This window comes from Tropicimonas sp. S265A, from assembly GCF_049800835.1.
In the GTDB taxonomy this organism is placed as follows: Bacteria; Pseudomonadota; Alphaproteobacteria; order Rhodobacterales; family Rhodobacteraceae; genus Dinoroseobacter.
The window spans coordinates 1-57,671 of record NZ_JBNAFU010000009.1; the positions used below are offsets into that span (position 1 = coordinate 1).

Below are 57,671 nucleotides of genomic sequence, written 5' to 3' on the forward strand. Positions count from 1 at the left end.
TGAACCCGGCAGAGTACTCGGTCGGCGAGATCCTGGCCCTGAAGGCACAGCGCGACAACGCCAACGACTAAGGCGTACCGCCAAATCCCTAAGGCTTCGCTAACCCCCGCCCGGCGAGGCCTTGATCCCCCCGCGCAGGTCCCCTCCCTGCCTGCGCGGGCCCCACACCGACCCACCCGACACCACGGCTCTCAGACCCCCGGACAACCCCCTGACAAAAAGAGAGACCCAAAAGGTGCGTCGCGGACGGCTGGCCCAGATGGTCAAAAACCAAAGGGCCGGCCGTTTTTTTGGCGCACTCCGGGCGCTGCGCCCAAGTTTTGACCTCTCTCGCCGTATGAGGGAGGAAACCGGTACGCGACCCTGTCAACACAATGTGACGCACGGGCAGTATGCGTTCAGGTGCCGCGCTGTCAGACAGATCAGCCAAGCGGGCATGCGGCGCGGATCACTTTGAAGGATATCGCCGATATGATGACGGACCACACCCCCGGTATCACCTGCCGGTTTCCCGCAGGGGGCGCGGCATGAAAGGGCGTGGCCGACAGGACCGTCACGAGAAGACCATCAATCTTGCCTTGCAGGGCGGTGGTTCGCACGGGGCGTTCACATGGGGCGTTCTGGATCGGATGTTCGAAGAGGATCGTCTCTGGGTCGAAGCTGTTTCCGGCACCAGCGCCGGAGCCATGAACGCGGTCGTCGCCGCGCAAGGCATGTATGACGACGGGGCGAATGGTGCCCGTGCAGCGTTGGAGGCGTTCTGGAAGGCGGTCTCAAGGGCTGGACAGTCCAGCCCGCTGAAACGAACGCCGCTCGACATGTTCATGGGCAACTGGTCGCTGGATGCGAACCCGGGCTACATCTGGATGGATATGATCAGCCGCCTGGCGTCGCCTTATGACCTGAACCCGCTCGACCTGAATCCGCTGCGTGACGTGGTCCGTGACTTTATCGATTTCGACAAAGTCGCCGGCGAAGAGGACATGGGCATCTACATTTCCGCCACCAATGTGGAAACCGGACGCGCACGCATTTTCCACCGTCATGAGATCACGCTTGACGTGGTCATGGCCTCGGCGTGTTTGCCGTTCATGTTCAAGGCGGTCGAGATCGACGGCACCCCCTATTGGGACGGCGGCTATATGGGCAACCCGGTTCTGTTCCCGTTCATCGATTACTCCCCGTCCGCAGACATTCTGATCGTGCAGATCAACCCGCTGAAACGCCCGGGCACTCCGAGAAAAGCCAGCGAGATCCTGAACCGGGTCAATGAGATCACCTTCAACGCCTCGCTTCTGCGTGACCTGCGCGCGATCGAGTTGATCGACCGCCTGATCGATGAAGGCGCGTTGTCTGACACCGACTACCGGCGCATGAACATGCATATGATCGACGATGGCTGTCGCGAGATGCTGGCCATGGGCGCGTCGTCGAAGCTGAACTCCGAATGGGCCTTTCTGACCCATCTGCGCGACATCGGACGGGCGGCGGCGGATCGTTGGCTCAACGCGCATTTCGACGATATCGAAAACAGATCCACGCTTGATCTGGGTGTCATGTTCGACGATTTCGGCGCGCGCCGGAGCGAGAACATCCTGAACCTGCGCCCGCAGATCGGGGGCAAGCTGTGACGCGCCCGATCGCGCCGGGGCTCTGACGATGCGTCTTGCGGATGAAATGACCGGGTATGCGCCGGAACTGGCGCAACAACCCGCAGACTCCCGCAGGCAGGTGGTCCAGCGATCGGCCATGATCGCTCTGATCGCCTTTCTGACGCTGATTGACCTGTTTGGATCGCAGGCCCTGTTGCCGACACTGGTCGAGACCTATGGGGTGAGTCCGGCTGCGATGGGTTTCGCGGTCAATGCATCGACGATTGGTATGGCGGCCTCGAGCCTCGTGGTCGCGGCCTTCGCGCGGCACATTGATCGCAGGCGCGGCATCTGGGTTTGTCTTGTCTTGTTGTCGCTTCCCACCATCGGTCTCGCCTTTGCAGAGGATCTGACCACTTTCACGCTGCTGCGGGTGGCGCAGGGCGTCTTCATGGCGGCAGCGTTCACGTTGACGCTGACCTACCTGTCGGAGATTTGCACGATCAACGCGATCGGGGGCGCGATGGCCGCTTACATCACCGGCAACGTGGCATCCAACCTGTTCGGACGGTTGATGGCATCGGGTCTCGCCGACACGCTCGGACTGACAGAGAGCTTCCTGGGCTTTGCTGCGCTCAACCTTCTTGGGGCCCTCGCGGCCTACCTGTATTTCGGGCGGTATTCTGATCGCGGCCCGCCGCCCGAGGGTGGATCGGTGGTTGAGGCATGGCGGGACCATGCGCGAAACTCGCGCCTCTGGGGCATGATCGGCATTGGGTTTGCACTGCTGTTCGTGTTTGTGGCGACCTTCACCTATGCCAACTTCATCTTGGCCTCCGATACGTTCGGCCTGCCGCAAGCTGCAATCGGCTTGGTCTATTTCGTTTTCGCACCGGCGATCTTCACGACCCCGGTGGCGGCCCATGCGATCCGCCGGATCGGCGCGCGCGCAGCCTTCCGACTGGGGGTTCTCGTGACATTTGTCGGGCTGGCCTTGTTGCTCAGTACCGCGTTGCCGTTGTTCTTGTTGGGGCTGGCCCTGGTGGGCGCTGGCCTGTTCTTTGCCCAGTCCGTGGCAACCGCCTCTGTCGGACGGACGGTGACACACGACCATGCGGCCGCGAACGGGCTGTATCTGGCAAGCTACTATCTTGGTGGGATCATGGGGGCGTGGATCATCGGACAGGTTTTTGAGATGGCAGGCTGGAATGTCGCGGTACTGATCCTGCTGGCGCTGACGGCGCTTGCCGGGGCTTTCAGCCAGGTGATGCCCGCCGTTGCGACGGCCTTTGGCACGCCAAAGAGTGAAAATGTTACTGGACACTGAACTGTCACTTGACCCAGACATAAGGCAAGGTTTTTTGATCAGGAGTTTCACGAACGCATGGCCGCAGCTGCGCTTATTCTTTCGCTCGCTCAGGCTTGGCTGTGGGTAGGGGCTGCGGTGGCGGCCGCGTTTCTGACCATCGGTCTGGGGCGCATTGACAACGATGCCTCGGACGCCTTCCTGTTCCGTGTCCTGCTGATCCCGGGGGTCTTGCTGATCTGGCCTTTTGTCCTTTGGCGCTGGTGGAGGCTGGAGCGCGGGGAGCCGTTCATGCCCCGGTATCAACCCTTGATGGCGCATGCACCGGCGGCGGGCATTATGGCCATCCTGATCGTCGGCGCCTTTGCACTGTCATCGGCCGCGCAGCAGGAGTGGCCGGCTGATATCGCGCCTGAGAAGCTGTCGGAGGCGCGGCCATGAGTGTCAAATACGTTCCCGTACAGTGGAACCCGTTCAAATGGGCCTATGACGCCGTTGTGCTGATTGCCGCCGGGCTTTTCATCTGGATGTTCCTGCGCGTCGACGCAGCTGCCCTGGGGTACGAGCGGGAGGTGTCCGGTGCCATCAAGAATGCCCGCGCGTTCGGGGCCTGCGCGTTTGTCCTTCTCACTGTTATCCTGTGTATCGGACCGCTCGCGCGACTCTCACCGCGGTTCTTGCCGTTGCTTTATAACCGCCGTCACCTCGGCGTCATAACTGCGGCGATTGCGACGACACATGCGTATTTCATCCTCGGGTGGTATTTCGCCTTTTCACCTGTCGACAAGTATCAGACCGTGCTTTTTGCCAACACCAGCTACGCGCAGGGCGCCGGCGGGTTCCCGTTCGAGGCCTTTGGCATTTTCGCCCTGCTTTCGCTGCTTGTTCTGGCCGCCACAAGCCATGACTTCTGGATGAAGTTTCTGACCCCACCGGTGTGGAAGGGACTGCATTACCTGATCTATCCCGCCTACGCAGCGGTTGTGGCCCATGTCGCTTGGGGGGCGCTGCTGGATCGTGATCACAGTGCTTTTGCCTGGATCGTCTACATCGGCGCGCTGCTGGTGGTTGGCCTGCATCTGGCAGCAGCTTTTACCAGCAGAACTGACACCTCGGGCTTGATGGATGGCTGGGTCGAAGCCGGAGATCCGGAGACCATCGCCGACGGGCGGGCGCGGATCGTAACGCTTCCCTCCGGTGATCGCGTGGCCATATTCCACAACGCAGGCGTTCTGCATGCGATTGGCAATGCCTGCGCACACCAGAACGGACCTCTCGGCGAAGGGCGTGTGAAAGACTGTATCGTGACGTGCCCGTGGCACGGGTTCGAATACGATCTGCGCACCGGCCGGTCGCCGGCGCCCTTCACCGAGAAAATCCCAACCTACAAGCTGGCGCTCAAAGACGGGCTTCTGCGGGTCGACCCGACGCCCAACCCTCCGGGCACCGCAACCGAGCCCGTCACCATTCCGAAAGGGACCCCGGCATGAGCGATCAGCCCTTCTTTGTCGGCTATCTTGGTCTGCCCAAGGGACTGCGCGGCTTCATCGTCGGCCTGGCAGTTGCGCTGGTTGCCGGGGCTGCGGGTTTGGCGGCAGCGATTGCGCTGACCCAAGATGATCCGGGAGAGGGTGCCTTTCGGTTCGATCTGGGCCGCCAGACTGTCACTGGCGTTCTGGAACTGACACCCAGCCCGGTCCTGCACGTGACCGAGGGCAACGAGAACATCGACGTTGGCCATACACTGATGTTGTCTGGGCAAGGCAAGAACGGTGCAATCCAGCGCGCCCGTGCGCTGGAGGGCCAAACCGTTGTTGCCAGCGGCGTACTGCTGACGCGCGGCGATCTGGACATGCTGCAATTGCGCGGCGGGCAAGACGGGTTGAGTGCCGCCGAGGATGCGGAGCCCGCCACGCCGCCCGCACCCGAAGCACTGGGCAGATGGCGACTGGCCGGCGAGATCTGCGACGGCAAATGCACGGCAGGCGCCATGCGTCCGGGACGCGGTATCGGCCACAAGGCTTGCGCAAACCTGTGTATCCTCAATGGCATTCCCCCGGTTTTCGTCACAACGCAGCCGGTGGAGGGCGCCGAGTTTCTGCTGATCGCAGGGGAGGGGGATGACCCGCTCCCGCAGGACCTGTATGATTGGGTGGCCGAATACGTCACGCTCGAAGGGGATGTTTCCCGCCATGGCGATCTGCTGGTGCTGACGGTGGACACCTCTACGCTGGAGCGCACGCCATGACGCGGCGGATCGTCGGATGGGCCTTGTTTGCGCTGGCTGCGGCGGCGATTTTCTATGTCAGCCGGTTCTGGGATTTCAGGCTCTGGTCAGGGGGCCTCTTCGGGGTCGAGATGCTGCGACCCCAAGGTGGTCTTGTCGCGGTCTGGCTGCGCGGCACGCCGCTTGCGCCCTATGAATTGCTTGTCTGGTTGGTCGGCGGGTTCCTGTCGCTCAGCTTGTTGGAATGGCTCTTCAATCGCCTCTGGCCGCTGCCGCCCTCTGACACATGAGCGACGGCGCGTTCCCCCGGTCGGCGCATCGCCAGTCTGAGGACACACCGTGCTTGGATATCTGACCATCGCCGCCTGTCTGGGCCTGTTTTGCATGGTTGCCAATCGCCTCGAATCCACAGTGATCACCGCGCCGATGGTTTTTCTCGGACTTGGGGCGCTGGTGGCGTCTCTGGGGGTCATGCCGGCCGAGGGCAGCGAAGCGACGCTCCATATCGTCGCCGAAACAGCGCTTGTGGTCTTGCTGTTTCTCGATGCTGCAAAGATTGATCAGGCGGCGCTGCTGAAACGCCGGGTCTGGCCCGCACGGATGCTCGGGATCGGGCTGCCGCTGGCGTTTGCCTTGGGGGCGGTCGCTGCGTGGGTGGTGTTGCCGGGTTGGCCGTTGGCAGCCGTGGCTTTGGCGGCGGCGATCCTGACGCCCACGGATGCCGCGTTGGGCCAGCCCGTGGTCTCCAACCGCGATATTCCCGAACGCCCGCGCCGTGCGCTGACCGTCGAAAGCGGTCTGAATGACGGGCTTGCCCTGCCTTTGGTGCTGCTGATGGCCGCCCTTGCCGCCCCGGCCTTCATGGCCCCCGACGGAGGCTGGCTGCTTTTCGTGCTCAAACAACTCAGCTTCGGGCCGGTTGTAGGGCTGGGCGTGGGCATCCTCGGCGGGATCATCCTGCTATGGGCCAAGCGCACCAACGCCACATCGGATGTCTACGAGGGGATCGGCGCGCTCGCGCTGGCTGCCACGGCCTATCTCGGCGCGGAACTGGTGGGCGGCAACGGGTTTATCTCGGCCTTCGCGGCGGGCCTGGGTTTTGGTGGCATCGTGCGCGGGCAATGCGCGTTCGTGTTCGAGTTCACAGAAGGCGAGGGCCAGCTTCTGTCCTGGTCGGCCTTCTTGCTGATTGGTGCGGTGCTTGTGCCAGAGGCCGTCGCGCATCTGACGGCGAATGTGTTTCTGCTGATCCTCTTGAGCCTGTTTGTCATCCGCCCACTGGCGATCTGGATTTCGCTGATGGGCACGGACGCATCCCCGTCCACGCGCCTCTTTTTCGGGTGGTTCGGCCCGCGCGGTCTGGCAACGGCACTTTTTGCGTTGCTGGTCCTCGACCATCTCGGCCCCGACATCGGCGACGATATTTTGCACCTGGCCATCAACACGGTCTGGATTTCCGCGCTGTTGCACGGACTCACGGCCGCGCCCGGCGCGCGGCTTTACGCAAGACGCTTGGAAAAGATGGAGGACGCGGCGGAACAGGCCCCGATGCGCGGCTCCACCCCGGCATTTCGGGACAGACTGATAAAAACGGGAGGGACATCCGAATGAACAAAGTACCTGTGGCGCAGATCAGCACGTTACCGGACCGCGACCCACAATACGCTCTCGTGGCGGATGTCGATCTGGTGGTGGTTCGTTTTGACGACGAGGTCTCGGTCTTCTACGGGCGTTGCCTGCACCGGGGTGCCCTGATGTCGGACGGGTTCGTGCGCGGGCGGAACCTCATCTGCGGCGTGCATGACTGGGACTACCGGCTCGATACCGGTGTCTCCGAGTATGCCAACGAGGAAAAACTCCCAAAGTTCACCTCGTGGGTCGAAGACGATGCCGTTCTGGTCGACGCGGACGAGGTCGCCGCTTGGGCCGATGCGAACCCGCAACCCTTCGACCGGGCGGCGTATCTGGGGCTTTACACCGATACCTCCCATGGTACGGCGGAGGAGCCGACAAACGGGCTGATCCAGCAATACGCGCGCGACGGGCTGTCCAAGACAGGCCATCATGGCAAGATGGATTCGATGGGTGTGCCGCGCGACCAGCTTCCCAGCTGGGATGATATCCAGATCCTGACCGCACAGTTGCAGAAGGCCCCGTTGCTGGACGAAGAGGCGGTGGGCACGGACATCGTCATTGGGCCGAATGCGCAGAAGCCCCTGCACCTCAAGATACCGCTGTTCGTGTCGGACATGTCCTTCGGGGCCCTGTCCGAACCTGCTAAACTGGCGCTCGCACGGGGGGCGGAGCTGTCCGGCACCGGAATCTGTTCTGGCGAAGGTGGGATGCTGCCCGAAGAACAGGAAGCCAATTCAAGGTATTTCTATGAACTGGCCTCTGCCCGGTTCGGGTTCGATTGGGACAAGCTGGCAAAGGTGCAGGCGTTTCATTTCAAAGGCGGGCAGGGCGCCAAGACCGGCACCGGAGGACACCTGCCGGGCAACAAGAACAAGGGCAAGATCGCTGAAGTGCGCGGGATCGAGGAAGGCAAGGACGCCATCTCACCCCCGCGGTTTCCAGACTGGACTGAGCCTGCGCAGATCAGGGAGTTCGCTGACGAGGTGCGTGACCGCACGGGTGGGATCCCTATTGGCTATAAGCTCTCGGCGCAGCATATTGAAAAGGACATCGATGCAGCACTTGAGGTCGGGGTCGATTATATCATCCTCGATGGCCGCGGTGGCGGCACCGGGGCCGCCCCGATCCTTTTCCGCGATAACATCTCGGTCCCGACGATCCCAGCGCTGGCCCGGGCCCGGCGCCATCTGGACGCTACGCGGCCCGACGTGACGCTGGTCATCACCGGAGGCCTGCGCAAGCCTGCCGATTTCATCAAGGCGCTGGCGCTGGGGGCGGATGCGATTGCCCTGTCCAATTCCGCGATGCAGGCCATCGGGTGCATCGCCATGCGGGCCTGCCATACCAACAATTGCCCTGTTGGGATCGCGACGCAAAAACCGAACCTCGTCAGTCGCATCATCGTCGAGAAATCCGCGCGACAGTTGGCGAATTTCTTCGATGCCTCGGTGGAGCTTATGCAGGTCATGGCACGCGCCTGCGGCCACGATCACCTGTCAAAGTTTCAGCACGACGATCTGACCACATGGAAACGCGACATGGCCGAGATATCCGGCGTGCGCTTTGGAGGTGTCTCATGAGCGATCTCGATTGGATCAGCGTTGGCCCTGCCGACCTGCCCGAGGGTCGGGTCAAGACCGTCTCGGCGCGCAACGTCTATATCTGCCTGTCGCATTTCGACGGCAAATGGGCCGCGATGGACAACCACTGCCCCCATCAGGGTGGCCCGTTGGGGGAGGGGACGATCGAGCGGGGACTCGATGACAAGTGCTGGATCCGATGCCCGTGGCACGGATGGGATTTCGACCCGCTGACCGGCGCGCCTCCGGGCGGGCATGAGGATACAGGGCAGACGACCTATCCGGTTGAGGTGCGCGATGGCGAGGTGTTCATCGGCCTCGAGCCGGAACCGCCCCATGAGCGCACCGTGACCGATGCTATGGCGGAAACCCTGGTCAACTGGGGCGTCAAACGGGTGTTTGGGATGGTCGGGCACTCCAATCTCGGGCTCGCGGATGCCATTCGCCGCCGCACGGTCGCCGGTGACATGGCCTATATCGGCATCCGGCATGAAGGAGCGGCGGCTTTTGCAGCCTCTGCCTATGGCAAGCTGACCGGTCAGCCCGCCGCATGTCTGGCCATTGCGGGGCCGGGGGCGACCAACCTTCTGACGGGCATGTGGGACGCCAAGGTCGACCGCGCCCCTGTCATCGCGCTGACCGGGCAGGTCCAGACCCAAGTCTTTGGCCCCGGTGCGTTTCAGGACATAGACCTCAAATCTGCGTTTCAGGCTGTCAGCAGGTTCTCGCAGCCCGTTCTGTCAACCTCGAACCACACGGAATTGGCCTCGCTTGCGTGCAAGACCGCGCTGGTGGAGCGCGACGTGGCGCACCTGATCTTTCCCGACGACGTGCAGACGCAGCCCAGTGACGCGCCGGCCAAGTCACCCGTCGGTCGGCTGTCCGGACCTGTGGTCCAACCCGCCGATGACGATGTCGCCGCGGCGGTGGAGATGATCAACGGCGCCACACGCCCAATGGTGATCATCGGCCATGGCGCATGGGCGGCGCGCGGGCAAATCATCGCGCTGGCAGAGGCCATCGGCGCGCCGGTTGTCACGACGTTCAAGGGCAAGGGCCTGATCCCTGACAGTCACCCGAATGCAGGCGGTGTGCTGGGACGGTCTGGCACGCCGATTGCCAGCTGGTTCATGAACGAATGCGACGTGCAGATCGTTCTGGGTGCGTCCTTCTCCAACCATACCGGCATCAACCCCACCAAGAAAACCATTCAGGTTGATTTCGAGCGGATGCAGCTGGGCAAGTTTCACCCGGTCGATCTGCCGGTCTGGGGGGAGATTGGCGCGTTCTGCGATGCCGTCGCTTCAAAGGTGGCACGCAATCCGGCAGCGGACGACCAGATATCGGAACTTGCAACCCGCTGGGGCATGTGGCGCGACGAAAAGCGCCGCCGTCTGGCCGAAGAGGGTGCAGGCGGCGTGCATTCCGTTGCGATCTTCGAGGCGTTGTCGCGGATTGCGCCCGAGGACGCGTTGATCGCTGTGGATGTTGGAAACAACACGTACTCTTTCGGGCGATACTTCGAGACGAAGGGTCAGCACGTGATGATGTCAGGCTACCTTGGGTCCATCGGGTTTGCCCTGCCTGCCGCCATGGGCGCCTGGGCGGCCACGCAGGATTTCGAGCACCTGCGCGGGCGCAAGGTCATCTCGATCTCCGGCGATGGTGGTTTTGGGCAATACGCGATGGAACTGACCACCGCTGTCAAATACGGCATGGACATCACACATCTGCTTTTGCACAACGACGAGCTTGGCAAGATCTCCAAGGAACAACGCGCGGGTGAGTGGCCGGTGTGGGAGACGTCTTTGGTCAACCCATCCTTCTCGGCCTTCGCGCGGCTGTGTGGTGCGTACGGGGCCAAGGTGACCAGCGGCGCTGAGGTTGAGGCCGTTCTGGCCGAGGCCCTTGCCGTCAAAGGGCCTGCGCTGGTCGAAGTGATGACAGACGCGGAGCTCGTTTAAGCAAGATATATCGCCCGTTCTTTTCAAGAGCACGCTACGCGCAGCCTGAGCGCCGCAACTCGGGTTTTCCCCCTTTCGACTCGCTTTCCTCCGGTTTCCCGGCCTTGCGGTGTGCGTATGGTGCGGGTGTTTTGGGTTTCTGGCGGGTGGTTTTGTCTGATGTCCCGCTCACGAAACTTGTGATCGGTGCGAGGTTTCGCCCGCGCGCGCGGTTTCTTTCGTAACGTCACGGGGGTGTGAGCGGTGTGACAGGGTCAAGCCTCTGATTTCACATGGCTTTTCCGAGTGCTGGCAGAAATGCGCACAGCAACACCCCTCACGCGGGCGTGATGCGCATTTTTGCACATATGGGTCGGCCCAAATGCCCGTTTCTTTCCAGGACGATCTGCCCCAATTCTCCCTCATCGGCAGGCACAAACGACCTGCCGCTCACCAAAACCCAATCGCGGCGCAACGCACATATCGCCCGCAACGCACATACAAAGGAAAGACCCAATGAACCGCACACTGATCCTCTCCGCTCTCGTCGCAGCCATCGCAGCCCCGGCGCTCGCCAACACCCAGCTCGAGCGCCAGCTCGGCGTCGAGCCCGGCGTCTACACGACCGCAGAACTCGTGGCCATCAAGGGCTCGTTCGACACCGACACAGGCTACAGCTTCCCCGCCCGTGACGGCGCGGTCGTCTCCAGCCAGTCCACCGGCTTTGGCGCAGGCCACATCGCCCTGGCCGCCCAGGTTGGCGTGAACCCGGCCGATTACACCACCGCCGAACTGGTGGGCATCAAGGGCTCGTTCGACACCGACACCGGCTTCAACGTCGCCCCGCGCGGAGACGTCGTGTCCAGCCAGTCGGTCGGCATCTCCGCAGGCCACGCACAACTGGCCGCCCAGGAAGGCGTGAACCCGGCAGAGTACTCGGTCGGCGAGATCCTGGCCCTGAAGGCACAGCGCGACAACGCCAACGACTAAGGCGTACCGCCAAATCCCTAAGGCTTCGCTAACCCCCGCCCGGCGAGGCCTTGATCACCCCCGCGCAGGTCCCCTCCCTGCCTGCGCGGGCCCCACACCGACCCACCCGACACCACGGCTCTCAGACCCCCGGACACCCCCCTGAACAAAAGAGAGACCCAAAAGGTGCGTCGCGGACGGCTGGCCCAAATGGTCAAAAACCAAAGGGCCGGCCGTTTTTAATTGCGGGTTGGCCGACGGACGGTGACTTGCTGAGCGTACCCACGAAAGAGGGCGCGGCTGTCAACTTCATCTCCGGTTCGTGCCGCACGCTCGGAAACCAGAGGGACCAGATCCCTGCGGATCGTGACGTGGAACTTGCCGAGCCATGCGGTGAGCCCACGCTCAAAGGTGGATGGCAGACCTGATTGATCGCCGAAGTCTACAATGTGCAGGGACCCCCCGGGTTTGAGGTGCCGCAGGCCGTTGCGCACAGCGCCCTGCCAGTCCGGGATCATCGAAAGGCAGTAGGACATCACGATGCGGTCGAAGGATCGCGGTCCAAACAGCGCTTGCGCGTCAAAGTGGCAGGCATCTCCGGCCTGAAGGTTGGCATGACCATCCAGCTTGGCACGGGCGGACCGCAACATTTCCTCTGAGATGTCGAGCCCATACAAGGCGCGCCCCGGGTAAACCCGGTTGATGCGCGCGAGGTTGCGGCCTGTGCCACAGGCAATTTCGAGCACGCGGGCATTGGGCGCGGGGTTCAGGTCTGCGATCAGCTGGTCGCGTCCCAGCAGATAAAAACGCCGCGTCGCATCGTAAAAGTAGCGTTGGTAGCGGTAGGTTTCGTTCATCAGCGCGGCATGGCTGGCTGTCTGTCCAGTCATCGTGTCGTTCCATTCTTCAGGTGGTAGACATGCACGCCGCCGTAGATCGCGGAGCGGTCCCGCGCGAGACCGCGCGCGGAGGAGTCGGCATCGTAGCGCCATTGATCGAGAATTTCGGGATCAACCCGTCCCGGCAGGATGTCGTCAATTCCGCCGGTGCGAAACAGGACGCGCGCGCCCGGCGCTGCCGTGCGGGTGATCTGCGCCCACAGGGCGGTCAGTTGCGTGTCTGTCATCCAGTCCTGCGCGTCCAAGAGCACATAGCGGTCCAGGCTTGCCGGTGCCGCCTCGGAAAGAGCGTCTGTCATGGAGCGGTTCAACGGCAGCACCCGGTCAGACATCCTGCGAACGGTTTCGAAATTCTCGCGCTCAAGATAGGGAGGGCGGGGTCCATCCGGGGCATAGCTGCGGTTGAACGCCTGCCAGGCGAAATAGTTGTCCGACAGCGGATAGTCGCACATGAGCCGTTCTGTTCGGGCGCGCAGCACCGCGACAACCCCGCCATCCCCCGCGAGCTTTTCATGCTGGGCGGGAGGGATGCCGAGGCCAAATAGCGTGGCGCGGCGTGACGCGAGGAACCGCACGATCCGTGTGTCAAAAAGCGGCTCGGTATTGCTGCGGTACCATGCGCGTTGCTCATCTTGTGTTCGGCACTCGAGAAAAGGGTGCAGTTTTACCCCGGTGAGGCGCGCAACAAGATGTGCCGCTCCGATGAACCGCCCGAGCACGCCGAAGCGATAGGCGCCGCGTGCGAAGATCGAGACACGCCGACGGCCCAAGGTCCGCCCGTTCCACCACGCCCTGCTGGTCGGGTCGAGCATGGGCGCAATCGTCGTATCGAAAAGCTCCAGATTGTCCGAGCGGTTCGCTTCGGCAAAAAAGCGCGAGAAGGCTTGGTGGTCCGCCACCTGCTGCGCTGCGGTCAACTTGAGGTGCAACAGGGCGATATGGGCCGGGGAAAGATCGACAGCCGTGATCGCGGCGGGTTGGACCGTCAGATATGACATCACGTTGCATCCGCCTGACGCGATGCAGAAAATACGTGCGCCTTCACCGATGTCTGCCGCCTCGATATCGGCGACAGGGTCTTCCCAGATCTGAGCGTACACAAGTCCTTCGAAAAGTCTGGCGAAGGCGCGTTCAAGAAGGCCGGTTGCACTGATCACGCTGTTCTGCGTGACCGCCTCTGCGATCTGATCTGATACAGCAGGGGCGGCCGAAGGCGCGGAGGTCGGGGTCATAGAAGTTCTTTCTCTTTGTCGCGTCTTGCGCGGACACGGCGCTTGCGGTCGCGGGAGCGTGTGTGTTTTGCCCAGTCGATGAGTTCCAATTGCCCGTCCGTTTTTTCGATCAGGGCTGTGCAGCTTTCGACCCAATCGCCACAATTCGCGTAGTGAACATCGCCGATCCGGCGCAAGGATGCGGCATGGATATGCCCGCAGATAATCCCGTCAAAACGGCCGCGCCTTGCCTCGGCGATCAGAACATCCTCGTAGGCGCTGATGTAGTTGACCGCGCCTTTGACCTGGCCTTTGGCCCAGTTCGACAGGGACCAGTACTGTCCACCCCAGAGCTTGCGCGCCCAGTTGACCCAGGTGTTCAACCACAGGGCCACGTGATAGGCACGGTCGCCCAGATGTGCGAGCCACTTGGCGTTGACCACGATGTTGTCGAACTGATCGCCATGGGTGACCAGATACCGTTTGCCGGTCAGGGTGACATGCGTTGCGGTCTGCATGACTTCGATCCCGCCGAAATGGGTACCAAGGTAAGCGCGCATCATCTCGTCATGGTTACCGGGGATATAGTAGATCCGCGTGCCGCCATGGGCTTTGGCAAGGATCGCCTCCACGACATCGTTGTGGGCTTGCGGCCAGTGCCAGCCGCGTCGCAGGCGCCACGCGTCCACGATGTCACCCACGAGGTAGATCGTCTGTGCATCATACCGGTCCAGAAAGTCGAGCAGAAGCCGCGCCTGGCACCCGCGCGTGCCCAGATGGATATCTGACAGAAATAGCGTTCGCGCTTGCAAGGTTTTTGTTCCGGAGTACTGCTCTGTGGGTGGCGCTACAGGATGGCGGCAACGATTTTGTGACGAACGCCTTGAGAGGTACTCTAGGGGCGAATTTTCAGCGACCCAAGGTACGCTTTCGTCTTGTTTTCAGTCAAAGCGGTCGAACGGTCAGCCCTCCGGCTTCGAGGGATGCGCGAAGCGACCGGGCCATATCGACTGCGGCGGCGCTATCCCCGTGCACGCATACGGTATCGATCTGCGTCGCAATACGTTTGCCGGACCGCGCGATGATGGCGCCTTCCGCAATCATGGCGCGTATGCGGGTCGCGGCCTCTTGCGGGTCATGGATCATCGCGCCCTCCGTGCCGCGCGCAACGAGGGTCGCGTCGTCATTGTAGGCGCGGTCCGCGAAAATCTCTCCGGCATACGCGCATCCAAGGTCGCGGCAGACGTGCTCCATTGCGGTGGCGGCCAGGCCCATGATCACGATCTCCGGATCGACGCTCAGGGCGGCCGAGTAGCAGATGCGTGCAAGCTCTGCGTCTTCGGAGGCCATGTTCGATAGCGCGCCGTGCAGCTTGAGGTGCCGGACACGGCCACCGGCAGCGGTGGCTGTCGCCCGCGCCGCGCCGAGTTGGTACGTGACGAGTGCCGTAAGTTCTTCCGCGCTCATGGACAGGCGGCGGCGGCCGAACCCGGCGCGGTCGTCGAACCCCGGATGTGCCCCGATACCCACGCCGTTCTCGACCGCGAGCCGCATGGTGCGGCCCATGATCACCGGATCGCCCGCATGGAAGCCGCAGGCGATGTTGGCGGAGCTGACCACACCCAGAAGTGCGGCGTCATCCCCCATTTTCCAAGGTCCGAAGCCTTCGCCCATATCGGAATTGATGTCGATGACCTGCGCGCCCATGGTTCCCTCCGGTCTTGCACCCCGCCATAGAGGCCTGACGGAGCAGGCAGCGCAAGGCCGCAGGGCCGGTAAATCCGCGGCATTTCCGACAAAAATACTTTCTTGATGGCCGTATACCTTGTTTGTCCAGCGTTCGCAGGCTTAGATCAGCGCTGTTGTTCCCACGCGCGGTCAGGAAGCTCCATTTGCCGACAGATACCACAGCCGGTTCCGTACCATCGCGCGCCAGAAAGGCACGTGAAGCGCGCGTTCTTGGGATCGGGGCCTATGCGATTGCCGGAGTGTGCCTGCTACCGATGCTGGCAGTGCTGGTCACTGCGCTCTCTGGCGGCAGCGATACGCTTGGGCATCTGGCGGACACGGTCTTGCCTGGCTACACCTTCAACACGCTTCTCCTGGTCATCTATGTGGCGGTCGGGACCTTCCTGATTGGAACGGGGGCGGCGTGGCTGGTAACGATGGCGGAGTTTCCCGGGCGACGACTGCTTGAAATTGCGCTGGTGATCCCGCTGGCCTTTCCCGCATATGTCTTGGCGTATGCCTATACCCATGTGTTGGACCATCCGGGGATCGTACAGACGGGCTTGCGTGCGATGACCGGGTGGGGGCCGCGGGATTACTGGTTCCCTGAAATACGCTCTCTCGGCGGCGCTGCCGCGATGCTGGTACTTGTACTTTACCCTTATGTTTACCTGCTCGCGCGCGCGGCGTTCCTCCAGCAAAGTGCAACCACCTACTATGCTGCGCGCGCCTTGGGCTGTACGCCGGTCAAAGCCTGTCTTCAGGTGTCGATGCCGATGGCGCGTCCTGCGATTGCGGCCGGTGTTCTCCTTGCCACGATGGAGACGATCGCGGATTTCGGTACCGTAAGCTATTTCGGCGTGCAGACTTTTGCCACCGGCATCTACACCAGTTGGTTCACCATGGCGGACCGCGTGGCCGCTGCACAGCTCGCCCTTGGGCTTTTGGGATTTGCGCTGGCGTTGGCCGTGCTGGAGCGCACATCTCGGGGTGGGGCCAGATACCACGGTGGTAAGCGCCAGGAGGCGATGGGGCGCGCAGTGTTGATCGGGTGGCGCAAATGGGTGGCGATGCTGCTCTGTGGTGCCCCGGTGCTGTTTGGCGTGATCCTGCCAGTTGCCGCGCTTTTTGCGATGGGGATCGGATCAGAACAGAACCTGTTTAGCCGCCGCTATATCCAGTTCCTGACCAACTCTTTGACCCTCGCTTCGGTCGCGGCGGTGATGACGGTATCCGCTGCGGTCGTGATCGGCTACTTTCAGCGATTGCGTCCGGGCAAGGGGTCTGCCGCTGCGCTTTACGCCGCGCGTCTGGGGTATGCGGTGCCCGGGGGGGTGATCGCGGTCGGGCTGCTCGTTCCATTCGCGCTTTTTGACAATCAGCTCGATGCCTTCATGCAGCAGACCTTCGGTATCCGGACGGGGCTTTTGATGACCGGGTCCATCTGGGTCTTGGTGATGGCGTACATGATCCGCTTTCTGGCCGCTGCGATTGGATCCTATGAGGGTGGCCAGGCGACGATCCACACCAATCTGGACGCCGCGGCCCGGGTGCTTGGCCAATCGCCTTACGGCTTGTTGCGCCGCGTACATCTGCCAATTCTGACGCCAAGCCTTCTGACCGCCCTGCTGATCGTATTCGTCGACGTGATGAAGGAACTGCCCGCAACTTTGATCATGCGACCGTTCAACTACGATACGCTGGCTGTTCAGGCCTACAGGCTCGCCTCGGATGAGCGGCTGGAAGGGGCGGCGGTGCCGAGCCTCGTGATCGTTGCCGTCGGGTTGTTGCCGGTTATTCTGCTGTGCCGTCAGGTCGGGCGGCAAGCGCGCTGAAGCGCGCGTTCCGGCGCTGCTGGCTCCGGCTAGGACACTTGCAGACTTGAACGTGGTCGGCGCGGCGCGTCCGTCTCCATTGAAAAAGGGCGCAGTCCGTGACTGCGCCCTTGTCCGTGGTGGCGTTTAGGGGGCCTGAATTATTCCCAGCCGACCTCATTGAAGATCTTCTGCGCGACGGGCACGTTCTTTGCCACAGCTGCCAGATCGACATCGTCAGGTTTGAAGAGCCCCATCGCGGCCACCGATGGGCTCAGACCGACGCCTGGAACAGCCGGGTATTCGTCATTCCCCGCGCTGAAATACTGCTGCGCCTGATCGGAGGCGAGATATTCCATGAACCGCACCGCGTTTTCATAGTTTGGCGCATGGGCGGCGATGCCACCGCCGGACAGGTTCATATGCGCACCTTCGCCATCCTGGGCCGGGAACACCCAGCCGATATTGCCCATGTCATCGCCGGACAGACCGCTGACCTCTTTGCGCAGGGCGCGGGCGAAGTAATAGGTGTTGGAAATCGAGATGTCACATTCGCCCGAGACGAGGCCACGCAACTGGTCGGTGTCACCGCCCTGCGGCGCGCGCGCGAAATTATCGACAAAGCCCGCTGCCCAGGCCTTTGCGGCTTCTTCGCCGTGGTTTTCAATCACCGCCGAAAGCAGCGTCTGCGAGTAGACGTTGGTTGAGGACCGGTGGCAAATCTGACCCTTGTATTTCGGGTCTGCCAGCGATACGTAATCCATCGGTGGCTCGCTCACATCGGCCTTGTCATAGAAGATGATCCGCGCACGCTGCGAAAAACCAAACCACTGGTTGTCATCGTCCTGCAGGTAGGCCGGGATACGCGCCTCGAGCGTTGCACTGTCCACCGATTGCAGAACGCCCGCTTGCTTGGCGCGTTCCAGACGCGAAGTGTCAACGGTCAGAAGGATATCTGCCGGGGAGTTTGCTCCCTCGGCTTGCATCCGTGCGATGAGTTCATCGGCCTTGCCCTCAATCCGGTTGATCGTGATCCCGGTCATGTTCTCAAAATCGGAATAGAGCCGTTCGTCCGTGTCGTAGTGGCGTGAGGAATAAAGGTTCAACTCGCCATTCGCATAAGCCGCGACTGTCGTGCCAAACATGGCTGCCGCAGTCAGGGCCAAAACGGAAACCGAAGAGGTGGGTCGCATGAGTAACTCCATGAGTGCTAATTCTGACTGTTTTTATCAATTAACAGAGCGCCCGCATCACGCAAGTCTTTTTTGACTGTTTTAGTCAGAAACTCTTTCCGCGGTACGGAAAGCGCCGGACTGTGACTGACGACAGACTTGTTGTTGTTTTCAGGCGGCGGTTAGGATTTGGTCATGGTACCGTGCCAGTCTAGGCGCGTACGGAGGAGACGCCCCATGATGTCGCGCTATGCAGTTTTTGCGCTGGTTTGCTGTCTGACAGCGGTTTGCGCTGCATTGATCTGGCTGAGCGGCTGGTTTCTGTTTTTCTTCTTTGTGTTTGCTGCGCTGGCCCTTGTGGGGCTGCATGACCTGACGCAGAACTCGCACGCGGTTTTGCGAAACTATCCGGTGATCGGACATGTCCGGTTTCTGCTGGAATCCATCCGCCCGGAAATCCGCCAGTACCTGATCGAAAGCGACCGCGACGAAGAGCCGTTTTCGCGCGATGATCGCTCAATCATCTACCAGCGTGCCAAGGGGGTAGAGGACAAGGTTGCCTTCGGAACACGGGAGCGGATTTACGAAGCAGGCTACCAATGGATCACGCACTCGGTCATGCCGGTCCATATCGAAGACACCGATTTCCGGGTCAAGGTCGGGGGGCCGCAATGCAGCCAACCGTACGATGCATCGATCTACAACATCTCCGCAATGTCCTTCGGCTCGCTGTCCTCCAACGCCATCCTCGCGCTCAGCAAGGGGGCGAAAAAGGGTGGGTTTGCCCATGACACGGGCGAGGGGGGTATCAGCAAGTATCATCGCGAGGGCGGCGGAGACCTGATCTATGAAATCGGATCGGGCTATTTCGGGTGCCGGGACGCGCAGGGGCGCTTCGATCCGGAAAAGTTCCGCACGCTGGCGGCAAGCCCGCAGGTCAAGATGATCGAGGTCAAGCTCAGCCAGGGGGCCAAGCCGGGGCATGGCGGGGTGTTGCCGGCCTCCAAGATCACACCGGAGATCGCGGAGGCGCGCGGAATTCCGATGGATGTCGATTGCGTATCGCCCGCTTCGCATTCCGCATTCTCGACTCCGCTGGAGTTCTGCGCATTCCTAGGGCAACTGCGCGAGTTGTCCGAGGGCAAGCCGATCGGGTTCAAGCTGTGTATCGGCCATCGGAGGGAGTTCATGTGCATGGTGAAAGCCATGCTGGAAACAGAGATCGTTCCCGATTTCATCGTCGTTGACGGCAAGGAGGGTGGCACCGGCGCCGCCCCGCTCGAATTTGCAAATCACATCGGAATGCCACTCGTCGAAGGGCTGAGCTTCGTCAACAATACGCTGCGCGGTGCCGGGCTGCGCGACCGTATCAAGATCGGGGCCTCGGGCAAACTCGTACATGCGTTCGACATCGCCCGTGCGTTGGCCATCGGGGCGGATTGGGCCAACTCTGCCCGGGGTTTCATGTTTTCCATCGGGTGTATCCAGTCCCAATCCTGTCATACGAACAAATGCCCTGTGGGGGTGGCGACACAGGATCCGTTGCGGATGCGGGCCCTGCACGTGCCGGACAAGGCCGAACGCGTGTACTGTTTCCATCGCAACACGATGAAGGCTCTTGGCGAGATGACCGGGGCGGCGGGACTGGAACACCCGATCGAGTTTCTGCCCCACCACTTGATGGTCCGGGAGACCGACCGGGGCATGGTCACCGGCAACGAGGTTTACAAGTACCTGCCCGAAGGGTTTCTCTTGCGAGGGGAGGAAGACGACTTCGGATATCTCAAGCGTTGGAAGCGGGCCAAAACATTCAGTTTCGCGCCGCAGGATATGGTCAAGGGAACCTAGGCGCAGGATCATGAGTGCATACGCCGTAGCAATGCGACCCCGGTTTTGTGTTTCTGCATCAAGCCGCGTGTTCCCCTCTCTTGGACGCGTGCGGATCGTTCATGGGCACGTGGCATGTGCGACTGCTGTGTCGGCGCGGTTCGCCCGCCGACTTGATCTTCGCCATGCCGCAGGAGGGCATCATGCCTGAGGTCCCGGTGCAAATGAACAGGGTTGCGACGATTGAGCCGTTCTTTGACCCCGCCACAAATACGATCAGCTACGTTGTATCCGACCCTCAGACGGCGTCCTGTGCGGTCATAGACAGTGTGATGGACATCGACCATGCGGCAGGGCGGATCACATTTGAAAACGCGGATCGATTGATCGCGTACATTGCCGAGAAAAACCTCACGCTGGAGTGGATCATCGAGACCCATGTCCATGCGGACCACTTGTCTGCGGCGCCGTACCTGCAGGATCGGCTCGGTGGCAAGATCGCGATCAGTTCGAACATCCGCGTCATCCAGGACACGTTCGGCAAGATCTTCAACGAGGGGACAGAGTTCCGACGTGACGGGTCGCAATTCGACCGGCTGCTGGAGGATGGCGACAGCTATGCGATCGGATCGCTCCCAGCGTTTGCCATCGCGACCCCTGGGCATACGCCGGCCTGCATGACGCATGTTATCGGCAACGCCGCGTTTGTGGGCGACACGTTGTTCATGCCGGATGGCGGGTCAGCGCGCGCGGATTTCCCCGGGGGCGATGCAGGTGTGCTGTATGACAGTATCCAGAGAGTGCTCTCTCTGCCGGAAGAGATGCGTCTGTTCATGTGTCACGACTATGGACCGGGGGGGCGCGAGATCCGGTGGGAAACCACCGTCGCCGCCGAAAAGGCCGACAACATTCACGTTGGTGGCGGCAGGTCGCGAGAGGCGTTCATTAGGTTCCGCACCGAACGCGATGCTCGACTTGGCATGCCGAAGTTGATCCTGCCGTCCCTGCAGGTCAACATGCGCGCGGGGGAGGTTCCCCGGGATGAGGATGGCCGCGCAATGCTGAAACTGCCGATCAATGCGCTTTGAGACCAGTTGTGCGGAGACGGTCGCCGGATGCCTTTTGACTGAGCAAGGCTTCTTGATGCGGTCGATGACGTGGTGGCGTGCGCGGTCGGAGTGCCCCTTTTGATGTCGAGCGGTGTTTTTGATCACCCATGGTTGTCGGGGCTTTTCGGGGACCCAGAGCTTGCGCGCCTGCTGTCGGCGGAGGCACAATTGGCGCATATGCTGGCCTTCGAACGCGCCTTGACGCAGGCGCTGGTTGCACATGGTCGCATCGATGCGCAAGCCGCGACAGACGCACAGGCGGCTCTGTCAGCGTACAGGGCGGACATGGCGTCATTGCGTGCGGGCACTGCACGCGATGGCGTTGTCGTACCCGCGCTGGTGCGTCAGTTGCGGTCTGCCACCGGATTTCCGGATGCCATTCACACGGGCAGCACCTCGCAAGACGTGATCGACACCACCTTGTCGCTGACGTTGAAACGCGTCTCCGAGGTGCTCGCGGCGCGCCTTTTGCAGATCGTTGCGGATCTCGACGAGTTGGAGGACAGGCACTCCGGCAGGCAGATGATGGGACGCACCCGCATGCAGGCTGCGCTGCCGATCCCGGTAGGACACCGTGTTTCTGCATGGCGCGCCCCGCTGGTACGGGCGCGCGCGCAGCTCGATCAGATCGCCGAGGATGCAACGCCCCTCAGTCTGGGCGGTCCGGTGGGCACGGGGGCGGGCTTTGGCGATGCGCGCAGCGCCATTGCCGCGGACATGGCCGCCGCGCTGGGGCTTCGGGACCCAGGAACATCCTGGCACACGGACCGATCCGGGGTCGTCGCCTATGGTGATTTTCTGTCAAGGATCAGCGGCGCGCTTGGCAAGATCGGCCAGGACGTTGCCCTGATGTCCCAGCAGGGCATTGCCGAGATCAAACTGTCCGGACGTGGGGCGTCATCGGCGATGGCGCATAAACAAAACCCGGTTCTCGCGGAATTGCTGGTGACGTTGGCGCGGTTCAACGCCGCGCAGGTGGCAGGGTTGCATGGCGTTCTGGTTCACGAGCAGGAACGCTCCGGCAGTGCATGGGCGCTGGAATGGATGATCATTCCTCAGATGATCCTGACCACGGGGCGCGGGCTGACTGCCACGTCCGACTTGCTGGGCCAGATTAAAGATATCGCGGGCTAAGTCACGGACTTGCTTGATCTGACCCCTCTGTCCTTTGGCGTGATCTTCATGGCGCTGGCACTCGGCGGTGTGTTGAAAGGCGCAACCGGCATGGGCGTGCCGATTATCGCGGTGCCTGTTATCGCCGCGTTTTTCGACGTGCGCCTCGCCGTGGCACTGGTCGCCGTGCCGAACCTGTTCACCAATGCCTGGCAGCTCTGGCGCTTCCGGCAAGAGCTTTTGCCGGGGGCCTTCACGTGGGCTCTCTCGGCCGCCAGCGCGGTTGGTGTGGTGGCGGGCACGGTCTTGCTCGCGACCCTTCCGGCCGAGGGGTTGATGCTGCTGGTCGCGGTTGCAGTGACAGGCTATGTTGGCCTGCGCGTGTCCGTGCCGCAGTTCAGGTTGACGCTGGATGCCGCGCGCCGGATGTCCGCGCCGGTCGGGGTGGTTGCGGGCTTGTTGCAGGGGGCCGCTGGCATATCGGCGCCCGTTTCGGTCAGTTTCCTGAACGCCCTGCGCCTTGCCCGGCCTGCGTTCATCGCCACGATCTCGGCGGTCTTTGCCACGATGTCGGTCACGCAATTGCCCGCCCTCGCAACGGCCGGAGTGCTGACGGCACAGGTTTTTATCCTTGGGCTGATGGCTTTGCTACCGATCCTCGCTTTCATGCCAGTGGGTGCGTGGCTCGCACGTCGCCTGTCTGCCCGCGGATTTGATCTGGTCGTGCTGGTGTTTCTCAGCCTGCTGGCGCTCAAGCTTTACTATGACGCGCTTATGGCGTGATCCGCATCACCGCAGCGCGCGCGCTTGTTTTACCTCATCGCGTGCCTTGGCCATGTAGTCCGCACTGGCGCGGATCCCCCCGAGGGGAAAGACGTGGACTTGCGCGATATGGGTTTGTGGTCCGGTGCGCAACTGCTGGGTCAGATCCGACAGGAGCTGTGTCGGCTCAATCGGTTTGAGCAGCTTCGTCACGTCCCTGGCCCGTTTTTGCAGCACGCGCAGGGACTGCCCCACGCCGCATGCAATGGCAAACTTCAGCAAGGTTTGAAGTTTTGCAGGGCCTGCGATGCCCACGTGGATCGGCAGGTCGATACCGGCTTCGGCATAACGCCGGGCCCAGTCGATCACCGGGGCCGCTTCGAAGGCAAACTGGGTCACCAGCGCCATCTGCGCGTCGGAGCGTTCGGAAAATGCCTGTTTCCATGTTGCGGCCTGATCGACCATCTTGGTCGATCCGTCCGGATCGATATCCCGGTTGCCCTCAGGGTGCCCTGCCATGTGGAGGCGTTTGAACCCGTGCTTGTCGAATAACCCGGTTTCGAGCAGCTGGATGGAGCTTTCGAAGTCTCCAAGCGGCTGGCTCACGCCCCCGGCAAGCACAAGCGCCTGATCGACACCCGCCTCGTCACGGTAGGCGCGGAGCCACGCCTCAAGGGTTTGCGCGTCACGCACGATCCGGGCCGGGACATGCGGCATGACTTCGAACCCTTCGCCACGCAGGCGTTTTGCCGTGGTCAGCATGTCGGCAAACGGGGTGCCGTCCAGGTGTGCGATATAAATCCGGGTTTCCTGCGGAAGGATGTCTCGGAAGCTGTCGATCTTGGCTGCGGTGCGGGGCATTACCTCCAACGAGAAGCCATTGAGCGGGTCAGTAAGGTCCACGGGCGTGCCCATAGTTGGAAAGGGAATGAGTGTCACGCCGGCCTCCTGCGGTTGCGCTGCGGATGAACCGAGGGCGACCCGACGGTACCTGCATGCGAAGATATTAGCGTGCCGACGGTCGATACCTGAGGTCCAGAACAGACATTTGAAGGTCTTTTTTCGCCACCGCTTCCACTTTTTCACCAACGAGTATGGGCATCTTCGACGGCGCTGTGACACGAGGAGCGCCTTTGCGTCTTAAGTCGGTGAAGCCAATCTATTCGGCGCTAGGCAACGATCTTGCCGGGATTGAGGATGTTGTCCGGGTCCATCGCGGCCTTGATGGCACGCATCACACTCGTGGCACTGCCCAGTTCCGCCTCAAGAAAAGGAACCTTTCCCTGTCCGATCCCGTGCTCACCCGTGCAGGTGCCGTCATGCGCATGGGCGAGGTCCGCAAGCCATTCGACAAACCCCTTGGCCCTTGCGTGCTCAGCGGTGTCGTCCGGGTCCATCAACAACAGGCAATGGAAGTTTCCGTCACCTGCGTGGCCCACGATTGGGGCGGTAATGCCCAGGTCCGCGAGTTTGGACTGTGTGGCCGTGACGCATGAAGCCAGGTGCGAGATCGGAACGCACACGTCCGTGGAAAGTGCCTTGCACCCCGGTTTGAGGGCAAGCGCAGCCCAGTAGGCGTCGTGCCGGGCCTGCCAAAGGGCTGTGCGCTCTTCCGCCCGACCGGACCACGCGAAGTCGAACCCGCCGGTTTCATCGGCGATGTCGCCAAAACTGCGGGCTTGCTCGGCGACGCTGGCATCGGATCCGTGAAACTCCAACAGAAGCAATGGCCCTTCGGGCAGTGAAAGCCGTGAATACGCGTTGCAAGCCTTGACCTGAAGCCCGTCCAGCAACTCGATCCTGGCCACGGGCAAACCCATCTGTATGGTCAGGATGACCGCGTTGCACGCAGCTTCCACGGTGGGAAACGAACATCGTGCGGAGGCCATTGCCTCGGGCAGGCCGTGCAGTCGCAAAGTCAGTTCGGTGATGATGCCCAGGGTTCCCTCCGACCCGATCAGCAGACGCGTCAGGTCATACCCGGCAGAGGTCTTTCGCGCGCGCCGGGCAGTCCGGACCACGCGGCCATCCGCCAGCACGACCTCCAGCGCGATGACGTTGTCCCGCATTGTCCCATACCGGACAGCGTTGGTGCCCGAGGCACGCGTTGCCGCCATCCCGCCAAGCGAGGCATCAGCGCCCGGGTCAATCGGAAAGAACAGCCCCTGATCCCGCAGATGCGTGTTCAATTGCTTGCGGGTGACGCCGGGTTGCACACGACAGTCCAGATCCTGAGGATGCACGGCGACCACGTTGTTCATCTGGCCAAGATCAAGGCTGATCCCACCCGCGGGCGCGTTGACATGGCCTTCCAGCGACGTGCCGGTGCCGAAGGGAATGATCGGGACATGGTGATCGGCGCAAATGCGGACCACGTCCGCGACTTCGTCCGTCGAGGCCGCGAACATCACGCCATCGGCGGGTTGGTTCGGGATCCAGGTCGTGGTGTGGGCGTGCTGTGCGCGGATATCCGTACCGGTTTGTAAACGGTCACCATAACGTTGCTTCAGAATACCGAGCGCTGCGGCGATCCCGTCCTCGTTCCGGGGCAGGGGGTGTGTCAACGTCATGGGCCTCTCTCAGGTGCGGTGGTCGGCTGATCTGGGGCGAGCGTAGCCAAATCCGGCGGCGGTGTCAGGTCCGTGCGGTGCGCTCCGGGCAATCCCGCTTGGGGAATTGCCGCCTTCCCCGTGGCGTGACACGGTAGGACGAGATCGGGAGGGATACGATGGGCAGCACGATTGTCGTGATGGGAATTTTTGTGGCTGACGCGGCCTTTACCGCGGCGCGCCTGCCAGATCGGGGTGAGACGGTGATGGGCTCCGGTTTTGCGTTGGGCCCCGGCGGCAAGGGATCCAATCAAGCGATCGCTGCCGCCCGCGCCGGAGGAGAGGTACACCTCATCACACGTATCGGAGCGGACGCGTTTGGTGATCTTGCCAAGGTGACTTGGGCTGATGCGGGCGTCGTCGCGCACGCGCCTGTCGGAGCCGCGCCGACCGGTGCTGCGTTCATTTTCCTTGAAGAGGGCACCGGGCAGAATGCGATTATCGTGGCACCGGGCGTCGCGTCGGAGATCTCAGCAGCCGATTTGCGAAGTGCTACAAACATGATCGCGGACGCGGCGGTCTTTCTGACGCAATTGGAAGCACCGATGGAGGCGGTGGTGGAAGGGCTTCGGATTGCACGCGCACAGGGCGTAAGGACGATACTGAACCCCGCGCCTGCAGTTGCTTTGCCGCGCGACGAGCTCACGCTGTGCGATCTGGTAACGCCGAACGAAACCGAAGCTGAAGGGCTGACAGGGCAACGCGTTGTGGACGTGTCTTCGGCGGCGGAGGCGGCGCGCCTGCTGCGCGCGCAGGGGGCTGGCGGTGCAATCCTCACCCTTGGCGGTCAAGGGGCCTGGGTCGATGCAGAGGGGAGAGCGCAGCACTTGCCCGCGAGAGAGTTCGGTGCGGTCCGCGACACAACCGGCGCGGGTGATGCGTTCAACGGCGCGCTGGCGGTTGCCCTTTCAGAAGGTGCTTCGGTGGCAGAGGCTGCAGCATTTGCCAACGCGGCGGCAGCCATCTCGGTTACCCGCGCGGGCGCGGGCGCGTCGATGGCTGCGCGCGCCGAAATCGACGCGCTGCACGTGGTCGGCTAACCGGCTCGACACATGTTTCAAGCTCGCTACCCTTATGCCCGAAGGGGCCTTTTCCATGATCTTTGTTCTCACGCACGAAACCGTCGCGAACCCGTCCGTCCTCGCCGTACGTAGAGCGCCCAAGCGCCTCCTGTCGCTGGGTGTTTCGGTGTGGCCAAAGGCAGTGTTTCGCAGCCGCCTGTTCTGGCGCGTGTTCTTCGAGAAATCGCTGCCGCGCTACGTTGTTGCCCTTTCGCCTTTTCCGTTCCTGATTCTGGCCCGCCCGGAATGGTCGCTGGGTCTGAGCCAGGCGCCGCTGGCGATGTTTGCCTTTGTGCTGATCGTCGAAAGTTACGTCTTGTCCATTCCAAGTCCCGAAAAACGGCGCAAGCTTGCGACTGAGGCGGAGGCTGCTCAAAAGCTCGATCTTCTGAAAGTGCGCGCGCGCGAGGTCTTGAGCGCAACGGCCGCTGCCCATGCAGTAAAGACCGGGACGTTGTATCTGGTGGTTGAGCCATCGGGCATGATCCGCGTTCCACCGCTGACACTGATTTCGGTTCAGATCGATGGAGATGAGTCCGGATTTGTCGATCTCAGCGCAGAGGAGCGCACACACGTGACAGAAACCCTGTTTGCGGAGGGGTTGTCTGAAGAGGACCTGCGCCGGGTCAGCCTTATGCAAAACACCCTGTTTCACTGTTTCGAGTTCGATCCACGCGATGTCTCCGCGCATGCCCGTCTGAAGGCCGCGGCACTGGCCCGGGCGCGGCGCGATTAGGCGTCCAGCACGAGAACCCGCCCGAAAGGGGGGGGCATGGCCGGGCGGTGCGGTACCGCCCAGATCAACTCGGACGTTGGACGTTCCTCTGGCAACGGACCTTCGAGGTCGCTGAGCATGACCACGAGAGAGGGTACCAATGCCTCTGCCTGTGCGAGGACGGGCCTGAAATCGGTGCCGCCGTCGCGACTGAAATCGATCTGGCCTATCGCCCGGGCGATATTCCTGTCCGACAGCGTCGTTACGCTGCGCACGGCTTCATCGAAGACCAACAAATGCAGTTCTGCGCCGCCGCGCCGGGCAATCGCACCAATTTGCGCTGCAAAGAGCGAAAGTTGCGCGGCCGAGACAGAGCCCGAACTGTCCAGCCCGATCACCAGCCTTGGCTGATGGACGGCCCGTTGCTGACTGGGTTCGAACACCGGAACGGTGTGTCCACGCCGCCGGGCTTCGGCTTCGGTTGCCACCCAACGATTTGCAGGGCGACGAAAACTGTAATGGGACTCAGGTCGCAACGCCCGCGCCGCAATCCGGCGCAAAAGGACTTCCCACGGGGTGCTGGTGTCCGGTATGTCGGCAAGCCGATGCCCCAGCATTCCCAAGCCGCGCCCGGCGACGCGTCCTGCTTCCAACGCACGATCGAGGTGTTGTTTCCATTCCATGTCGGACGGGCCCTGCGCGCCGTCTTCATCCGACCCTGTTTCGGCAATTTCGACATCCTCGGAAAACCCATCCCCCGCGGCCTTGTCGGACAAACCGGACTTTCCCATCTTCGCGCGGGCCTCTTCCGCTCGAACAAGGGCAAAATAGAGCCGCTCGACGTCCCAACCGACAATATCTGTCGATGCCAGTTCAAGGGTGCTCAGCCCTACATGTGGGCGGGGTTGGATCAGACCTGTTTCGGCCAACGTGTCGTTGATCAGAGCATCTGCGCCAAGGTTGAAGAGAGCGGCATCAAACGCGTCTCCGAGGCGGGTGCGCAGGCCCGCCCCGCGCGTGGCATGTCGCAACGCAATATGAAGGATGTGATGTGCAGCGAGCCCGATCTGCTCCGCGAGGCGCAGGTGTTCAAACGCCGGGCCGTAAAAGATGGTCGTTGCGTTACTTCTGGCATGGGTGTCGAGATCCGCGTCCCGATGCTTGCACCACAGGGCGAGGGCTGCGAAGGCCGGATCTTCCTCGGCCAGTTTCTGGAGTGCTGGCGACGCGCGTCGGGAATGGCGCGCATCGCTCACGCGACGCCTGCTGCCTCACGCTCGGCGGCGTAGGTGGTGTAGGCGGGGCTGTCCAGAAAGGCATCCTCCAGCCCGAGGCCGAGGCCACGCGCGATCAACAATTCGAAGCCGTGCGTACGGAGCTCTGCGAGCGGCAGCCTTTGGAACTCGGGTTCAGGGCGCAGGTCTGCCAGACGCCCGATCTCCGCCATCAGGTCGATCACGGAACGCGCGCGCTCCGCGTTGAAGGCACCCACGAGGCCATAGACAAGCCCGTAGAGCGCGTTGAGCCCTGCGGGATAGAGCGCAACACGGGATTTCGCATCTGCGCTCAGCAAATCGTCGATGCGGATACTTGCAGCAACCTCATCCGCGACCAGCGCGAACTCCGCCGCGGCCGCAGAGCCGACGGTGCCCGCGACCAACACATCGCGCAGGCGGCGGTCCGGTTTCGTATGCAGTATCTGGCTGACCTTCTCCCATGACCGGGGCGTTGCTGCGATGATATCGCCCTTGGCGAGCGCCGTTTCGCCGGTGTCCAGTAGATCCCCCCGCGATCGGATGAAGGCAATCACGGCGGGGTGCAGGGCGCGCGGCACGGCGTAATTCTCCAACCAGTCGGACGCGGCGGCCACAACGCGCAGATGGATCAGGCGATCCGACAGAGCGGTGCCCATCTCGTAGGCGACCGCGCCGTCATCGGCGGAATTTCCTGCCGCGATCACCATCACGCTGTCAGGCAGGCGGTGCGTGCCCACGCGACGTTCCTGCAACAACCCGTAGACCGTGGGTTGCAGCATTGGGGGGGCCGCCGTCAACTCGTCGAGGAACAGGATGGCAGGCGTTTCAGGGTCGTCGGGCAGATCCTCCGGGCGATACCAGATCGTTTTCTGCGTGGCATGGTCGTAGTAGGGCAGGCCGCGCAGGTCCTGCGGCTCGATCGTCGTCAGACGGAGATCAAAAAGCCGTGCTCCAATCTCCTTGGCCAGCTGGCCGACCACCTGGGTCTTGCCGACCCCGGGCGCACCGTGCAGCATCCAGCTGGTGGTCATCTTCCCTGCGGCTTGCGCGGCCCATCCTGCGCGCAGGGTCTCAAGCGCGGTTCCGGCTGACACCGTCGATGCGTTCAGGGTCATGGGTTGCCTCCGTCCATTCCTGACAGGACGTAGGGCGCGATACACTCAAGGTCGAGACGGCTCAGCCCGCGCGCGTTGCAAGCCTTCGTTTGCGAGACAGGCGTTCGCGCCGCGACTGGTCCATGCCATGTCGGAACGAGGCTTCGACAAAGTCGATATGCGCGCGTGCTGCGGCTTCGGCGGCATCAGCCTCGCGCGCGAGAATCGCGCGGGCGATTTCCTTGTGCTGGGCCAGCAGAGCCTCTCCCGTGCCATCGATCGCGCGCAGGTATTCCCGGTTATAGAAGACACCCCGGCGGGTCAGGTCGTAGATCGATGTCATCATGTGATTGAGCATCGTGTTGTGGCTGGCATCGACGATGGCCGAGTGAAACCGGATGTCAGCCTCCATGCCCGCGGCCTGATCGCCTTTCTCCTGGGATTCTTCCATCGCCCTGATTTCTGCGGTGATCGCGTCCGCGTCGAAGGCAGTGTGACGTTCTGCGGCAAGGCGCGCGGCAAATGCTTCCTGTTCGCGGCGGTATTCGAGGTACTCGAAAAACGCGTCTCCATGACGCGAAAACACATCGAGCAGGGCAGGCGACATGGCTTCATTCGTCAGTTTCGCCACGAAGGACCCTTCGCCCTTGACCACATCGATCAGGCCTTCGTCCTCCAGGCGTTTCAAGGCTTCGCGCAATTTCGGGCGCGACACACCCAACCTGTCTGCAAGATCGCGTTCAGCAGGCAATTTGGCGCCTTGGCGCAAAACCCTGTTCACGATCAGGTCCTCGATCTTCTCCACGACGGCATCCGCAACCGATTCGTGATCAATCGGATCAAAAACGCTCCAGTCATCGGTCATGGGTGAGTCCATTTGTTGCGGAAACTGCACTTCTGCGGTCAACTATATTACCCTGAGGTCGCGAATGGCAAGCTGCGTCATAATTATCCAGCATGGCTGCATTGCGCTGCGCGCAGAGCTTGGAAGGTCTTGTTTCTAGTCAGTTTCGTGTTTTCTCGCAGTATGCGAACGCATGCGAAAACCAGCACTTCAGGTTCTCCTGTTGGTAAATTTTATTTGCCATGCGCTATCGGTAAATTTTATGAACCACGGCATGCCGGATGACTGATCCGAGCGCACAACAATTTCCAAAGGCCCCGACGCCTGAACTGTCCCGTGGAGGAGACACATGAAAACCACCCTGACCAGCCTCGCCCTGGCCGCCAGCCTTCTGGCCGCACCGGCTGCTTTCGCCGCCGACAAGATCTTGCTGAAAACACCCATCGCGTTTTCCACGGCCCTGCCGGGTCTCGGGTCTCCGATCCCGCGTGTGGCGGAGCAGCTCAACGTGCTGTCCGGCAACACGATCAAGATGAAGGTTTACGAACCCGGCAAACTGGTGCCGCCTTTCGAAATCCTTGATGCCGTGTCCTCGGGCAAGATCAACTCCGGTTACACGACTGCAGGTTACTGGGCGGGGAAGATCCCGGCAGCACCACTGTTCTCGGCCGTACCGTTCGGCCCCGAGGCAGGGGAATACATGGCGTGGCTCTACTACGGAAACGGCATGGACCTGTATCAGGAGATGTACGATCAGGCCGGATACAACGTCAAAGTCCTGCCCTGCGCGATCATCGCGCCGGAGACCTCCGGCTGGTTCGCATCCGAGATCAATTCCGCCGATGACCTGCAAGGCCTGAAGATGCGTTTCTTCGGTCTTGGCGGTAAAGTCATGCAGAAGCTGGGAGTCGCAACCTCGCTGCTGCCGGGGGGTGAGATCTTCCCCGCGCTGGAGAAAGGCGCCATTGACGCGACCGAGTTTTCAATGCCCGCAATCGATGCGCGCCTTGGTTTCCATAAGCTGGTCAAGTTCAACTACTTCCCCGGTTGGCACCAGCAGGCCACCGTGTTTGAGTTGATGATCAACAAGGACGTCTGGAACGAAGCGTCCGACCAGCATAAGGCGATCATCGAGACAACCTGCAAAGCCTCTATGGCGGACAGCTTTGCCGAAGGTGAGGCGATCCAGTTTGCAGCGCTTCAGGACAATATCGACAACAACGGTGTGACGATCAAACAGTGGTCGCCAGAGATGCTCGACCTGTTCCGCACCACGTGGGAAGAAGTCGCCGCAGAAGAAGCCGCCAACGACGCATTCTTTGCCAAGGTTCTGGCCGACCTGACCGAGTTCCGGGATGGCTATAAACTCTGGAAGGAAAACGCCTTCCTGCCGCGGATGTAACTCCGCTCAGGACGCACGGGGCGGCGCTCCCCACCCAAAATTCCGCGCCGCCCCGACCCCAATCTGCGATTTTCGGCCCGTCGCGTGATCCGAACCCGACACGGCCTCTGCTGATTTTCAGAATTTTCCTGCCAACTGCTGCACCCCGACGGGCCCCCCATAGCCCGGCGTTCCGGGAGAGAGGACCCCGTCATGGCCCAGACGCCCCAACTCATCGAAGATCCGCTCGAGACGTACGAGCACATTCTGGAACACGAAGACCGTGACCAACAGGCCGTCGCCAAGGCGCTCGACTCCACCGTCAAATCGATCGGTCATGTGGTCATGTGGGCGAATATCGCGCTCGTGGCGGCCATCGTCGCTCAGGTTCTGTTTCGCTATCTGCTGAACCAGAACTTCCCCAAGCTCGACGAGATTCAGTGGCATTTCTATGGGGCGGTCACGATGGTCGGCATCTCTTATGCGATGGTCACCGACAGCCATGTGCGCGTGGACCTTCTGCACATGCAACTCAGCCGTCGCGCCCAACGGATCATCGAGGTTCTGGGCATCCTGACATTGGTTGTGCCGTTCATCTACCTGATGGTCGACCAGGGCTACGACTACTTCTACGAAAGCTTCCGTGTGAACGAGCGGTCCGACAGCCCCACGGGTCTGCCGATGCGCTGGGCCTTCAAAGCGATCATTCCGCTGAGTTTCGTTCTGCTTGGTATCGCCGCACTGGCGCGCCTGATCCATGACGGCCATGCGCTGATCGCCAACTACGAAGAAGAACGTCAGGGCAGGGGGCTGCGCATCGTCCTTCTGGCCATGTTCTGCTTTGCCGTGGTCGCCACTGGCCTGACCTTCGTGGTCGAGACCACGGAAGAAAAGCTGGTCATCGCGATGTTCCTGAGCTTCATCGCGCTGCTCTTCACGGGCTTTCCGGTTGCATGGGTTCTGGCGGGTGTCGGCGTCGGCTACTGTGGGATCGCGTACCTCTTTGACAATGACCTGATGCTCTGGACCGGGCTGGAGAGCACGTTTACCGGCCTTGATTATCTGACGCTCGGCGCGGTGGTGAACCGGGTCTACGCGACCATGTCCAACGCAGTCCTCGTTGCGCTGCCGATGTTCATTTTCATGGGGTTGATGTTGGACGAAAGCGGCGTGGCCGAGCGTTTGATGTCGTCCATGCAGAGGCTCTTCGGCAAGACGCGCGGTGGTCTTGCGATCACGGTCACGATGATCGGCATCATCCTCGCGGCTTCTACGGGCATCATCGGTGCGTCCGTTGTCCTGCTGGGCGTGCTGTCGCTGCCGTCGATGATGGAGCAGAAGTATTCCCCGCGCCTTGCGGCTGGTGTGGTGTCTGCGTCCGGCACGCTTGGTATCCTGATCCCACCGTCGATCATGTTGGTGATCATGGCCGACCAGATGGCGTTGTCGGTGGGCGATCTGTTCATGGCCGCCGTTTTTCCGGGGGTGATCATTGGTGTCCTCTACCTGACCTACATCTTCATCATTGCACAGGCTGACAAGACGGTCGCGCCGGTACCGGAGGGGGCGGTTTCGCCAGACTGGGCCGCGGTGAAGGACGTGTTGATTGCGGTTCTGCCGACGCTGGGTCTGATCCTCGCTGTTCTGGGCTCGATCTTTGCTGGCATCACCACGCCTACCGAAGCCTCCGGCATCGGGGCGCTCGGGGCGACCGTGCTGGCGCTTGGCTACCGTAAGCTCACCTTCCGCAAGCTCTGGAACGTGCTGGTGTCGACCTTCAACACGACGGCCTACATCTTTGCCATCTTCCTGGGGGCCACCGTATTTTCGTATGTTCTACGTGAATTGGGCGGCGATGAACTGATTGAGCATGTCATCGCGTCGACAGGGTTCGGACCCAACGGCACGATCCTGTTCATCCTGTTTCTGGTGTTCCTGCTGGGCTTTGTTCTGGACTGGATCGAGATCACTTTGATCGTGCTGCCGCTGATGGCGCCTGTCGTTGCAGGCCTTGGTCTGGCGATCCCTGGCTTTGGTGTAATCGACGATCCGGCGCTGGTTTGGTTCGTGATCCTCGTGGCCGTTACCCTACAAACGTCGTTCTTGACGCCTCCGGTCGGGTTTGCCCTGTTCTATCTCAAAGGCGTATGCCCGCCTCAGATCAAGCTGATGGACATCTACCGTGGGATCATTCCCTTCGTCCTTCTGCAGCTCACTGGCCTCGCGCTCGTGTTCCTGATCCCGGCACTCGCCACCTGGCTGCCCTCGGTAGCCTACTGAGGAGGAGGACCGATGACCGACGCAGAGCTTCTCAAGACCTTGACCGGCATTGTGGGCGCGTCCCACCTGATGACCGACACGAAGAGGACCGAACGCTTCCGCAAGGGGTTTCGCTCGGGCGAAGGAGAGGCGCTTTGCGTCGTGCGGCCCGGATCCCTTTTGGAACAGTGGAACGTGTTGAAAGCCTGCGTGGCAGCGGACAAGATCGTCATCATGCAGGCGGCCAATACTGGCCTGACCGAAGGCTCCACTCCGAACGGGACATACGATCGCGGCGTGGTTTTGATCAACACCAACCGGATGGATGCCATCCACCTGCTGGGTCAAGGGCGGCAAGTGGTCAGCCTGCCCGGGGCCACGTTGTTCCGGCTGGAAAAACTGCTTAGCCCGCTGAAACGGCAGCCCCACTCCGTGATCGGTTCCTCATGCATCGGTGCGTCCATTGTCGGCGGGGTCTGCAACAACTCTGGCGGGGCGCTGATCGAGCGTGGTCCGTCCTATACCGAGTTGTCGCTGTTCGCACAGATCGATGCGCAAGGCGAGTTGCATCTGGTCAATCATCTTGGGCTTGAGCTTGGTGATACGCCCGAACAGATTTTGACAGCGCTAGAGACTGGCAATTTCGAAAAGACAATTCGCGACACGAACAAGAAAGCCTCCGATACTGATTACGCGGATCGCGTTCGCGATGTGGAGGCGGACACGCCCGCCCGGTTCAACGCCGACAAACGCCGACTTTACGAGGCGGCGGGGTGTGCCGGAAAGCTGGCGGTTTTCGCGGTGCGCCTCGACACCTATCCGATGAACGAAGCGGAGCAGGTATTCTACATCGGCACAAACGACCCGTCCGAACTGACCGACCTGCGCCGCGATATACTGTCTGAGTTCAAGTCGCTGCCTGTCAGCGCCGAATACATGCACCGCGAGATTTTCGATATCTCAGAACGATACGGAAAAGACACGGTGCTGATGATCGACTGGCTGGGTACGGACAAACTGCCGATGTTCTTTGCGCTGAAGGGGGCCGTGGACGCGCGACTGAACAAGATTTCCTTGACGCGTGGGTTCACCGACAGGTTCATGCAGCTCTTCAGTCGCCTGGTACCTGGGATTCTGCCCAAGAGCCTGCTGGACTACCGTGACCGTTTTGAACATCACCTGATCCTGAAAATGCGGGATGGCGGGATTGATGAGGCGCGCGACTACCTGCGCGATCGGTTTGGACACAAGGGCGGCGCGTTCTTCGAATGCACGCCGCGCGAAGCGAAGATCGCTGGATTGAACCGTTTTGCCGCAGCAGGCGCCGCCATTCGATACCAGAACATCCATGCCAACGAGGTCGAGGATATCCTGGCTCTCGATATCGCGCTGAAACGCAATGAGCGCGCCTGGCTGGAGGATTTGCCCGCTCATATCGCCGACAAGTTGGTGCACAAGCTCTACTACGGGCACTTCATGTGCCACGTGCTGCACCAAGATTACATTGTCAAGAAGGGCGTTGATGTGAAGGCGCTCAAGGCGGAAATGCTTGAAATACTTGACAAACGTGGGGCTGAGTACCCTGCCGAGCATAATGTCGGGCATATCTACAAGGCGAAACCGGACCTGGCGGAGTTCTACAAGTCGGTCGATCCGACAAACAGCTTCAATCCCGGGATCGGCAAGATGTCAAAAGCCAAAAACTATGGGGAGGAATATGAAAAGGTTTAATATTGAACCTTTGTTATGCACAGGGCGCGTAGCGCTATGCGTATGGCAGGGGTGCTGACCTAGGGCTTGATGTGTTAGGCATCGGCCGAGAGGAAAAGCTCATCCTAATCAGCGCGTTTTGCGCAGACTGAAGAACGCGGCGCAGTCAGGTCCGCGAACGCTCTTGTTTTGCCGCCTGGCTGGAACAAAGCGCGCTCTGACTGGTTTAGCGTTAAACCAATGCTAAACCGGATCGCCCGGTGATACGACGGAGGGACTAACAGCATGACCGACCTCAAGACGGATATCGATCCCGTCGAAAGCCAGGAATGGCAAGATGCGATCGAGGATGTAATCGCACGCGACGGCGCCAATCGGGCACATTTCCTGCTCGACAAGGCGGTCAGCCAAGCGCGTGCCGCGGGGGCGACGCTGCCATTCTCGGCCACGACGCCGTACCAGAATACGATCTCCCCCGATGACGAGGTTGAGATCCCCGGCGATACCGAGATGGAATGGCGCATTCGGACCATCAACCGCTGGAATGCCATGGCTACCGTGGTCAAGCGCAACAAGGTATCCAGCGAGTATGGCGGGCACATCGCGTCCTTCGCATCCTCGGCTGCACTTTACGATGTCGGCCTGAACCACTTCTGGCGTTCAAAATCAGCGATCCATGGTGGTGATCTCGTGTTCTTCCAAGGCCACGTGATCCCGGGCATTTATGCACGCTCCTTCATGGAAGGGCGCATCAGCACCGAAGAGCTTGAAAATTTCCGCTCCGAAGTGGCCGGTGGGGGTTTGAGCTCTTACCCGCATCCGTGGCTGATGCCGGATTACTGGCAGTTCCCGACAGTCTCGATGGGTCTTGGGCCGCTCATGGCGATCTATCAGGCGCGGTTCATGAAATATATGCACAACCGCGGTCTGATCGACGCCAGCGACCGCAAGGTCTGGGCCTTCCTCGGCGATGGCGAGATGGATGAGCCGGAAAGCCTCGGGGCGATTGCACTGGCAGCGCGCGAAGGCCTCGACAACCTGATCTTCGTTGTGAACTGCAACCTGCAGCGTCTCGACGGACCCGTGCGCGGCAACTCCAAGATCGTGCAGGAGCTTGAAGGTGACTTCCGCGGCGCAGGCTGGGATGTGATCAAGCTGCTCTGGGGCCGCGGCTGGGACGACCTGCTGGAGAAAGACACCTCCGGCAAGTTGCGCCAGTTGATGAACGAAACACTCGACGGCGACTACCAGACCTTCAAGTCGAAGGATGGCGCGTATATCCGCGAGCATTTCTTTGGCAAATACCCCGAAACGGCCGCGCTGGTTGAGGACTGGACGGATGACCAGATCTGGGCGCTGCGCCGTGGCGGCCATGACCCCAAGAAGGTCTACAACGCGTTCCTGCGTGCAACCAAGACAGAAGGCCAGCCAACGGTTCTGCTTGTGAAAACGGTCAAGGGCTACGGCATGGGCTCAGCAGGTGAGGGGCAAAACACCACCCACCAGCAGAAGAAAATGCAGCTCGACCAGCTCAAGGCGATGCGCGATCGGTTCCAGATCCCTGTCACGGACGCGGAACTGGAAAAGGACATCCCCTTCGTCAGCCTGAACAATGCGCAAAAGGCCTATCTGGCCGATAAGCGCAAAGCGCTCGGCGGAGAGTTCCCGAAACGTGAATGGCGCGACACACCCAAACTGGAAATTCCAGCGCTGGACGCCTTCAGCAAGGAGCTGAAATCCACCGGAACGCGTGAGATTTCCACGACGATGGCCTTCGTACGCATCCTGACCACACTTCTGCGCGACAAGCAGATCGGCAAGCAGGTCGTCCCGATCGTGCCCGACGAAAGCCGAACGTTTGGCATGGAGGGGCTGTTCCGGTCCGTAGGGATCTACAACCCCAAGGGCCAACAATACACGCCCGAAGACCGCGATCAGATGTCCTACTACAAGGAAAGCGAAAGCGGTCAGGTTCTGCAGGAGGGCATCAACGAAGCCGGTGCCATGGCGGACTGGATTGCGGCCGCGACGTCGTATTCCAACCACGGCGTGCCGATGATCCCATTTTACATCTACTACTCGATGTTTGGCTTCCAGCGGATCGGCGATCTGGCCTGGGCGGCCGGTGACAGCCGTGCGCGCGGCTTCATGCTGGGCGGCACCGCCGGTCGGACCACGCTGAACGGTGAGGGCCTGCAGCATGAAGATGGGCACAGCCATATCCTGGCGGGTACGATCCCGAACTGCATCAGCTACGACCCGACCTTCCAGTACGAGGTTGCGGTGATTGTGCATCACGGGCTCAAGCGGATGTATGTCGAACAGGAAGACGTCTATTTCTACCTGACGCTGATGAACGAGAACTACAGCCATCCGGACATGCCGATGGGTGTCGAGGACGAGATCATCAAAGGTCTCTACCGGTTCCAGAAAACGGCGAAACCCGGCAAGAAGCACGTCAACCTGATGGGATCGGGGACGATCCTGGTGCAGGCGATGCAGGCAGCCGAGATGCTGAAGGAAGACTTCGGTGTCACGTCTGACCTGTGGTCGGCAACCTCGATGAATGAGTTGGCCCGTGAGGGACAGGATTGTGCGCGTCACAACCGTCTGAACCCGCTTGGCGAGCAGAAGGTGCCGTTTGTCACGCAGCAGCTTGACGGTGCCAAGGGCCCGGTCATCGCAGCCACCGACTACATGAAGAACTACGCGGAACAAATTCGCGCCTTCGTGCCGCAGGACTTTACCGTGCTGGGCACGGACGGGTTCGGTCGGTCCGACAGCCGGGTAAACCTGCGCCGCTTCTTTGAGGTGGACGCCAACCACATCGCAGCCGCCGCCATGGTGGCGCTGCACAAGGATGGGGCGATCACGGACGCAGTCCTGAAAAAAGCCCTGAGCAAGTACGACATCGACGGCGCCAAGCCGAACCCCCGGCTGGTGTGATCGGGACGCGAGGAGACAAAGACAATGGCTATTGAAGTAAAAGTGCCGGATATCGGCGATTTCACCGATGTCCCGGTGGTCAGCATTCTGGTGTCGGTTGGTGACACGGTTAGCGAAGAAGACCCGCTGATCGAGTTGGAGAGTGACAAGGCAACCATGGAGGTCCCGAGTCCTGCTGCGGGCAAGGTGGCCGAGATCAAGGTTGCCGAGGGCGACAACGTGTCTGAAGGCACGCTGATCATGATGCTCGAAGGCGAAGGGGCGGCGGAAGCCTCGGCGCCGGACAAGCCGGCGGCCTCGGCTCCCGCGGCCCCCGCCGCCGCACCAGCGGCAACGGCTGCCCCTGCTGCTCCGGCCGCAGCACCGGTAACGGATGCCGGATTTGGCAAGGCGCATGCCTCCCCCTCCGTCCGGGCATTCGCGCGCCAACTCGACGTTGATCTGGCCAAGGTGAACGGTTCGGGCCGAAAGGGACGGATCCTGCGTGAAGACGTGGCGTCCTACCTGAAATCCACCACCGCGCCTGCGGCATCCGGTGGGGCGGCCCAGGGTGGCATGGGCATTCCGCCCATCCCGGCGGTCGATTTCTCCAAGTTCGGCCCGGTCGAAGACGTGGAGATGTCGCGGATCAAGAAGATCTCGGGCCCTGCGCTGCATCGGTCCTGGCTCAACATCCCGCATGTCACGCATAACGACGAGGCGGACATCACCGATCTTGATAAGTACCGCAAGGAAATGGACACGATGGCCAAGGAAAACGGCTACCGCGTCACGCTTCTGAGCTTCGTAATCAAGGCGTCCGTCAGTGCACTGAAGGAGCATTGGGAGTTCAACAGCTCCATCCACCCGGATGGCGACAAGCTGATCAAGAAATCCTACTACAACATCGGTTTTGCGGCAGACACGCCCAACGGCCTCATGGTGCCGGTGATCAAGGACGCGGATCGCAAGGGTCTTGTCGATATCTCCAAGGAACTGATGGAGTTGTCGGCCAAGGCACGCGCTGGCGAGCTGAAAGGGCCCGACATGCAGGGCGCGACCTTCACGATCTCAAGCCTGGGCGGGATCGGCGGGACCTCTTTCACTCCGATCGTCAACGCACCCGAGGTCGCGATCCTCGGCCTGACGCGGTCGAAGATGGCGCCGGTTTGGAACGGCGAGGAATTCAAGCCCCGCCTGATGCAGCCGCTGTCGCTGTCGTATGACCACCGTGCCGTCGATGGCGCCTTGGCAGCACGCTTCGTCGTGACGCTGAAGACGCTGCTCGGCGATATGCGCAAGTTGATGTGGTAAGGGGACAGACCGATGGATGTTAAAGTACCCGATATCGGCGATTTCACGGATGTGCCCGTGATCTCGATCCTCGTCTCGGTTGGTGACACGGTGTCTGCGGAAGATCCGTTGATCGAACTTGAATCCGACAAGGCCACGATGGAAGTGCCCAGCCCCGCCGATGGTGTGGTCAAGGAGATCAAGGTTGCCGAAGGAGACACGGTCTCCGAAGGCACGGTCATCATGGTGTTTGACGGCGCTGAGGTCGCAGACGCCCCCGCCGCAGCCCCGGCAGAAGCGACCCCCGCCGCGGCACCGAGCGCTGTCGCGGCCACCGGAACGGCCACGGGCCCCGGCGATGTGCATGGCGAAGTGGTCGTTCTGGGCTCCGGCCCGGGCGGTTACACTGCAGCCTTCCGCGCTGCCGACCTTGGCAAAAAGGTCGTGTTGATCGAGCGCTACCCGTCGCTGGGTGGGGTTTGCCTGAACGTGGGCTGTATCCCGTCCAAGGCGCTGTTGCACGTTGCCAAGGTGATCACCGAGGCCGAGGAAATGGGCGCGCATGGCGTCAGCTTTGGCAAGCCGAAGATCGATCTGGACGAATTGCGCAGCTTCAAGGACAGCGTGATTGGTCAGTTGACCGGTGGTTTGGGTGGTCTGGCCAAGGGCCGCAAGGTGGAGGTCGTGACCGGGTATGGAAAGTTCACCGGGCCCAACATGATCGCGGTCGAAGGCGACGATGGCAAGGTGACCAATGTCAGCTTTGACCAATGCATCATTGCGGCAGGCTCCGAGCCGGTGAACCTGCCGTTCCTGCCGGAAGATGACCGGATCATCGACAGCACGGGCGCGCTCGAGCTGAAGGATGTGCCAAAGCGCATGCTGGTTCTGGGCGGTGGCATCATCGGTCTGGAAATGGCCTGCGTGTACGACGCCTTGGGCGCAGATATCACTGTGGTGGAACTGATGGATCAGATCATCCCCGGCGCGGACAAGGACATCGTCAAACCTCTGCACAAGCGGATCGAAGGTCGGTACGAGGGCATCAAGCTCAAGACCAAAGTCACGGCGGTTGAGGCGCTCAAGAAGGGGCTGAAGGTCACCTTTGAAGATGATAAGGGGGAGGTCACAACCGATACGTTCGACAAGGTTCTGGTTGCTGTGGGCCGCAAGCCCAACGGCAAGCTGATCGATGCCGATAAGGCGGGTGTCGCTGTGGACGAGCGGGGCTTCATCGCCGTGGACAGCCAGCAACGCACCGGTGTGCCGCATATTTTCGCAATCGGCGATCTCGTCGGTCAGCCGATGCTCGCGCACAAGGCCGTGCATGAGGGCAAGGTCGCGGCAGAGGTTTGCGCAGGCGAGAAGCGGCATTTCGATGCCAAGCTGATCCCGTCGGTCGCCTATACCGACCCCGAGGTGGCCTGGTGCGGCCTGACAGAGACCGATGCGAAGGCCAAGGGCGTGAAGTACGAAAAGGGTGTGTTTCCCTGGGCGGCGTCCGGACGGTCCTTGTCCAATGGCCGGTCCGAAGGGATCACCAAGCTCTTGTTTGATCCAGAGGATCAGCGCGTGATCGGGGCGTGCATTGTCGGCACCAACGCGGGCGATCTGATCTCAGAAGTGGCTCTGGCCATTGAGATGGGGGCAGACGCCGTGGATCTTGGCCACACGATCCACCCGCACCCGACCCTGTCGGAGACGGTGAACTTTGCGGCTGAGATGTTCGAAGGAACGATCACGGACCTGATGCCGCCAAAAAAGAAAAAGCACTGAGCACCCCTACAGCTCTCCAGAAAAAGCCGCGCCCGAGGGCGCGGCTTTTTTCGTTCAACGCCAAGGAGAGTGGCGGACGCGCGGTGCACAATTCGTAAGCATATGCCCAAGTCGTCACCGAAAAATAGGCGCCGAAACTTGACCTCCAGCACAGGTTTTACAAGTCTGGCGCGGAGCCGGGCGTGCTCTGCCCGATTTCACGCCTATTCAGCGCCCATGTACGGGCCAACAAACAGGGAGACACCGCGTGTTCCAACGCTTTACCCAAATTGTCGCCGCCGCGACGCTTGCCGTTTCTGCGGGTGCGGCTTCCGCCGAAACCGAGGTGCCTTTCGCCCTCGACTGGAAATTCGAAGGCCCGTCCGCGGCCTATTTCGCTGCCATCGACAACGGACATTTCGCGAATGAGGGCCTGTCGGTTACAATCGAGGCCGGATCGGGCTCGGTCAACACGATCCCCAAAATCGCCACCGGCGCGTTCCCGATCGGGTTCGGCGACATCAATTCGGTCGTGAAGTTCCTCGACCAGAACCCGGGCGCACCGGTCAAGGCCGTAATGATGATCTATGACAAGCCGCCGTTCGCCATCATCGGTCGCAAAAGCCAGGGGGTGAGCGAACCCAAAGACTTGGAGGGGCGCGTGTTGGGCGCACCGCCCCCGGACGGCGCCTGGGCGCAGTTCCCGGCGTTTGCCGCTGCCGCCGGGTTTGATCCGACCAAGGTGACAGTGGAGCCCGTTGGTTTCCCGACACGTGAGCCGATGTTGGCCGAAGGGCAGGTGGATGCGATTGCGGGTTTTTCGTTCTCGTCCTTCCTGAACCTCGTGCGCCTTGGCGTGCCGGAGGATGATATTGCCACGATCCTGATGGCCGACCACGGACTTGCGCTTTATGGCAACGCGATCCTTGTGAATACTGACTATGCTGCCGAGAACCGCGAGACGGTCGAGGCGTTCCTGCGGGCGGTGGCAGCGGGCTGGAAGGACGTCATTGCAGATCCTGAGATGGGGGCAAAAGCGGTGATCGCGCGCAACCCCGCCGCCGATGTCGCGCTGGAGCAGCGCCGTTTGCAACTGTCCATCGACGCGAATGTCGCAACCGATTACGTTATGGAAAATGGCATGGGCGGGATCGACGAAGCACGCATGGCCACGGCACTGGAGCAACTTGCGCTGAACTACGAGTTCCAGAACCCCGCCTTGCCGATTGATGCCTATTTCGATGGCAGCTATCTGCCGGAAGGCAACTTCGCCATCAAGTAAGCACCGGTTCCGGGCGCGCCGTCCACACGGGACCGCGCGCCCGAATTGTTCGGATGCCTCCGGCGGAGGTATTTTTCTCACAAAAGAAATGGTGGCCGCGTCAAGGTCGCCAAGGCAGGGGCAGCCCATGACAGCGTTGATCGAGATCAGGGATGTCTCGCACACATTCGACACGGATGGCGGGCCGCTGCACGTGCTGGATCACCTGAACATCGCCATCGAAGAAGGCGGGTTCACTGCCGTCGTGGGCCCCTCGGGGTGCGGAAAATCCACGCTGACGCGGTTGGTGTCGGGATTGATGAAACCAGATAAGGGCGAGGTCTGGCTGCATGGCGAGCAGGTCAGGGGCCCCAGATCCACCGTTGGCATGGCTTTTCAGAACCCGGTTCTGCTGGAATGGCGCACCATCCTCGACAATGTGATCCTGCCGTTGGAGATCGTGCCGAACAAACTGAGCAAGGCGCAGCGCGCGGAGCGGGCGCGGTTTCTACTGGACCTGGTCGGATTGGCCGGGTTCGAAGACAAGAAACCCTCGGAACTGTCCGGCGGCATGCGCCAGCGCGCATCGCTGTGCCGGGCGCTGGTGCACAAGCCAGATGTGCTGATCCTCGATGAGCCTTTCGGTGCGTTGGATGCTTTCACGCGCGAGGACTTGTGGCACACCATGCACAAGGTCAAAGCCGAAGAGCCGTTCACCGGCCTGCTGATCACCCATGATCTGCGCGAGTCGATCTTTCTGGCGGACCAGATCGTCGTAATGTCAGGGCGCCCTGCACACGCGCAATACGTGATGGACGTCCCCTATAACGGGCCGCGCGCGCTCGATGATCTGTACACGCCCGCCTCGGCGGAGCGGTTGAACATTCTGCGCCATCAGATCCAGGTCGCGCAGGGCCGCGCGCCCGCAGAGGCGGAGGCAGCACAGTGAACTTGAAGAAGATCGCCATTCCGACCATCGCCATCATCGTGTTCCTTCTGCTGTGGGAACTGCTGGTCTGGGCGAATGGCTGGCCGAACTTCGTGATGGCTTCCCCCAGTGATCTCGGGCCCGCTTACACCCGGTATTGGGAGCTGTTTCTGATCAACGGATGGCAAACGCTTTGGCGGACAGTCGCGGGGCTTGCGCTCGCCATCGTGTTCGGCACCGCGCTCGGCATGATCATGGGCTTTTCGCGGACCATGCGCGATGCCCTGTATCCTTTGCTCGTCGGTTTCAATGCCGTGCCCAAGGCGACCGTGGTGCCGATCATCGCGCTGATGTTCGTGGGCGCGCATGATTTCAACACGGTGCTCATTGCATTCATGATCTCGTTCTTTCCAATTGCTGTTTCGGTGTCCATCGGTCTGAGCACGCTGGAGCCTGAGTATCGTGACATCCTGCGGTCGCTTGGGGCTTCCAAGATGACCATCTTCTGGAAGATCGCGCTTCCCAAAACCCTGCCGGAGTTTTTCGGGGCGCTGAAGGTCGCCGTGACGTTGGCCTTCATCGGCACCAACCTGATGGAGATTGTCAGCCCGCACGGGCGCGGCCTTGGCGCGTTATTCGACAGTGGCCGGACCAATTCGGACTATCCGCTGATGTTTGCGGTCCTGATCGCGCTCGCCTTCCTCGGCATCGTTCTCTACTACGTCGTCGTCGCGCTGGAGAAGGTGTTCGCGGGGTGGGCCGAACGGCAGGAGACCTAATCCACAGGTTGTATTCGGGACTGTCTCCATATTCGCAACATAGTCCCGAAATTGCCCGATTTTCCCATCGGTTTCGAACGATTTAAAACAAATTAACCATGTTCTCTCGGTCCGTGGCGCAGCAGAACGTGGCGCCTGTTTCTTAACGAGGGCGTCATGGCTGATGGAACCTACGAACTTCTGAACCGCGCTGCGCAGGCAATCGCCTTCCGTGTGATCGAAGAGAAACCCGCGGTCTCGATTGTCGGACTGGGGTATGTCGGAGCGGTCTCTGCAGCGTGTCTGTCCGATCTTGGGCACCGCGTGGTCGGGGTGGATCTGGACCGAACCAAGGTCGATGCCATTGCTTCTGGCCGCAGCCCGATCCACGAACATGAACTGGGCGACTTGCTGAGCCAGGGCGTGAGCGAAGGGCGAATTTCTGCGCAAGAAGACCTGATTGCCGCCGTGCGCGACACCGACGTCACGTTTGTTTCGGTCGGCACACCCACAGCGCCGGATGGCGGTTGCGATGATCGCTACATCCGTTCCGCCGCACGGGCCATCGGCGAAGGCTTGGCGCAAAAGAAAGCGCACACCGCGAACGCATATCATGTCGTGGTGCTGCGGTGTTCCATCCCCCCCGGAACCACGATGGGCGTCATGGTGCCCGAAATCGAGGCGGCCTCCGGGCTGCTCTGCGGCCAGGATTTCGGGGTCTGCTTCAACCCTGAGTTTTTGCGCGAAGGCGTCGCCGTGGATGATTTCCGCAAGCCCCCCAAGACGGTGATCGGGGCCTCTGACCAGCGCGCGGCGCGAATTGTGGCCCGGATTTTCGAGCCGGTGGACGCGGCACCAATCCTTTGTGAAATCGAAACTGCCGAAACCGTGAAATACGTCGACAATGTCTGGCATGCGGTCAAGGTGACGTTTGGCAACGAAGTGGGGCGTCTGTGCAAACCGCTTGGTGTGGACAGCCACAAGGTGATGGATATTTTTTGCAAGGACACCAAGCTGAACCTGAGCCCTTACTACCTCAAGCCCGGCTTTGCCTATGGCGGCTCCTGCCTGCCCAAGGAGGTGCGCGCTGTGCGTCACATCGCCGAAAGCCACGGTGTCGACTTGCCGATGATCAAGGGGGCTATGTCGTCGAACGAGGCGCACGTGGCCGAGGCCATTCGCATGGTCCGTGACACCGGCGCAAAGCGGGTTGCGGTTCTGGGCCTTGCCTTCAAGCCGGGGACGGACGACTTGCGGGAAAGCCCGATCCTGGACGTGATTGCAGCGCTGCGCGCCGAGGGTGTCGAGATTGCTGCCCATGACATGTCGATCACTCCGGACACACCGATAGCCAGCCAACTGTCCTACGTCGCGCACGGTGCGCCCGGACTTTCCGCTTTGGCTGAGGAACTGCCCGGATTGCTGGTAGAGCGGCCCGAACACGCCATCGACGGCGCCGATGCAATCATCGTGACACACAATCACGGGCGCTACAGGGAGATCGTCAAGGCCAGCTTCAAGCCGACCATCGATCTTGTGCGGCTCTTCGGAAACGAGGTGGCGCTGCCGCATGTGGATGGTATCGGCTGGTAATCCGCTGGGGTCTTGACCGACTCAGGAAACACGGGCCAGCCTTGGCGCGTGTTTCGATTTCTGTTCTTTACGTCTGCGCTGTTTCTGTCTCTCGCGCCGCATAGCGCGCGGGCATTCGTTTGCGAAGACCTCTGGTACACCAGAAACGCCATTCTGGACCGGGCCGGTATGTGTTTCGACACGGTTCTGGGCCAAGCGATTTTCGACAATACCGGATGTACCGGACCATCGGTCCAACTCGCACCCGAGTTCGCGCAGTTCGTCGAGTCGCTCGCGCAGCAAGAGCAGCGTGAAGGCTGCCGGATCGATACCACGCAACCGGTACTCAACCTGCCAGATCTTGCGATCCGGCAGCGACTTGTGGAACTGCCAGTGGCAGGCGACAGCCCCGGGTTCAACTGCATCGGTTGGCGGGGCGGAGTGCTGCCGTTGTACAGTTCCAGATCGGCAAATTCCGCTCAGGTAGGGCGAATCGAAGAAGGCGACTTCGTTGGCATGTGGCACGGCCCGGGTCCGACTTGGGTCTATGTGTTGACCTACACGCGGGCGGGTGGTCCGCTCAAATCAGGAGGTTGGATGCAACCCGGAGTTGACGCAAACGTGGTATGTGGGGAGCAAGCTGGATGACGGCAAAGCGTGCGGCTCTGGTTGGCCTTCTGTTTCCTTTACTGGCCGGAGCGCCGTATCAAGCGCTCGCCGGATATTGTGAGGACCTGTGGTTCACGCGAAACGCAATTCTCGACCGTGCAGGTATTTGTTTCGACAGCCCGTTGGGGCAGTCCGTGTTTGACAACACCGGGTGCCTTGGGTCGCAAGTAAGCGTTGCGCCGGCCTTTTCAGCTCTTGTAAACCAGCTTGGTGACAGAGAGCGCGAGGTGGGGTGCAACGTGTCGACCAACACGACCTTTCTGGACCTCAAGGATCTCGCGATCCGGCAGCGCCTTTCTGCATTGCCTTTGCCCGAAGACCGGGGTCAGGGCTTTGGGTGTATCGGTTGGCGCGGCGGGCCAGTGACCCTGATGGATACGCACGGCGTGCAAGGCACCCCGATCGGGCGGATCGATCCCGGTGATACGATCTATTTCTTTCACATCCCTGCACAGGACTGGTCTTACGTGACGACCGAGGGACCGGGCCGGGTTGGTTTGAAGTCCGGCGGCTGGATGCCAAACGCGGGGTTCGACAGCCGAACCATGTGTGGCCAGCAGGCAGGCTGAAGGCGCGCTAGCCTGGCATGGGCAAGTAGCCGGACATGATCCCGACCACCGTCAGGAACGTGGCAACTGCAGTATAGAGCTGGAATTTCGCGATTCCGTTTTGCATTTGTGCGACGCGCCCTGTGCCCGCCTTGGAGGTCTGATTGCCCCGGTTGGCCCATTTCTGCTTCGACAGATGAAAAATCATGAAAATCTTCACTGCCGCATTCAGGAGCTGGTTCACATACAGGATGAAGGGCCATTTCAGGTCCGGTTCGCGTGCATAACGGAACAGGAAGAGGCACAGCATGATGCGTGACGCAATCACCCAGATCAGAACGTTCAGGAAGTAGATCGGGTTCACCGTCAACGCCATCAGCGCCAGCGCCGGTCCGACCATCATGGTCCAGATCGCAAGCCGCTGGTCGATCAGGCACCACCAGATGAAAAAACCGCATGTCTTCGGGCCAAGCGCGATGGCCCGCGCGCCGTTGCGCAGCATGTTGCCTGACCAACGGCGAAAATTCTCTACCATCCGGGTCCATGCAGAGCCTTCGATCACCTCGATGGTGTAGACCATCGCGTCCGGTACATATGTCATCTTCGCGCCGTGGCTCAGCAGGTGGTACCAGCTTGACTTGTCGTCGCCGGACAGAAACCGGAACCGTCCCCAGAGCCAGTGATCCAGATGGTCTGCTTCGATCGTGCGGATGAATTTCTCGGACATGATGTGCCGGGCGCGAAACACGCTCATCCGTCCGGTCAGGGTCAGAACCTTCTCCGAAAAGGCGTGACTCTGCATCGCGAGACGCCGTTGCGCGAACCGCATGGACAGCCAAGACTGAACCCATTCCGGCCCGTAGCAGATCACCTCTTCGTTCGTGGTCAGCGCCTGCAGCTCGGGGTCGGCCGCGAACAGCGGCAGGCATTTGCGCATGACGTCCGGACCATAGGCGGCATCCCCGTCCATGAAGATGACAAGGTCGTTCGGGTCCGTGACGTAGCGGGCCATGCCGCGCAGGATCAACCCAATGGCCATGCGCTTGCCTGGTTGGTTCTGGCGGACAAAAATGATGTCGATATCGGCGTCCTGGGCGTGTGTTTCAGCGTATTCGCGAATGACTTCCTCGTCATAGGCGTGACCGGTGCCGATCCAGAGCGTGGTCGGGATTCCTTCGCGCCGGACCTGATCTATGATCGATCCGATGACCACACGCGTGATCGCCACGTTTTCCTTGTAGGTCGTCATTTGAATGTGCAAGCGGCGCGGGCGCCATCCCGCCTCCCAGAGCGCATCGGCCGATTTGCGCATCTCGGGCCACATACCGCGTTTGTAGAGTTCCGCGCGGATCGCATGGTTGAACCACCAGCCAAAGCGCCAGAACCCCAAAGCGCCCAGCATCAACGTCACGCTGCGCAACTCCGGATCAAAGAAGTGGTTCGGTGTCAGGATCAGCGCTGCTGCCAACAGCATCACCAAGGCCAGCATCGTGACTGCCCGGTCCGCCCGCCAGCGTTGCCAGAAGGTAGGGCGGGGGGCAGCAACCTCGCGCAGTCTGGCGCTCAGGTCCTTCGCAAATGCGTACTCGGAAGAGCGGTTGCGCTGCATGTCAGAACCATCCGAACACGTTGCGTTGCAGGCTGACGGCGGCTGGCGCATTGCGCGAGAACAATACCCGGCTCTCCTCGGTAGAGATGCCGTCAGCCTCAAGGACAACCATGATTCCGTAATTGTTGGGGCGCGCCGGATCTATGGCGGCCTCGACACGCGAGACCCGCGCGTCCAGCGCGCGTTTTTCGCCCGTCAGGTTAAAGGTCACGATTGCGGGCATCCCCTCGAACACAGCGCCGGAATACCGATGGTCCAACCAGCCCTGAACCGTGCGTGGTTTGTCTTCTTCGAAATCCAGTAGGGCCGCGCCTGCACGCAGGTATTGTCCTTCGGACACCATGAACGACACGACACGGCCGTTGCGAGGGGCGATCACGGTCAGGTTGTTCAATGCGGCTCGATACGTCTCGAAATCCCGTTCGATCACCCGCAGCCTTTGGCGCCTGTCGTCCGCTATGGCCACGTACTGGGCCCCTATGGAGTTGAAGTCCCTTGGCGCGCTGCTCAGGCCGGTGTCGAACATCGCCAGCGCGCGTGTCGCATCCTCCACCGCGTCCAGATCATATCCGCTGAAAAAGTCCCGTGGACGGCGTTCCGAAATGGCGTCGGTCAGGGCTCTGGTCAGGACGCGGCGTTCGGCGGCGCGGCCCGCCTCATGGCGGGCCAGATCGGCGGTTGCCTCCGCCAGAGCGACCTCCGCGGAGACCTTGTCGCGGCGCAAATCTTCGAGGCGACGCTCGGCCTGCGGGTCGCTGAGTTGCAGGATCGGAGTGCCCGCGGCCACGAAGGCACCGGGTTCTGCGAGGACATCGCTGACAAATCCCGATACCTGGGCGGATACAGGCTCAATCGGCGCGAGGAACCGCGCATGCTGCACGGTGATCTCGTTGATGCGGGTCAGGACGAGTGAGCCGAGGTAGCCGAAAACCGACAGGCTGAGCACGATATAGACCGCCAACACCATCAATGTCCGAAACCCGCGTGGTGTTTTGGTGGACACCGCGATCTCGCGTTCCTGCTCGGTTTCCTCCATCGGGATCAGATCGACCGGTGTATCGAGGCTGGTGATCATATCGCCCGTCGTGGCCATTTTGCCCGACAGCAACGAGCGGTAGAAGAGGCTCAGCGTTTCCCGTTGACGACCCGTGAGGTTACGGAACCGGTAGATCGGTTGGCCGGGGTCTTTTTCCAGCGTGACGGGAAAGCTCAGCACCACGCCCTGAAACGGGATCGACAGGATTGCCTCGACCAGAGCCTCGTCAGGAAGATCGTAGGAGGTCAGACCCGTCAGCGACCATTCACGCACAGCCGCGCGGCGACCGTCCGGCAGCGACAGGCCCAACGGGGCCTGCATGCGGAATGCCATGTCTGGCATTGGTCTTTCATGGCGAATATTCACCGCCGCGCTGCCTCCGGACGTTTGGGGGTGGGACGGGGGCGGGCCTTGAGATGCCCGTTTTTTTGTGCCCCGCGTCGTGTGCCACCCGGTTCTGGTCCGGGGGGCGTGCCAACCTGCCAACTGTCCTTGGTTGAATCTGTGCTCATGTCCTCAGCGTCCGGTTTCGCGCCGGAAAAGGGCAAGAATGCGGCTTAAAGGAAACAATTTCGGTGTATTGTTTCCAATCGTTGATTTCCTTACGAAAAAGGATCCTGCGGATAACGCACGGCCGACAGGTAAAGGCCGTGTGGGGGGCAAACCGGGCCGCATTCGGCACGATCCTGTGCCTCAAGTGCGGTTTTTACGCGTTCGGGAGGCCATGATCCGGCGCCAACCCGTTCCAGTGTGCCCACGATGGACCGGACCTGATTGTGCAGAAAACTGCGCGCGCGCAGATGAAACCGAAACTCGCTCCCGCGCGGGATCGGATGTTCTTCTATTGAGATCTCGTCCAGCGTCTTGACCGGCGAGGCCGCCTGACATTCAGAGGCGCGAAATGTCGTGAAATCATGCTTTCCTATCAGGTGTTTGGCAGCTTCGCGCATCGGCTCCAAGGCAAGATGCTGCGCCACTTGCCAAACCAGGTTGCGGTCGTGGGTCACCGGCGCGCGGCGCGCGATCAGGCGGAACAGGTACCGACGCTCGACCGCTGAAAATCGCGCGTGAAACTCCGGATTGACCTCTGCACACGCCAGGATTGCCACTGGCAGCGGCCTTAGATGGTGGTTCAGGGCCTCCGACAGGCGAAACGGGTCCCAGCCGCGCTGCAAATCCACATGCGCCACTTGCCCGGTGGCGTGCACGCCCGCATCTGTCCGCCCCGCCGCGGCAAGGCCGGGGTGATCCGCCTCTAGTTTACGCAGGGCGTCCTCGACCGCGCCCTGCACGGAAGGGTGCTCTTTCTGGCGCTGCCATCCGGCGAACGGGGCGCCATTGTATTCGATCAGGAACGCATAGCGAGGCATGCGGGCGGCATAGCGCGCCGGGCGGGCCGAGACAATCGCGCTTGCCCCTTTGATCCCGCGCGCGGGGTCCTTATGTTGATCGGGGAAACAAGGGCTCCGGGTATTTGATCATCTCCAGTATTGCCGACTCGCTTGAGCGGACCGTGTCTGAAACCACGGGCGCCGTCCGTGAAACGCTGTTCGAGCCGGTGATCCGGCTTGGCGTGACCGGTCTGAGCCGCTCGGGCAAGACGGTATTTATCACATCGCTGGTTGCAAACCTGCTAGATCGGGGGCGGATGCCCCAGTTTCAGGCGGCTGCGACGGGCGCGATCCGGTCGGCCTATCTGCAACCCCAGCCGGATGACACGGTGCCGCGGTTCGACTTCGAACCCTATTTGGCGCAGATGACCGGGACGCAGCCCACCTGGCCCGACAGCACGCGCGCCATTTCGCAGTTGCGCGTTTCCCTGCGCGTGCAGTCCGTCGGTCTGCTGGGCAGCCTGTCCGGGCCACGCACGATCCACCTGGATATCGTCGATTACCCGGGCGAGTGGTTGCTGGATCTAGGCCTGATCGAGAAAACGTATTCCGATTGGTCGGCGGAGATGTTGGGCAAGATCGCAGCGCGGCCGGGTGGGCAGGCATTTGCAGAGGCAATGTCCAGTACCGACCCTTCTGCCAGACTGTCGGAACCCGAGGCTCAGCGCCTTGCCGCTGCCTATACGGATGCCTTGCACGCGGCCCGAGATGCCGGGTTTTCGGACTGCACGCCGGGGCGTTTCATCCTTCCGGGTGAACTTGCTGGGTCTCCGGTACTGACGTTTGCACCCCTCCCGCAAGGCAGTTATGGGCGCAACTCGCTGGGGCGGGAGTTTGAACGACGGTTCGAGGCGTACAAAAGGGAAGTCGCCCGCCCGTTCTTCCGCGATCATTTCGCGCGACTTGACCGACAGGTCGTGCTCGTCGACGCGCTGGGCGCTTTGCATGCAGGCCCCGCGGCGCTTGATGATCTGCGCCAGACGATGGAGGATATCCTTGGGGCGTTTCGCCCCGGAAAGAACTCGTGGTTGAGCGCGCTTCTGGGCAAACGCGTAGATCGAATCCTGTTTGCCGCAACGAAGGCCGATCACCTGCACCATACCCAGCATGCCAGATTAACCGCGATCATGGACGCATTGGTGCGCGATGCGCGACGGCGCGCGGATTTCGCCGGGGCAGAGACGGGCGCGATGGCGATCGCATCGTTGCGTGCGACCACCGAAGAAACCCGCACCCATCAGGGTCGGACGCTTGATCTGGTGCGCGGTCGGCTTGCGGATACGGGCAAGGAAGCGGCGTTTTACGCAGGCGATCTGCCCGAGGATCCGATGACGGTTCTGTCCCCGGCCAAGGAAGAAGCCGAAGGCTGGTTGCAGGGGGAATACGCCGCCATGCAGTTTGCCCCGGCGGCCCTGACGCTTCGGCAGGGCGAGGGTCCGCCACATATCAGACTGGATCGCGCGGCAGAGTTTCTGCTGGGCGACCGGTTGCGCTAGGAAGGGGCTTCCTATGGCCGAGAAAAAAGGCGCTGTCCTGATTGATCTGGAGGATGACGCGCCAGGTCCATCCCCCGGCGTGACAGAGCGCCCTCATCCGGCCAGCGCGCCGCCTGTGCCGGACGTGGGTGATGCCCGGATTTCAGGGGCGACGATGCAACAGGTCGCGGCTCTGGCCGCGCGGCGGCCCTCCCGGGTCGCACGGGTGTTCTGGTCAGCGCTTCTTGCATTGGTGCTCTTTGCCGCGTCTGTTGCTGCCACGAATTTCGTCACGGACCTGCTGACCGCGAACCCGGTACTTGGTGCCGTTGCAGCCGGCCTGTTCGGGCTTGTCTTGCTGTGTGCGCTGATCATCGCGTGGCGCGAATGGCGGGCGTTTTCGCGAATTGCCAGGCTTGATGTGCTTCACGAGCAGGCCGAGGCTGCAAGATCTGCGGATGTGCTGTCCGAAGCCAAGGTGGTCGCCGCGAAGATTTCGGCGCTGTACCATGATCGCCCCGAACTGGCGCAGGCGCGGGCCAGACTGAAGACCCGGACAGATGACGCGTTCGATGTCAGCGGTGTATTCACGGTGGTCGAGGCAGATCTGCTGGCCCCGCTGGACCAGCGTGCCGAGGCAGAGGTTTCTGCCGCCGCGCGTCAGGTCGCAACAGTGACCGCGCTGGTTCCGCTGGCGCTTGCGGACGTCATTGCAGCGCTGACGGCCAACCTCCGCATGATCCGCCGCATTGCGGAGATTTATGGCGGGCGCTCGGGCACGCTGGGCAGTTGGCGCCTGACGCGGGAGGTCTTGTCTCACTTGGTGGCCACTGGCGCGGTTGCCGTGGGCGATGATCTGATCGGGTCGGTCGCGGGCGGCGGGGTTCTGTCCAAGGTGTCGCGCCGCTTCGGGGAGGGCGTCGTGAACGGCGCTCTGACTGCTCGTGTGGGCGTCGCCGCGATGGAAGTATGCCGCCCGTTGCCTTTTGGCGAGGGCCGCCGGCCATCGATCTCCAGCCTCGTGAAACGCGCCCTTACCGGGCTATTTTCCCAGAAAACCTGACCCATTCGCGGAGAAACCCATGGATCAACTCGCCCCCGATCTCAGAACGATGGTACGCACGCCGCTGGCCGAGGCACACGTTGCTGCGATGCGTCGTATCGGTCGCGAACGTCTGCTCGAAGCGGGCGAAACATTGATTGATCTGGGCGATCCGCAGGAAGAGTTTTTCTATCTGCTCGATGGCGAGGTGGAGGCGCTCAGCCCCGTTGACGGTCAACGCTACGGCGATGGCGCGACGCTCGGACCGACCCAGTTCTTCGGCGAGATCAGCTTTCTGAACGGGGGCAAGTCTCTGATGGGCGCGCGCGCGATCGCGCAGACCCGCGTGCTGGCCGTGGCCCGACGGGATATGCTGGACCTGATGTCGCGTATTCCGGAGATGAGTGACATCATCGTGTCGGTCTTCGCCGCGCGGCGGCGCCGTATGCTCGAAAGCAATCAGGCCGCGCTGACGCTGATCGGGGCAGATCAGGATCGAAACATCCGCCGAATTGCGGCCTTCGCCAGCCGGAACAGGATCCCCTTCAACTCCTTCCATCTCGAGGATCACGAGGCCGAGGAATTGGCCGAGGCTTGCGCGCTCCTGCCCAGACACCCGTCGGTGATTTTCGGGAAGAACCGCGTGATCGAGGATCCGACCCCGCGCAAGGTCGCCGAGATTCTGGGGATCGACATGGAACTGGGTCGCGACCAGACCTATGACGTGCTGATCGTGGGCGGTGGCCCGGCGGGGATCGCCGCAGCCGTTTATGCAGGGGCCGAAGGGCTCAATGCGCTGGCGGTTGAAGACCTGACCATCGGTGGCCAGGCGGGCACCTCAAGCCGGATCGAGAACTACATGGGCTTTCCCACCGGCATCTCCGGTGCTGATCTGTGCTGGCGGGGCGAAGTCCAGGCCATGAAGTTCGGAACACGCTTCGCGATGCCTCGCCGGGCGACAGGCCTTGAGCCTCTGGAGGACGGCACGTTTTGCGTCACGCTGGATGATGGCGCGCAGGTTTGCGCGAGATCAGTGGTCATTGCGACGGGCGTTCAATACCGGAAATTGCCCATTCCGAGGCTAGAAGAGTTCGAGGGCGCGGGCGTTTACTACGCGGCCACGGATGTGGAGGCGCGTTATTGCCGCAACACTGAAGTCATCGTGATTGGTGGCGGCAACTCGGCCGGGCAGGCGGCCATGTTCCTGTCACGCACTGCCAAGCACGTGCATGTCCTGATCCGCGGTGACAGCCTGGCAGCGTCGATGTCGTCTTACCTCAGCGACCGGCTGGAACAGGATCCGGCCATCACCCTGCACCGGCGGACAGAGGTCAAGGAATTCCAGGGCGACACTCAGCTGACCGGAACGGTCATTCGCGACAAGGCGGCAGGCGCGGACTGGATACTTCCGACCGGCGCCGTGTTCGTCATGGTGGGGGCAGCGCCGAACACGGGTTGGTTGCAAGGGCATGTGGATCTCGACGAAAACGGGTTCGTGCGTACCGGGCGCGACGCCGGTGGGCGCTCCACCTACGAGACGTCGTTGCCTGGCGTGTTCGCCGTCGGCGACGTGCGCGCGGGCTCGACCAAGCGCGTGGCCTCCGGGGTGGGTGAAGGCTCCGTCGTGATGTCCAGCGTTTGGGCGCATGTGAACGCCTGAGGCAATTGCCCCCGGCGATGAACGTGCCTATAACCCGGCGCATGATGCCTCGTTTCGCGATCATTATTCGAATTATAAGCCCGGCGCTCGCCTGACCTGAGCCGCCGGGACACTGGCGTTGGATTGCCCGCGCCGCCCTTCAGATCTTCCCCTTATGACGAACAGGACGCCTGAGATGAGCGCCGAGACGCCCGACTACAAAGCCACGTTGAACCTGCCCAAAACTGATTTCCCGATGCGTGCGGGTCTGCCGAAGCGCGAGCCTGACTGGCTCGCCCGGTGGGAAAAGATCGGGGTGTATGACCGCCTGCGCGACAAGGCCGAAGGACGTGAGCCCTTCACGCTGCACGACGGCCCGCCCTATGCGAACGGACATCTGCACATCGGTCACGCGCTGAACAAGATCCTCAAGGATATGGTGGTCCGGTCCCAGCAGATGATGGGCAAGGACGCGCGCTACGTGCCCGGTTGGGACTGCCACGGTCTGCCGATCGAATGGAAGATCGAAGAGAAGTACCGCCAGAAGGGGCGCGACAAGGATGCGGTTCCGATCAACGAGTTTCGCCGCGAGTGCCGTGAGTTTGCCGAAGGCTGGATCGATATCCAGCGTGAGGAGTTCAAACGCCTCGGTGTGACCGGAAACTGGGATGATCCCTACCTGACGATGGACTTTCACGCGGAGCGTGTGATCGCCGAGGAATTCATGAAGTTCCTGATGAATGGCGCGCTGTACCAGGGCTCGAAACCCGTCATGTGGTCTCCGGTGGAAAAAACCGCGCTGGCCGAGGCCGAGGTGGAGTATCACGACCGCCAGACCGATGCGATCTGGGTGAAATTTCCGGTCGTGCATGCCAAGCAGACGCCAAGCCCGGTGGATGAGCCCGATGACCTCATGGGGGCGGGCGCGCAATTGCTGGCCGAACAACTCGAAGAGTCGGTGGTGGTGATCTGGACCACGACGCCCTGGACGATCCCGCAGAACCGCGCAATCTGTTTTGGACCAGGCATCTCCTACGGGCTTTACGAGGTCACCGAGACGCCCGAAGAGTGCTGGGCGCAGGTGGGCGACACCTACATCATGGCGGACGCCCTGGCAGAGAGCGTGTTCGCGCAGGCACGTGTGGTGGCCTATGATCGCCGCCGGGACGTATCCGCGTTGGAGCTGGAAGGGCTGACTTGCGCACACCCGATGCGCGGGGCGGACGGGGCCGAAGGTGAGTGGGATTTCGACGTCCCCCTGTTACCGGGGGATCACGTAACCGACGACGCGGGCACCGGGTTCGTGCACACAGCGCCCAGTCACGGCGACGACGATTATGCCATCGGTGTCAAGCATGGCCTGCCGATGACCTATAACATCCTCGACGACAGTTCCTACCGCGCGGACCTGCCGTTCTTCGCGGGGGAAAGCATCATCAAACCCAACGGCAAGCCGGGTGGGGCCAACAAGGCCGTGATCGCCAAGCTGACGGAACTTGAGGCGCTGTTGGCCCGGCAACGGCTGACGATCTCGGACGCGCACTCCTGGCGCTCCAAGGCGCCGGTGATCCGCCTGAATCGCCCGCAGTGGTTTGCGGCCATCGACCGCGAAATCGGTGGCGACGACACCTATGGCAAGACAATCCGTCAACGTGCGTTGCGGTCTATCGACGAACTGGTGACATGGACCCCGCAAACCGGGCGCAACCGGCTGTATTCGATGATCGAAGCAAGGCCGGACTGGGTGCTGAGCCGTCAGAGAGCCTGGGGTGTTCCACTAACGTGTTTTGTCAAGAAGGGCGCCCAACCCACTGATGAAGATTATCTTTTGCGTGATCCGACGGTGAACGCCCGTGTGGCCGAAGCGTTCGAGGCCGAAGGCGCGGATGCCTGGTATGCGGAAGGTGCAAAAGAACGCTTCTTGGGCAACGACTACGCGCCGGACGACTACGAA

The 57,671-nt window shown here is 61.6% G+C and carries 46 protein-coding genes (1 of these 46 running past the window's edge); 33 read left to right on the plus strand and 13 right to left on the minus strand.

What is annotated here, in order from left to right; translation table 11 throughout:
* Window positions 1-527 precede the first annotated feature (527 nt).
* The 10 genes from ACP15N_RS17510 to ACP15N_RS17555 all read left to right on the plus strand — a co-directional run bounded on the left by ACP15N_RS17510 (window position 528) and on the right by ACP15N_RS17555 (window position 11,273).
* Complete coding sequence (locus ACP15N_RS17510; protein ID WP_425093642.1) at window positions 528-1,631, plus strand: patatin-like phospholipase family protein; 1,104 nt, start codon at window positions 528-530, stop codon at window positions 1,629-1,631.
* 28 nt (window positions 1,632-1,659) lie between these two features.
* Complete coding sequence (locus tag ACP15N_RS17515) at window positions 1,660-2,919, plus strand: MFS transporter (protein WP_425093643.1); 1,260 nt, start codon at window positions 1,660-1,662, stop codon at window positions 2,917-2,919.
* 57 nt (window positions 2,920-2,976) lie between these two features.
* Window positions 2,977-3,339, plus strand: a complete 363-nt coding sequence (locus ACP15N_RS17520) for a hypothetical protein (protein WP_425093644.1) — start codon at window positions 2,977-2,979, stop codon at window positions 3,337-3,339.
* Complete coding sequence (locus ACP15N_RS17525; protein WP_425093645.1) at window positions 3,336-4,388, plus strand: Rieske 2Fe-2S domain-containing protein; 1,053 nt, start codon at window positions 3,336-3,338, stop codon at window positions 4,386-4,388. The genes ACP15N_RS17520 and ACP15N_RS17525 overlap by 4 nt, the downstream gene beginning before the upstream one ends.
* Window positions 4,385-5,146: a hypothetical protein gene (locus tag ACP15N_RS17530; RefSeq protein WP_425093646.1), complete on the plus strand. Its 762-nt coding sequence runs from the start codon at window positions 4,385-4,387 to the stop codon at window positions 5,144-5,146. The genes ACP15N_RS17525 and ACP15N_RS17530 overlap by 4 nt, the downstream gene beginning before the upstream one ends.
* Complete coding sequence (locus ACP15N_RS17535; protein ID WP_425093647.1) at window positions 5,143-5,415, plus strand: hypothetical protein; 273 nt, start codon at window positions 5,143-5,145, stop codon at window positions 5,413-5,415. The genes ACP15N_RS17530 and ACP15N_RS17535 overlap by 4 nt, the downstream gene beginning before the upstream one ends.
* A gap of 49 nt (window positions 5,416-5,464) precedes the next feature.
* Window positions 5,465-6,736 (plus strand): cation:proton antiporter, encoded by a 1,272-nt coding sequence (locus ACP15N_RS17540; RefSeq protein ID WP_425093648.1) that lies wholly within the window; start codon window positions 5,465-5,467, stop codon window positions 6,734-6,736.
* Complete coding sequence (locus tag ACP15N_RS17545) at window positions 6,733-8,340, plus strand: glutamate synthase-related protein (RefSeq protein WP_425093649.1); 1,608 nt, start codon at window positions 6,733-6,735, stop codon at window positions 8,338-8,340. The genes ACP15N_RS17540 and ACP15N_RS17545 overlap by 4 nt, the downstream gene beginning before the upstream one ends.
* Window positions 8,337-10,304 carry a thiamine pyrophosphate-binding protein gene (locus tag ACP15N_RS17550; protein WP_425093650.1) on the plus strand — a complete coding sequence of 656 codons (1,968 nt, stop codon included), beginning with the start codon at window positions 8,337-8,339 and terminating at the stop codon, window positions 10,302-10,304. The genes ACP15N_RS17545 and ACP15N_RS17550 overlap by 4 nt, the downstream gene beginning before the upstream one ends.
* A gap of 495 nt (window positions 10,305-10,799) precedes the next feature.
* Window positions 10,800-11,273, plus strand: a complete 474-nt coding sequence (locus tag ACP15N_RS17555; protein WP_425093651.1) for a hypothetical protein — start codon at window positions 10,800-10,802, stop codon at window positions 11,271-11,273.
* A 218-nt stretch (window positions 11,274-11,491) separates the two neighbouring features.
* Here the strand turns inward: ACP15N_RS17555 and ACP15N_RS17560 are convergent, their stop codons facing one another.
* The 4 genes from ACP15N_RS17560 to ACP15N_RS17575 form a co-directional block, all read right to left on the minus strand.
* A complete protein-coding gene (locus ACP15N_RS17560) occupies window positions 11,492-12,142 on the minus strand; it encodes a class I SAM-dependent methyltransferase (RefSeq protein ID WP_425093652.1) in 651 nt (216 codons plus the stop codon).
* Entirely contained in the window at window positions 12,139-13,383 is a 1,245-nt protein-coding gene (locus tag ACP15N_RS17565; protein ID WP_425093653.1) for a DUF3419 family protein, read from the minus strand. Before ACP15N_RS17565 ends, ACP15N_RS17560 begins: the two co-directional genes overlap by 4 nt.
* On the minus strand, window positions 13,380-14,174 hold the full coding sequence (locus tag ACP15N_RS17570; protein ID WP_425093654.1) for a UDP-2,3-diacylglucosamine diphosphatase: 795 nt from the start codon (window positions 14,172-14,174) through the stop codon (window positions 13,380-13,382). The genes ACP15N_RS17565 and ACP15N_RS17570 overlap by 4 nt, the downstream gene beginning before the upstream one ends.
* Window positions 14,175-14,307: 133 nt before the next feature.
* On the minus strand, window positions 14,308-15,069 hold the full coding sequence (locus tag ACP15N_RS17575; protein WP_425093655.1) for a LamB/YcsF family protein: 762 nt from the start codon (window positions 15,067-15,069) through the stop codon (window positions 14,308-14,310).
* A gap of 185 nt (window positions 15,070-15,254) precedes the next feature.
* On the opposite strand from ACP15N_RS17575, the gene ACP15N_RS17580 reads away from it, so the two are divergent.
* The gene (locus ACP15N_RS17580; RefSeq protein WP_425093656.1) at window positions 15,255-16,925 is read left to right on the plus strand and encodes an ABC transporter permease; all 1,671 of its coding nucleotides are present in this window, start codon (window positions 15,255-15,257) and stop codon (window positions 16,923-16,925) included.
* Window positions 16,926-17,065: 140 nt separating this feature from the next.
* Here the strand turns inward: ACP15N_RS17580 and ACP15N_RS17585 are convergent, their stop codons facing one another.
* The gene (locus ACP15N_RS17585; protein ID WP_425093736.1) at window positions 17,066-18,049 is read right to left on the minus strand and encodes an extracellular solute-binding protein; all 984 of its coding nucleotides are present in this window, start codon (window positions 18,047-18,049) and stop codon (window positions 17,066-17,068) included.
* Between the two features lie 264 nt (window positions 18,050-18,313).
* On the opposite strand from ACP15N_RS17585, the gene ACP15N_RS17590 reads away from it, so the two are divergent.
* The 4 genes from ACP15N_RS17590 to ACP15N_RS17605 all read left to right on the plus strand — a co-directional run bounded on the left by ACP15N_RS17590 (window position 18,314) and on the right by ACP15N_RS17605 (window position 22,908).
* Complete coding sequence (locus ACP15N_RS17590; protein WP_425093657.1) at window positions 18,314-19,924, plus strand: FMN-binding glutamate synthase family protein; 1,611 nt, start codon at window positions 18,314-18,316, stop codon at window positions 19,922-19,924.
* Window positions 19,925-20,106: 182 nt separating this feature from the next.
* The gene (locus ACP15N_RS17595; protein WP_425093658.1) at window positions 20,107-20,991 is read left to right on the plus strand and encodes an MBL fold metallo-hydrolase; all 885 of its coding nucleotides are present in this window, start codon (window positions 20,107-20,109) and stop codon (window positions 20,989-20,991) included.
* Between the two features lie 102 nt (window positions 20,992-21,093).
* Entirely contained in the window at window positions 21,094-22,146 is a 1,053-nt protein-coding gene (locus ACP15N_RS17600) for a 3-carboxy-cis,cis-muconate cycloisomerase (RefSeq protein ID WP_425093659.1), read from the plus strand.
* A gap of 9 nt (window positions 22,147-22,155) precedes the next feature.
* The gene (locus ACP15N_RS17605) at window positions 22,156-22,908 is read left to right on the plus strand and encodes a sulfite exporter TauE/SafE family protein (RefSeq protein WP_425093660.1); all 753 of its coding nucleotides are present in this window, start codon (window positions 22,156-22,158) and stop codon (window positions 22,906-22,908) included.
* Between the two features lie 6 nt (window positions 22,909-22,914).
* On the opposite strand, the gene ACP15N_RS17610 is transcribed toward ACP15N_RS17605, so the two are convergent.
* On the minus strand, window positions 22,915-23,802 hold the full coding sequence (locus tag ACP15N_RS17610) for a methylenetetrahydrofolate reductase (protein WP_425093737.1): 888 nt from the start codon (window positions 23,800-23,802) through the stop codon (window positions 22,915-22,917).
* A 254-nt stretch (window positions 23,803-24,056) separates the two neighbouring features.
* A complete protein-coding gene (locus tag ACP15N_RS17615) occupies window positions 24,057-25,457 on the minus strand; it encodes an FAD-binding oxidoreductase (protein WP_425093661.1) in 1,401 nt (466 codons plus the stop codon).
* Window positions 25,458-25,615: 158 nt separating this feature from the next.
* On the opposite strand from ACP15N_RS17615, the gene ACP15N_RS17620 reads away from it, so the two are divergent.
* On the plus strand, window positions 25,616-26,536 hold the full coding sequence (locus tag ACP15N_RS17620) for a ribokinase (RefSeq protein ID WP_425093662.1): 921 nt from the start codon (window positions 25,616-25,618) through the stop codon (window positions 26,534-26,536).
* Between the two features lie 55 nt (window positions 26,537-26,591).
* Entirely contained in the window at window positions 26,592-27,293 is a 702-nt protein-coding gene (locus ACP15N_RS17625; protein ID WP_425093663.1) for a hypothetical protein, read from the plus strand.
* On the opposite strand, the gene ACP15N_RS17630 is transcribed toward ACP15N_RS17625, so the two are convergent.
* From ACP15N_RS17630 to ACP15N_RS17640, 3 genes are all read right to left on the minus strand, one after another.
* Window positions 27,290-28,528: a DUF2201 family putative metallopeptidase gene (locus ACP15N_RS17630; RefSeq protein WP_425093664.1), complete on the minus strand. Its 1,239-nt coding sequence runs from the start codon at window positions 28,526-28,528 to the stop codon at window positions 27,290-27,292. The genes ACP15N_RS17625 and ACP15N_RS17630 overlap by 4 nt on opposite strands.
* Complete coding sequence (locus ACP15N_RS17635; protein WP_425093665.1) at window positions 28,525-29,643, minus strand: AAA family ATPase; 1,119 nt, start codon at window positions 29,641-29,643, stop codon at window positions 28,525-28,527. Before ACP15N_RS17635 ends, ACP15N_RS17630 begins: the two co-directional genes overlap by 4 nt.
* A 61-nt stretch (window positions 29,644-29,704) precedes the next feature.
* Complete coding sequence (locus ACP15N_RS17640; protein WP_425093666.1) at window positions 29,705-30,487, minus strand: FadR/GntR family transcriptional regulator; 783 nt, start codon at window positions 30,485-30,487, stop codon at window positions 29,705-29,707.
* A 328-nt stretch (window positions 30,488-30,815) separates the two neighbouring features.
* Between ACP15N_RS17640 and ACP15N_RS17645 the strand changes: the two genes are divergently transcribed.
* The 12 genes from ACP15N_RS17645 (at window position 30,816) to ACP15N_RS17700 (ending at window position 47,546) form a co-directional block, all read left to right on the plus strand.
* Window positions 30,816-31,868, plus strand: a complete 1,053-nt coding sequence (locus ACP15N_RS17645) for a TRAP transporter substrate-binding protein (RefSeq protein ID WP_425093667.1) — start codon at window positions 30,816-30,818, stop codon at window positions 31,866-31,868.
* 192 nt (window positions 31,869-32,060) lie between these two features.
* Window positions 32,061-34,127, plus strand: a complete 2,067-nt coding sequence (locus ACP15N_RS17650; protein WP_425093668.1) for a TRAP transporter large permease subunit — start codon at window positions 32,061-32,063, stop codon at window positions 34,125-34,127.
* Window positions 34,128-34,139: 12 nt separating this feature from the next.
* Entirely contained in the window at window positions 34,140-35,837 is a 1,698-nt protein-coding gene (gene dld, locus ACP15N_RS17655) for a D-lactate dehydrogenase (protein WP_425093669.1), read from the plus strand.
* 264 nt (window positions 35,838-36,101) lie between these two features.
* Entirely contained in the window at window positions 36,102-38,762 is a 2,661-nt protein-coding gene (aceE, locus tag ACP15N_RS17660; protein ID WP_425093670.1) for a pyruvate dehydrogenase (acetyl-transferring), homodimeric type, read from the plus strand.
* Window positions 38,763-38,786: 24 nt separating this feature from the next.
* The gene (gene aceF / locus ACP15N_RS17665; protein ID WP_425093671.1) at window positions 38,787-40,055 is read left to right on the plus strand and encodes a dihydrolipoyllysine-residue acetyltransferase; all 1,269 of its coding nucleotides are present in this window, start codon (window positions 38,787-38,789) and stop codon (window positions 40,053-40,055) included.
* Between the two features lie 12 nt (window positions 40,056-40,067).
* Entirely contained in the window at window positions 40,068-41,810 is a 1,743-nt protein-coding gene (lpdA, locus tag ACP15N_RS17670; RefSeq protein ID WP_425093672.1) for a dihydrolipoyl dehydrogenase, read from the plus strand.
* 247 nt (window positions 41,811-42,057) lie between these two features.
* The gene (locus ACP15N_RS17675; protein ID WP_425093673.1) at window positions 42,058-43,071 is read left to right on the plus strand and encodes an ABC transporter substrate-binding protein; all 1,014 of its coding nucleotides are present in this window, start codon (window positions 42,058-42,060) and stop codon (window positions 43,069-43,071) included.
* Window positions 43,072-43,198: 127 nt separating this feature from the next.
* Window positions 43,199-43,999: an ABC transporter ATP-binding protein gene (locus ACP15N_RS17680; protein WP_425093674.1), complete on the plus strand. Its 801-nt coding sequence runs from the start codon at window positions 43,199-43,201 to the stop codon at window positions 43,997-43,999.
* Window positions 43,996-44,757, plus strand: a complete 762-nt coding sequence (locus ACP15N_RS17685) for an ABC transporter permease (RefSeq protein WP_425093675.1) — start codon at window positions 43,996-43,998, stop codon at window positions 44,755-44,757. The genes ACP15N_RS17680 and ACP15N_RS17685 overlap by 4 nt, the downstream gene beginning before the upstream one ends.
* Window positions 44,758-44,913: 156 nt before the next feature.
* Window positions 44,914-46,329, plus strand: a complete 1,416-nt coding sequence (locus ACP15N_RS17690; RefSeq protein WP_425093676.1) for a nucleotide sugar dehydrogenase — start codon at window positions 44,914-44,916, stop codon at window positions 46,327-46,329.
* A gap of 48 nt (window positions 46,330-46,377) precedes the next feature.
* Complete coding sequence (locus ACP15N_RS17695) at window positions 46,378-46,956, plus strand: DUF4453 domain-containing protein (protein WP_425093677.1); 579 nt, start codon at window positions 46,378-46,380, stop codon at window positions 46,954-46,956.
* Window positions 46,953-47,546 (plus strand): DUF4453 domain-containing protein, encoded by a 594-nt coding sequence (locus ACP15N_RS17700; protein WP_425093678.1) that lies wholly within the window; start codon window positions 46,953-46,955, stop codon window positions 47,544-47,546. Before ACP15N_RS17695 ends, ACP15N_RS17700 begins: the two co-directional genes overlap by 4 nt.
* 7 nt (window positions 47,547-47,553) lie before the next feature.
* Here ACP15N_RS17700 and ACP15N_RS17705 read toward each other — a convergent pair whose 3' ends face one another.
* The 3 genes from ACP15N_RS17705 to truA form a co-directional block, all read right to left on the minus strand.
* Window positions 47,554-49,134: a glycosyltransferase gene (locus tag ACP15N_RS17705; protein WP_425093679.1), complete on the minus strand. Its 1,581-nt coding sequence runs from the start codon at window positions 49,132-49,134 to the stop codon at window positions 47,554-47,556.
* Window position 49,135: 1 nt separating this feature from the next.
* Window positions 49,136-50,512, minus strand: coding sequence for an HlyD family secretion protein (locus ACP15N_RS17710; protein ID WP_425093680.1), 1,377 nt, complete (start codon window positions 50,510-50,512; stop codon window positions 49,136-49,138).
* 260 nt (window positions 50,513-50,772) lie between these two features.
* Entirely contained in the window at window positions 50,773-51,540 is a 768-nt protein-coding gene (gene truA / locus ACP15N_RS17715; protein ID WP_425093681.1) for a tRNA pseudouridine(38-40) synthase TruA, read from the minus strand.
* Between the two features lie 104 nt (window positions 51,541-51,644).
* On the opposite strand from truA, the gene ACP15N_RS17720 reads away from it, so the two are divergent.
* The 4 genes from ACP15N_RS17720 to ileS form a co-directional block, all read left to right on the plus strand.
* Entirely contained in the window at window positions 51,645-53,057 is a 1,413-nt protein-coding gene (locus ACP15N_RS17720) for a YcjX family protein (protein WP_425093682.1), read from the plus strand.
* Between the two features lie 13 nt (window positions 53,058-53,070).
* Complete coding sequence (locus tag ACP15N_RS17725) at window positions 53,071-54,099, plus strand: YcjF family protein (protein ID WP_425093683.1); 1,029 nt, start codon at window positions 53,071-53,073, stop codon at window positions 54,097-54,099.
* 19 nt (window positions 54,100-54,118) lie between these two features.
* Entirely contained in the window at window positions 54,119-55,738 is a 1,620-nt protein-coding gene (locus ACP15N_RS17730) for an FAD-dependent oxidoreductase (RefSeq protein WP_425093684.1), read from the plus strand.
* 175 nt (window positions 55,739-55,913) lie between these two features.
* A protein-coding gene (gene ileS, locus ACP15N_RS17735; RefSeq protein WP_425093685.1) for an isoleucine--tRNA ligase crosses the window boundary here: on the plus strand, window positions 55,914-57,671 show its 5' portion. Its footprint extends 1,191 nt past the window's final position; the window shows 1,758 of its 2,949 coding nt (coding positions 1-1,758); its start codon is at window positions 55,914-55,916; the stop codon falls past the right edge of the window.

Coding starts and splice junctions, on each gene's coding strand:
- ACP15N_RS17565 (WP_425093653.1), bottom strand. CDS start 13,383: ATGACCCCGACCTCCGCGCCTTCGGCCGCCCCTGCTGTATCAGATCAG.
- ACP15N_RS17530 (WP_425093646.1), top strand. CDS start 4,385: ATGAGCGATCAGCCCTTCTTTGTCGGCTATCTTGGTCTGCCCAAGGGA.
- ACP15N_RS17595 (WP_425093658.1), top strand. CDS start 20,107: ATGCCTGAGGTCCCGGTGCAAATGAACAGGGTTGCGACGATTGAGCCG.
- dld (WP_425093669.1), top strand. CDS start 34,140: ATGACCGACGCAGAGCTTCTCAAGACCTTGACCGGCATTGTGGGCGCG.
- ACP15N_RS17730 (WP_425093684.1), top strand. CDS start 54,119: ATGGATCAACTCGCCCCCGATCTCAGAACGATGGTACGCACGCCGCTG.
- ACP15N_RS17725 (WP_425093683.1), top strand. CDS start 53,071: ATGGCCGAGAAAAAAGGCGCTGTCCTGATTGATCTGGAGGATGACGCG.
- ACP15N_RS17705 (WP_425093679.1), bottom strand. CDS start 49,134: ATGCAGCGCAACCGCTCTTCCGAGTACGCATTTGCGAAGGACCTGAGC.
- ACP15N_RS17520 (WP_425093644.1), top strand. CDS start 2,977: ATGGCCGCAGCTGCGCTTATTCTTTCGCTCGCTCAGGCTTGGCTGTGG.
- ACP15N_RS17710 (WP_425093680.1), bottom strand. CDS start 50,512: ATGCCAGACATGGCATTCCGCATGCAGGCCCCGTTGGGCCTGTCGCTG.
- ACP15N_RS17700 (WP_425093678.1), top strand. CDS start 46,953: ATGACGGCAAAGCGTGCGGCTCTGGTTGGCCTTCTGTTTCCTTTACTG.
- ACP15N_RS17545 (WP_425093649.1), top strand. CDS start 6,733: ATGAACAAAGTACCTGTGGCGCAGATCAGCACGTTACCGGACCGCGAC.
- ACP15N_RS17590 (WP_425093657.1), top strand. CDS start 18,314: ATGATGTCGCGCTATGCAGTTTTTGCGCTGGTTTGCTGTCTGACAGCG.
- ACP15N_RS17680 (WP_425093674.1), top strand. CDS start 43,199: ATGACAGCGTTGATCGAGATCAGGGATGTCTCGCACACATTCGACACG.
- ACP15N_RS17650 (WP_425093668.1), top strand. CDS start 32,061: ATGGCCCAGACGCCCCAACTCATCGAAGATCCGCTCGAGACGTACGAG.
- aceE (WP_425093670.1), top strand. CDS start 36,102: ATGACCGACCTCAAGACGGATATCGATCCCGTCGAAAGCCAGGAATGG.
- ACP15N_RS17555 (WP_425093651.1), top strand. CDS start 10,800: ATGAACCGCACACTGATCCTCTCCGCTCTCGTCGCAGCCATCGCAGCC.
- ACP15N_RS17535 (WP_425093647.1), top strand. CDS start 5,143: ATGACGCGGCGGATCGTCGGATGGGCCTTGTTTGCGCTGGCTGCGGCG.
- ACP15N_RS17640 (WP_425093666.1), bottom strand. CDS start 30,487: ATGACCGATGACTGGAGCGTTTTTGATCCGATTGATCACGAATCGGTT.
- ACP15N_RS17615 (WP_425093661.1), bottom strand. CDS start 25,457: ATGACGTTGACACACCCCCTGCCCCGGAACGAGGACGGGATCGCCGCA.
- ACP15N_RS17645 (WP_425093667.1), top strand. CDS start 30,816: ATGAAAACCACCCTGACCAGCCTCGCCCTGGCCGCCAGCCTTCTGGCC.
- aceF (WP_425093671.1), top strand. CDS start 38,787: ATGGCTATTGAAGTAAAAGTGCCGGATATCGGCGATTTCACCGATGTC.
- ACP15N_RS17575 (WP_425093655.1), bottom strand. CDS start 15,069: ATGGGCGCGCAGGTCATCGACATCAATTCCGATATGGGCGAAGGCTTC.
- ACP15N_RS17585 (WP_425093736.1), bottom strand. CDS start 18,049: ATGTTTGGCACGACAGTCGCGGCTTATGCGAATGGCGAGTTGAACCTT.
- ACP15N_RS17690 (WP_425093676.1), top strand. CDS start 44,914: ATGGCTGATGGAACCTACGAACTTCTGAACCGCGCTGCGCAGGCAATC.
- ACP15N_RS17620 (WP_425093662.1), top strand. CDS start 25,616: ATGGGCAGCACGATTGTCGTGATGGGAATTTTTGTGGCTGACGCGGCC.
- ACP15N_RS17515 (WP_425093643.1), top strand. CDS start 1,660: ATGCGTCTTGCGGATGAAATGACCGGGTATGCGCCGGAACTGGCGCAA.
- ACP15N_RS17525 (WP_425093645.1), top strand. CDS start 3,336: ATGAGTGTCAAATACGTTCCCGTACAGTGGAACCCGTTCAAATGGGCC.
- ACP15N_RS17600 (WP_425093659.1), top strand. CDS start 21,094: ATGTCGAGCGGTGTTTTTGATCACCCATGGTTGTCGGGGCTTTTCGGG.
- ACP15N_RS17560 (WP_425093652.1), bottom strand. CDS start 12,142: ATGACTGGACAGACAGCCAGCCATGCCGCGCTGATGAACGAAACCTAC.
- ACP15N_RS17550 (WP_425093650.1), top strand. CDS start 8,337: ATGAGCGATCTCGATTGGATCAGCGTTGGCCCTGCCGACCTGCCCGAG.
- ACP15N_RS17635 (WP_425093665.1), bottom strand. CDS start 29,643: ATGACCCTGAACGCATCGACGGTGTCAGCCGGAACCGCGCTTGAGACC.
- truA (WP_425093681.1), bottom strand. CDS start 51,540: ATGCCTCGCTATGCGTTCCTGATCGAATACAATGGCGCCCCGTTCGCC.
- ACP15N_RS17510 (WP_425093642.1), top strand. CDS start 528: ATGAAAGGGCGTGGCCGACAGGACCGTCACGAGAAGACCATCAATCTT.
- ACP15N_RS17610 (WP_425093737.1), bottom strand. CDS start 23,802: ATGGGCACGCCCGTGGACCTTACTGACCCGCTCAATGGCTTCTCGTTG.
- lpdA (WP_425093672.1), top strand. CDS start 40,068: ATGGATGTTAAAGTACCCGATATCGGCGATTTCACGGATGTGCCCGTG.
- ACP15N_RS17625 (WP_425093663.1), top strand. CDS start 26,592: ATGATCTTTGTTCTCACGCACGAAACCGTCGCGAACCCGTCCGTCCTC.